The sequence below is a fragment of the Bacillus sp. ISL-55 genome (genome assembly GCF_018613155.1).
GTDB lineage: Bacteria > Bacillota > Bacilli > Bacillales > Cytobacillaceae > Mesobacillus.
Genome location: NZ_JAGGQU010000012.1, coordinates 34,559 through 89,798 on the forward strand (window position 1 = coordinate 34,559; position 55,240 = coordinate 89,798).

Below are 55,240 nucleotides of genomic sequence, written 5' to 3' on the forward strand. Positions count from 1 at the left end.
TAATCGTACCCTTATGTGACCACAAACTGCTGCATAAGGGTATCTTTCTTCCATAATCGTACCCTTATGTGACTACAAACAGCTGCATAAGGGTACCTTTCTTCCTTAATCGTACCCTTATGTGATCACAATCAGCTGCATAAGGGTACCTTTCTTTGCTAATCGTACCCTTATGTGATCACAATCAGCTGCATAAGGGTACCTTTCTTTGCTAATCGTACCCTTATGTGATCACAATCAGCTGCATAAGGGTACCTTTCTAAAGAAGCAGCGAAGTCTGAGTAACTTCGCTGCTTCTTTAATCTTGGATGCGCTTCTCTTTTACAGTAAAAAACACCGGAGCAGAGTCAACATTCTTAATCCATATAAACTCTTCTCCACTCAAGCCATCCTTCACCCATACATCGCCACGCATGTCATTTGGATCCTTCCGAAACCACGCTAGATAATGGCCGGCCATTTGAGGATCCAGATCCAGTTCATTCTTTTTCGGAAAAGTAATTTGTTTTTGCTCCTCTGTTTTGACATTGATTGCATACAGTGCCGTGTACATCGTTGGGACGGGCCCTTCTGTCCATTCCTTGTTTTCTTTTGCACGGGCGACTATTACTTGATCCTGTGAGTACCATTCTAAATCAAGGTCGACAAATCCCGCTGGTGTGTATTCCTTCTGTTCTTTAAAAATTGGGATGTCAGCGATTTTCGTTTTTTTGTTTTCAACAAAAAATCTTCCTTCACCTGAAATATAGGCCAGCTGGTTGGAGGATGGTGCCCACTTGAACCAGTCCTTGTACCCCAGTATCTTCCCTACTGCCTGGAATTGTTCACCTTGATTTGACAGGACACATAAGGTTTGACTGTCCATCGACCAGGAAGCCGTAGGAACCAGAATGAAACTGACCCATTTCCCATCATGGCTCCACTTAAAATAGTCAGCATCAATACCAAACAAGTCTGGTTCGTGCGTTTGGATCGTATAAAACTTCTTCATTTTGTCATTAGCGAGGTTCGCATTCACAGGGATTTTATATAGCGGGATTGGTCCCCATCCGGTAGGACGCAAACTGGATTGCGAGGAAACAATAAACTCTTTGCCATTCGGGAACCACTCAAACCCGCTTACCCCCAGTGCAACATTCTCGAACCCCTGCGGGCGGCCATCCTTCATTTTTGTCACATTCAGCAATCCATGATCATTGTATGCTAATTGATTTTTGACCGGTGACCATTTAAAATCAGAGGTCTCAACCCTTACATAAGGCTGGTAGCTTTCTTTTGCCTTCGTATCATAAATGTATAAATCCGATTTTTCTCCTTGTTCATCACCATCAATATAGGCAACAAAACGGCCATCATATGACCATTTTGGAGAATGCACATAACGCCCTTTTGTAATTTGTGTTTCCTGTTCTCCATCTTTGATCCATAGCTGATGGTCACGGATAAACGCTGCAGTGAGCGGTGTTTCCGCATTTCCTCTCATTGGTAAAAGAAAACTCACGAGAAGTACCACAACAATCAATATACTCTTCAAAAGAACATCCCTCCTGACAATAGGATGTCCTGATGTTTAATGAAGATTCTTTTTTAAAACAGGTTCGGGTTTCTTTCCACGGCTGCATTCTGTTCCAGTTTCCTCTTATCTGGCCAACTCAAGTAAGCAGTGAAAATTTTTTTAAAAAAATCACCCATTTAAATAGAGGTACACAATCAGGAAGATGACTAGTCCTATCATGAAGATTGAACCAAGACTTGCACTATATACTACATATACTTTTGTGTGGAGGATAACATGAACAATTAGAACTATAAGCAGTAAAACAAGCAAAAAGATGAATAATTGTAGATTCTTATTTCTATTCAAAAGATCAGCACCTTAATAGTTCCAAATTATCAAAACGTTAGTTGTCCATATATTTTATATATTTTTTCATTACGGATTTTATTCATGATTTCCTCCAGCTCCGAAGCAAGAATGGGATGCCTTGTTTTGCGCACCAAGTGCCCATGTTCTCCTCTAGTACTTGGCATTTAGGTATAATTCATCAATTTAATACCATAATGAAGAAGGTGTGCCCAACAGCTTTGTAGAAAATACATTCTAGAACTATGTTTTTATCATTAGGAGGTAATCATGGGTAGATTAGTACATTTCGAAATTCATGTAGATAATATGGACCGCGCTAAAACTTTTTATGGTGAAGTATTCGGGTGGGCATTTCAAGATTGGAGTGATTTTGCTGGTATGCCTTACTTTGGAGCAGTGACTGGCGGTGAAGATGAGCCCGGAATTAACGGTGCTTTAATGCAGCGTCAAGGTCCTCCTCCAGAATCAAACCAGCCTCTGAATGGTTACGCCTGTACAATGGGCGTAGAAGATTACGATGCGACTGAAACAAAGATTCTTAATAATGGCGGCGTAGTAGCATTGCCAAAGTATGCTCTGCCGGGCATGGCATGGCAGGGATATTATAAAGATACAGAGGGAAATATATTTGGCATTCATCAACCAGATGTAAATGCAAAATAGAGTACTTACCCCCAGAAAAGGCACTTTAATGGTGCCTTTTTTTATTTCTTTATTTTAATGTAAAAAGGGACGGTTTCCCCGCCCCCAATAATCAACACTTTATTCCGTATCTTGAGACACCATAACCGTCCCCAGGTCCCAAACTTCATCCAAGTATTTTAAGCTATTATAACCGGTAATCTGAAGTTTCATGGAGTTATCGTCAATCCCTTCTACTCTCATAGATTGTTCTGTGATGAAATGGCGTGGCTGCTCCAATTTTTCATAGTTGATTGGGCCCTTATATGGATCATATTCAACACCGTTTTTGTCTACAAGCACTGCTTTGGAATCCATATGGGTCATGTTGGGCTGTTGGCCATTTTCATCCACAAAATCGATGTTAAGTGATTCATATTCCCGATTTTCCAGGTCATCATTACGTATAATAACCTCGGTAGCTTGGCCGGCTTCGGTCTTATCGATCCAGAGGGTACTGCCTGCATACTCAATCGTCTGCGGGAATGTCTGATTTTCGCTAAGTTCGATGCTTCTATGATCTACAATCGATAAATAGATCGAGTCTAATTGAACTCTGAAATCTTTAACTTTCTCCCCATAAAGCGGGCCAAAATAGGCTTGGAAACCAGTCCAGCCACTGTCCAGCTGGTAATCCATAAAGTGGCTGCCATACCGTTCTGCCTCCACTTTCTTATTATTCACTTCCAGTGATTTGAAATTGATGAAATCGATGCGCTTCTCCAGCTTCTCTGTATTGATGCCAAATTGTAAAAAAGTTGCGGTTGGAGCAACAATCAATTTTTCCAATCGAACGGCGACACCTTCGAGTTCCCTTTGTTCATTAATTTCGTACTCCGTGGTAGGCTGTTTGGATACCGGAAACTCGAAGCTCCAGTAACCGTTTTTATATTCACCAGCCCTAAAACCCAATGATATCGCAGCATCGTTAGTCAATTCCTGAATCTTGGTGATCCTCAATTTGATTTCGCCTTGCTCTTCCTTAAGCGGTCTTAGCGCAATCTTTCCATAAAAAACGTTTTTATTACTCTTGTTCATCTCCGCCTCGACATCAGGAATAGAATAGCGTGGATAGGTGTCTTGTTTCAAAATGTCATATTCGTTTTCAACAGTCACCCCATCCTCAAAAGTCATGAAATATTGCTTGTCTTCCTTCATATCATGAATTTCATAGAATACAAGCGTCTGTATGTCATCCGCCACCACGCCCTTTATTTTGACCTTAACCCCGTCGCTTTCCGCTTCGAGATTCAGCCTCTGGCCAAAACCCTCCTGGAGGAAGGCGCGCAACTGCACATCATCTTCCGTCCATGCATAATAGACCTTTGGAAACGCACCAGTAATGAAGCCGATCGCCACGATTAAGGCAAAAGCACTCACAAAGCCAAGCGCCCATTTTTTACGTTTTTTAATTTTCTGTTGTCTATGCTCCTTCTTAACTGCAAATCTCTTTTTTACGTTTTCCATTAGTAAAGGATCCACACTCGGGTCGCTCTCACCCGAAATGTGATTCAGTCTCGTCATTGTGACTTCCTGGAAGCTCGCCAAATCCTCCTGACATTCCCTGCAATTGTAAAGATGAATCTCAAACTCAATCTTCTCCGAACGTTCCATCGTTTTTTCCAGGTAATCGATATAATGCTTCCGGAACTGCTCACAGCCATGATAGTCCGCTCCATCTATTTGTTTTCTGACCGTCTGAATACCGGAGAACAACAATTCCTTTATTTTTTCAGCCGGAACATCGAGGACTTGCGCAGTCTCCTCAAGGGTAAAACCAGTTACATATGTAAGAACCAGCGCTTCCTTTTCCAGTTGATTCATTCCAGCAAACATTTCCCGACGCGGGTTTAGTTCTTCTGATCCTTGCAAGCGGATGTTTTGAAGAAAAATCGAAGTGACCCACATCTTGAATGACAGATTCCCTTTATATCGGGGAAACTCCTTATGCACCTTCAGGATCGACCTGTAAAAAAGCTCCTCCATCTGCTGCTGATTTTGAACAAAATGCCAGCCAAAACTATAGAAATATTCCTTATGCCCATCAAACCAATCCACGACAGACTGTATGCCATTCTCTTGAATTGCCGCAATCGAAATTGGCTCCATTTTTTCCAGGATCATCATTGCTCCCCCCCTTGGACAAAGGGCCGTTCACCCAACGCCCAGTATTCCAACCTCTCTATTTCTGCAACACCAGAGTCGTTCGAACTATAAGAATAATCAGTTATTTTTAACCAGAGAGACAAATTAAGAGCAGCAGGCCACTGCTTTCTTCAAATCCTTCTCACGGACCCAGATCTCGCCTTCTCTGATTTCATATTTTATCCCCGCTTCATCCAGACGCTGGGTTTGGTTATCCGTACTGTCTGTCCAGTGGGTATACGATTCATTCTGATTACAAGCTGTTAGCGTGATCACTATAAAAAAGCTTAAGGCTAATTTTTTCTTCAAGACAACCACCTCTAAATTCAACGATACCACAAAATGGCAGACAGAGACATAGGAACTGTACAGCTAGTTAATAAAATTCAACGGAGAAAAAACAGCCATTGTCATAAAAAGAGTGGTCATCTTTAAGGAGTGTTTTAGCAAATAATCCTGTCTGCTTTAACAGGAGTGGTTTGCATATAATCCTGTCTGCTTTAACAGGAGTGGTTTAACATATTTATTCGTTAACACCATGGGGATAGGTGGTTCTGCAGAAACATTCGGGTACCTTGAATGAATGTCATAACTGATCGTGGAGATACTATCGATATCTCTATGAGCAGGGGGAAACACATGAATATAATGTCTGGTACATATTATTGGCCCGCCACTTTCCCTTCTCCCCCCTCCTATCCACAGCTGGAAGAGAATTTGGAATGCGATGTCCTGATTGTTGGAGGAGGAAGTTCAGCTTCGCAATGTGCATACTATCTTGCGGATTCCGGATTGAAAGTGGCAGTCATTGAAAAAGGAAAGATTGGCAGCGGCAGCACGAGTTCGAATACGGCACTCATTCAGTATTCAGGGGAGAAGATGTTCACGAACCTGGTTAACTCTTTTGGAAAGGAGTATATTTCTAGGCATTTAGCACTCTTGCAGAAAGCCATCAATGAAATAGAAGCTGCATCCAGGACCGCAGACATAATCTGCGAATTCCAGCGAAGAGACTCCCTATATTCCGCAAGCTGCAGTGAAGATGTTGAATCGCTGAGGAAAGAATACGAGTTTTTAAAAGAGCAAGGTCTGAAGGTAGACTTTCTCAGCAAAGAAGAAATCGAGAAGAAATATCCGTTCAGCCGCGAGGCCGCCATCTACTCCTATGGTGATGGCGAGCTGAATCCTTTCAAGTTCACCCATGCGTTGATCGACTACGCCGCCAAAAAGGGCGTACAGATCTTCGAAAACACCGAGATGAATGGACATCATGTCGATCCTCAATCAGGGCGGGTGATTCTTTCCACCAAAGGAGGCCAATCCATCTCGGCAGGCAAAGTTATTTTTGCATGTGGCTATGAAGGAATCGACTTAAAAAAAGAAAAACAGGTTTCTTTCGTGAGTACGTACACCGTCACGACAAAGCCTGTAGCTGACCTGACGTTCTGGTACAACCAGACGCTTTTATGGGAAACGGCAAGGCCCTATCTATATATGCGGACGACAGCTGATAACCGGATTATCATTGGCGGCCTTGATGACAACACTACCTATCCTGAGGACCGGAACAGTAAACTCATTCATAAGCGGGACAAACTGATAGAAGAATTCAACAAGATGTTCCCGTCCATCCAGGTAGAACCTGAGTATTATTTAGCTGCATTTTACGGCGGGACTTCGGACGGCCTCCCGATCATCGGAAAGTATGAAGAATATCCAAACAGCTACTTCCTCATGGGATTCGGCGACAACGGCACCGTCTACAGCCAGATGCTCGCGAAAATCATTGCTGAAGAAATCAGAACCGGAAACAGCCCTGACTTAAAGCTGTATTTAAACGACAGGCCGCTCGTTGCGAAAAAATAATCAGAAAGACGCCTTTCCAGGATAGAGGCGTCTTTCTGATTCCCCTTAACCCTTGCATTACAAGATAGCATATTGTATAGTGAAGATATATCTTGTAATGCAAGGTACTGTTCATCACATCAAATACCTTGCATTACAAGCTACTGTTTATCGCACCAAAACCTGCATTACAAGCTACTGCACATCGCATCAAATACCTGCATTACAAGCTACTGAAAGGAGCCCATTCCATGGCTGATACGACGCAAATGCTTAAAGGGATACTTGATGGATGCCTTTTATCCATCATTAAAGAGGGCGAAATTTATGGGTATGAATTAGCTGCTAAATTAGAGTCTTACGGCTTTCACTCTTTTAGCGAAGGAACAATTTATCCTCTCCTGCTGCGGATGCAGAAAGAGGGTCTGGTAAGCACTACCTTAAGGAAATCCACTGCCGGACCGAAACGGAAATATTATTCATTGACGGAAAAAGGCGAGCAGGAATTGGAGCAATTCATCATCCGCTGGACACAGCTGAGCTCCTCGGTGAACAATGTTTTAAATAAAAGGCTGTTTCCGTAATGAAAGTTGTTAAAATCCTAAAGCCGATTTTAATGTAGTAGAAAGGTAGTTTGCAGGTCGGTATAAGTGGCATGCTCTTTTCCTTAGCGAAGAAGCATCGTTCATTCACTTCTATACGGTAGTCAAGAGCAACAATTGTTGAGAAATGAGCTTATATAAAAGGGGGAATTAACGGGATGGTATCCAAACGAGCGGAACAGTTTTTAGTGGAACTGCGAATGTACTTGATCTCAAAAGGGAAAAACGACCAGGAAATCAATGAAATTACTGAAGAGCTTGAGGTCCATCTGACAGAGGCCGAAGCGGCCGGCAAAGATGTCAGCCATATCATCGGGGACAGCCCGAAGAATTATATGAAAAGCATCGGCGAATCGATGAAAACCGATTACCGTCAATTGGCAGGTTTGGTTCCTTTAATGATTCTGCTGATCTCAGCCTACTTAAGTGTCGGCCCTGCAATCGAAGGAACTTTTTCTGTATCCCAGGGGACCATCTGGTTTGCGCTTGTCATCAGCTCCATAAGCATCCTGGTTTACGGCGCATTTTTATTCAAAATCATGCCGAAATTCTTTCATTCTAAATGGGGTTACATGATATTTTTCGGAATCTCCATCATCGTAACTGGAATAATGGTGGCATTGATGTTTTGGTACAAATCACAGGAGTTCGAAGCCGTTTTCGTCGCAACGCCATCGCAAAACAACCTGATCATTGTCCTGTGTGCGGTCATTTTCATCGGAGCAGCACTCTATACGAAAACCTGGTTCACCGTACTGATTCCTTTATTTCTCTCCATGGGCCCGATTGCCACAAGATTAATACCAGAAGAAGCAAACAATGATCCGCTGTACATCACGATCACCATCCTCGCCTTTTTACTGGCATCAGCTGTAGCAATCGCCATCTTTATTTTCCAGAGCAAGAAAGATCAGAAAAAGATTTAACGTCCTAAAAAGGAGCTCAACTAAGTTGAACTCCTTTTGTTTGCTATCATACTTCGTGTTCAGGATAAATCAATTCATTGTCCACAAAGATCCTGCACTCTACCGTAATCGCACCGCCAAGACTGACCTTGATACTCTGGTGCGCACCGTCATTATTTTTGATTACCCCATTCAAAGTGGCTCGATCAAAGGCAAACCCAAGATTCTGATCCTGCAATCTGCCGTCCACATAAAGCTTTTCCCCATTAAACCACGTATTCTCCACAATTATCTGATGGCCTCTGTATGTAGTTTCAAATACTTTTTTCATTTTCCATCCTCCTATCCCTAGTTATCTATACGGATAGGAGCACTGGAAGTTCCATGAAAAATTTGTCGCACCTGGGTCTAACTGAACTGGTAAAAATCAGCAAAAATTTCCAAGTCGCCAATAAAAATCGATTTTCGCCAATAACCAGCTCATTATCGCCAATAAAACTTGAAAATCGCCAATAAAATCAAATTATCGCCAATAAAATTATTTTTTCGCCAATAAAAAAAGAAGCCGGGTAGATTTCGGTTATAATCCAGCATCAAAATCGCTCATTTTAAGTTAAAATCATCTTGCCTGACGATTTTTTTAATAAACGATAAAAAAATTACCGTCTACCATCTATTGTAATTTATCTCTTGAAGATTTCTGTAACCATATTGTGAAAAATTAGTTAATTTAAAAAAACAAAAAAGAAGTATTGGGCAATATTAGCCCCAATACTTCCTGAACCCCTATCCAACAATCAATCTTTCTTTCGGATAATGGCATTTTGGTTCTTGTTTTCCGCGGTTGAACAAGAAGATAAAAGATAGAATGCCAATTCTTCCTATGAACATCAAGGATATAATGACAATCTTCCCTGCTGTACTTAGTTCAGGAGTGATCCCCATAGACAAGCCGGTCGTCCCAAATGCTGAACTTACTTCGAACATGATTTCCATCATCGTGAAGTTTTCAGTCGCATTCAATATGACCACCGCTGCGAAACAGAGCAGCATGGCCAAAAAACTAACCACTACTGATTTCCGGATATCTTCCTCATGCAGTTCACGCCCAAACACTTTAATGGCATTATGTCCTTTTGCAAAGTTGATGATCAGCAAGATGACCACCGCAAAAGTAGTCGTCCTAATCCCTCCGCCAACAGAACTTGGGGAAGCACCGATAAACATTAAAACGCAAAGCAGCAGTAGGGTTGGATCAGAGAAATCACTCACATTCATCGTAGCAAGCCCGCCGTTCCTAGTGGAGGACGATTGGAACCAGGCATAAAAAAACGACTCATGCCAGTTATAGCTTGCAAAATAATGATTATATTCAAAGAGCAGGATCGCGAATGTACCGATAAACATCAGAGCAAAGAATGTTAAGGTAGTCAGCTTCGTATATAGAGAAAATTGAGAACGATTGTGTTTTTTGCGATTCAAAAAGAATTCTTTTACTTCCACTAATACCGGAAATCCTATAGCCCCTAATGTTAATAAGACAATATTCACGGATTGCACGAAATAATCATGCGCAAAAGGAATCAGCGAACTCCCTGTAATATCAAAACCAGCGTTCGTCGTTGCACTGACTGCCGCAAATAAGCCTTGCAGATAGGCTTCTTGCCATGTCGGGAAATAGCCAAGAAAATACGTTCCTAAAATGAGAGCCCCTACCGCCTCGATCAAAAGGATGATGGCCAAAATTTGCCTCATGAGCTTGACGAGACCTGACATTTGAGATTGATTTTGGTCGGTCATGATTAACTGCCGATCTTTTAGACCGATTTTCCTTCGCAGCAACATCCAGAAAAACGTCCCAAGCGTCATGATTCCTATGCCGCCAAACTGAAGGATGAACATTAAAATGAAAATGCCCGGTGTGCTAAAGGTATCCGGTGTCGATACAACCGTTAGCCCAGTTACACTAACTGCACTGACTGCAGTAAATAAAACATCTATAAATGTCCAGCTCACCCCCGGCTTAAGTGCAATAGGGAGACTGAGGAGCGTCGCCGAAATCAATACGGCAATGACATAAAAAAACACAATGATTTGTGCAGGCTTTAACCAGTTCCTTTTAAAAATTTTCACCAGGACATACCTCTTCTTTACTTTGTTTTTATTTCATAGGGTAAAAGCACAAAAAGACCATCCTTAATAAGAATGGTCAATGCAACCTATCATTAACCCTTCTCTCTTCACGGCTTACGGAGTTAGCTGTCGGATTAGAGATTGAGAGTATCCCTTTTTAGCTTCTTCGCTAAAATTCACCCCAAGATAAAGTATCTTTATCAAAAATTGGTTCCCCCGCTCAAAAGATTCAGCAAAAAGGCTTTTATTAAATTAATAAGTATAAGTTACTCCTATCGCTTAATAGTGTCAATCCTTTTTTATGAAACGCAGGGCCTTAGCTTTGCACTATTGTCAATAGAATGTGTTGACAAAGCGTGTTAAGAAAACTCTATAAATGATTTTGAGTGCTGTATTCATATTTCCCATGTATGGGGAAATAATACCGAAGAGGTGACAATATGGATAAGGATAAAATACAACTTACTTCTTCTGAAATAGGAACCCTGTGGGGCGAATATGTAAACGGGACAATGATCGATGCAGTGAATCGATATATGTTCACCATCATTGAAGATGAATCGATAAAAGCCATATTTGCAGATGCTCTTGCGACGTTCGAAAAACAAAAGAATCAAATGGTGACATTTTTAAAAAATGAGGGGTTTCCGGTCCCCGTAGGATTTAGTGAAGCGGATATAAATAAAGGTGCAAAACGACTGTTCTCGGACACTTTTTGCCTGAATTACCTACATATCATGACACTGCATGGAATGACTGGACATATCACCGCTTTAGGTGTTGCTGTCAGAAAAGACTTACGTGATTTTTATGATTCATGTGATAACGATGGAAAAAGAATGTACCACCAGACGATCGAACTATTGCTAGAAAAAGGCAGTTTCCAGAGGGATCCTTTGTTTTACCCTGCCAAACACCCTGAATTCATTGTTAGCAAAGATTTTACGGATGGGATTTTCGGAAAAGCCAGGAGTTTATCGGCCACAGAAATTATAAGTATTTCTTTCAATGTAAAAAAGAACATTATGGCTAAAACTTTGTCTATCGCTTTCAGTCAAGTTGCCCACTCAAAGGAAGTTCGGAAGTTTTTAACCGAATCTGAGAAAACAGCTGATCAACAAATACAGACTTTTTCCAAAATCATGCACGAGGATAATCTGCCAGTTCCAACTTCATGGGAAGCAGAAGTCACAACATCAACGGATGCTCCTTTCTCAGACAAGCTGATGATGTATCATACCGGCTTCTTGTTCCAGGCTGCCCAGGTCTATCATGGTACAGGCTTGGCGTCTGCCATGCGGACAGACCTTATAGCTACTTATGAAACCATAATCCTGAAAAATTTAATGGTGACAAAGAAATGGTTTGATATTATGGAAAAAAATAACTGGTTAGAACAACCCCCACTGGCTCCCAATCGAAAAGAACTCGCAAACGATAACCAATAGTTGTAATGTCCCCCGAATACGGGGGGACATTTTTTATATACGACTACTTTCTATTATGTATAAAACGCAAATACAGAAAATAGGAAGCAATCAGGACCATGGCATAAAACCATACAGAACGATACCAGACATTCTTCAATTCTGTCCAAAAACTCATTCCGCCCTGATCCGGAGGCAAAAGCGAATAAATGGAAACTTCAATATAGAACAGGCCAAGGAAAAATAAGAATAAAGGAACAAATATTAGCCATACCAAACGATTGAACTTCATTGTAGATCACCTTTTTCTTTCCGCCGTCATACTAATTAGTTTCAACAAATAGGGGATCTATCCCTCTAAAAGAAGCAAAAGGAAGCTGCCTCGTTTTAGCAGCTTCCTTCTTGGTACTGTCGCTATTTTAGCTTAGCGAGCTTATTGGTGATTTCCGCAATTTCCTTCTCCACCTCGTAGAGATTCTTCTGCATCCGGTCCCTGCGAGCTGTCAATACACTAAGCTGTTCTTTAAGCTCATCTTTTTCACTCATCAAATCTAGTCCTCCATCGTTTAATAAAGACTCTCTTTTATTATGTTCAGTTATGGAGTTCTAAGTATTGAAAAATCCTTGTACTTTTATGGAAAAAAGTTCGTACTCACGACCGCACTACAAAAAATAAATACGAAACCAAAACACCTGCCCATTGAACCGTCGCAAATAAAAAGATGGTTTCCGTACTGTAATTTGGGTCACTTAAAAGCATGACCATCAGAAACGGAACCATAATGATTGATAAAACCCCGGCCACAAACAGGCTTTTCGCTAAGATACTCACTTGATATTCATCGTATTGCTTCGTTCGTTTCACAAGGATAAAAACGATAATCACACCAGTTAATCCGATGATCAAGTAGCCAATGAATTTCATATTGCCCGAGTTTAAAAAGTCGGACCATCCGTTCCAAAAATCCGAGTTCAGTGTCTTGCCATGTGAAAGGATACTTATGAATTCCATATGACCCGCTGTGAAAATAAAAATGAATGAATAGATTGCGGACATAAAACTTATGAAAAAGATATTAACAGCCGGATGTTTCAGTAAACTCACTTTCGCTCACTCTCCTCAAATTCAAATAATTCCTCAATGGTCATATTGAAAAATTTCGCTAAATCATAGGCCAGCCAGATGGAAGGATCGAATTTGTTTTTTTCAATCGCATTGATCGCCTGGCGTGATACATTTACCTTCTGGCCCAGCTGCGCTTGCGTTAAGCCGAATTGCTCCCTTAATTGTTTCACTTTATTTTTCAAGATGAATACCTCTTCCTGTGTAAGGTTAACCTTACATTAAAAATACAAGTTTCCCCCTCGAGTGTCAAGTAAACCTTACATTATTTTTTCAAAAAAATGCTTTCCCGAATCTGGAAAGCATCAATTTACCTCTTGTTTATTCTTTTTACCTTTTCCTCTTTAATTGTTATTTTCCCAAGGAAACCCGCTACCTCAAGTTCTAGATAATAGGAAGGATTATCAAGATTCCTGTATGCCTCATGAACCGTCATTTGAAAAATTCCTGGTGAATAACCACCCTGCATCGATTGCAATAAGACTTTTTCACCGCCTTCTCCGATATGAAAGGCACCACAACGTTCATCAAGGCATTGTACATCATACGTCTCTTCCATCCAGCTCGCAAAGTCTGCTTGATCTGGCTTTAGTATTACAGCGACCGATGCCGCAGCAATTAAAACCACCAGTAGCAGCAGCCACGCCCATTTCCTCATGCTATCCCCACCTTACTCAGAATTCATAATAAAGTTAATATAATTTATCTTCCTTTTTAGGGAACGTCCTAAAGAATCCAATCATGCATAAAGCTCCGATCGCTTTTACTACGGTGTTCCCTACAAGGGAATGTTCAACCGTAACGCCAATAAAAAGAGCACCGACCAGCAACAATATAAAACTCAATACAGCCCTCATGCTATCCCCCCATTTACTACTGTGAACATGCTCTAATCACCAGAATGACCCCCACTATAATCAGGATTGATATCACATTAACCAAACAACCACCGCTTGGTGACCCAGTCATCGCCTGTGCCCATCCATTGTTCAAAGCCGCACCAGGATTTCTCCGTTGTTCCTTGGATTTCAATCGTTCTCTTTTTTCCTCGGACATAATAACCTCCCTTGACCCTTTTTAGAAAATTACAGCTGGCCCTATGTTCCCTTAAACCATGGGGGTCCATTGTTATCGGTAGATTATCCTCTTTTATGTGACGATCGTTCACCAATCCCCTTCGTTATCCGCACATTATCCTCTTTTATGTGACGATAACTCATCAAACCCCTTCGTTATCCCCACATTATCCTCTTTTATGTGACGATAATTCTCCTAACCCCTTCGTTATCCGCACATTATCCTCTTTTATGTGACGATAAATCACTAAACCCTTTCGTTATCCGCACATTATCTTCTTTTATGTGACGATAAATCACTAAACCCCTTCGTTATCCGCACATTATCTTCTTTTATGTGACGATAAATCACTAAACCCTTTCGTTATCCGCACATTATCTTCTTTTATGTGACGATAAATCACTAAACCCCTTAGTTATCCGCACATTATCCTCTTTTATGTGACGATAATTCACCAATCCCCTTCGTTATCCGCACATTATCTTCTTTTATAACGATAACGAGATGGCACATTAAATAACCTTCATATTAAAAAAGCGATAGCAGCTTCTATACAGACAGCTCTATCGCCCAAAGACTCATACAGGATTCTCTTGTTAGTTTATGACTCATGATACCTCTGTGGCAATCGTTGCTCGTTTCCGTGCTCTTAAAAATCGGACCAGGTTCAATACGATGGTTTTTGTGACGGCGTAGGTTGGGACAGCTAGCACCATTCCCAGAACGCCAGCCAGATTCCCGGCCGCCAGTAAAATAATGATGATTGTTGCCGGATGAGTATCCAGCGTTTTACCAAGGATAAGTGGAGAAAGCAAATTCCCTTCAATTTGCTGCGCCACCAGGATCACCACAACTACCAGTAAAGCCTTTGTCGGGGAATCGAAGAGACCAACAAGCACTGCAGGCGCTCCGCCAATAATCGGCCCGACATAAGGGATAATGTTTGTGAAGGCGACGATTAACGCCAGAATCAACGCATAGCGCAAATCAATGATTAGATACCCGATAAAAGCCAAAATCCCAACAGCGGAGGCGACCGTTACCTGTCCCTGGATATATGCAGCCAGTGTTTCTCCAGTTTCTTTCAGGATTTTAAGCCCCTCATCACGATAATCTTTCGGAATGAACTTGGAAACAGCAAGCGGAAACCTGTGACCGTCCTTGAACATGTAAAACAGTAAAAATGGAACGGTAACAAGGATGATTGCAATATTGGTGACGATACCCAAAAAGCCTTTGAGTCCATTCGTCAGTTTAGTCGGTATCGTGTTTGCATACTCAATTACGCGCTCCTGCACCGTATCAATCATTTCACGCTGCTCATCCCTGAAGCTTTTAAACTCAGAAGACTGAACAACATCGTAAAAATACTCCGTCGTCTTGTCAGCAAAAACAGGCAGGTCATTCGCAAGCTCTGTTGCCTGTTTGGAGACTGCCGGAACTAAATTTGCAATTGCCAGAACAAGAAGCGCCCCAAACACAACATAAATGATCAATATTGCGAGAACCCGCGGAAGTTTCTTGCGTTCCAGAAAGTCCACCACCGGATTCAGAAGGAAATAGAGGAATCCAGTAATCAGGATCGGAAAGAATACCGTTGAGATGAAGACTCCAATCGGCTCAAACATAAATGAAATCTTTGTAGAAACATAAATGATCGTCGATATAAGCAAAATTTGAATCAGCCAAAATTGCAGTTTAGATTTAGTCAAAGTATGTACCTCTTGCTTAGGTTATTTTGGTAAAATTATACCAAAATTTCTGGTTAAAACATATTGTTTTTCTAATCCTGTGCTTAGTTATAAGCTTTTTTAAAAAAGCACAAATCAAAATGACAATGAAAATGGCGTGCAAACTGATATAAGTTTTAACATGCCATTTTCTAATTTCTTGTAATTTTTAATCCATAATATTATTCATTTTTCAACATAGCACCCGTTTGTGAGTTATTTCTTTAGAAGGATTAACGCTTGCAAATCCACATCTATTCTAGTGGTTTTACTAAGTCCCCAATTAATTCGTTTGAAATGCTTAATGCTTCTTTTCTACTTTTTGCTGGTCCAGATATTAAAAGCCCGTCTTCAGGATGCCAACTATAAGAAGCATTATCTCTTCCTGATTCAATGTGTTCATAAACCATAATGGATAGTTCACTAAAATCTTTGTTTATATAAAGAATGCCGTAGGGTGATTCCCCGAACAATAAAGAACCTCCGTTTTCAAGAAAAACAACTTCAACTTGTTTCTTATCAAGTATTATATTCGTCGGCACCTCTCCTTTTATATCAATCGTTCCTTTATATCGATCGTGGTTAAAAACTTTTCTATACAATTTCCCTGTGATTGTAATTGTAACTTCTTTATTTATTTGATTGCTTTTACTTCCAACTCCATAAACTATTCCGTCAAATGCTTGATTGATATTTTTTGGTATGGAATACCAAACTATAAAGCTAACTATACCTATAATACATATGAAAACTAAATAAAACTTCTTCAGTTTTATGGGAATAAACCTCCTGATCTTTACTAGTTATTTTTTACATCTGTTTTAATTAATATAAAGACCTCATCAATTATGAATATTCAACATTAACATTTAATTTCCTTTTGTGGTTTTAGTTCCATACGAAATCTAACACAAAAAGGCCGTTAATCCTGCTGGATCAACGGCCTCGGTAGTAAAGGAAAATTATATTTTCATCTTATATCACCATTATCCTCAATTGTCCCTGTACAGACATCATTCAAATCGTTCTAAATGGTACAACGAGGAATATGTTCTTTGATTCATTTATTTTGCCTCAAAGCTCCAGGGCCTTACTCACCAACCATACCGTCGTGATCACGATCGTCCATATAGGGGTATAACCAATGATCACTTGTTATTGGCATACTGAAACCTGCTGCTTTTGCCTCTTTAATCGTCACCTGTCCATTACCGTTTGTATCAACACTAGAAATATCAACGCTTGTGTCTGAACTGGTTGAATCGGAAGGCTCACTTCCTGTTGAACCGGTTGATTCATTTACTATCTCAGGGTTCACATTGTCAAATTCGTCAACGATTTCGTTACCCATTAAAGTATAAGTATACTTATAGCTTGAAGGAATCTGCGTTTGATTATTCGGATATGTGATAATTGCTTCAAAATTAGTGGCTCCACCTGCGCTGCGAATCACGTCTTCCATATAAGCTTGATCACCATGGCGGTTGAGCGTACTATCTTGCGGGGTAATATTATAAGCATTCGATACCCCTCCGAGAGAGTCAGCAATGACATGTCCTTCATCTAAAACGTCACTTACGACACCAGGAACCTTTGCCTCATCTGAGAAGTATCTGCCGGAAGATAATACTGGTTCGGTAAGGTCATCTTGGAGAATGATTTCATCAGCTATGACACGTACTAGTTGCCCGTATTCATTCGTAAATGCCCAATATTCACGGTCGCCAAAACCAATGTCAACGACGACATTCGGTTCACGATATCCGGACAAATCACCACCATCAACTTCGATTAGTTTGTATCCTGAGAACAGTTCATCATTTGATTGGGTTGGTTTTTCCTCTCCTGCTCCTTCATCGACATCCGCGGTTTCTTCTTTTTCACTATTTTCATTCGCAGTTTCTTCTTTTTCACTATTTTCATTTGTATTAACTGTGGTTACTTCTTTTGGCTTGGTTTCACCATCTGTAATGGATGGATGTTCTATATCGGTACAACCAGCCATCATAATGGCTGTTAAAAGTAAGATGAAATAGTTCAATTTCTTTTTCATTTCAGGACTCTCCTATAATAGATTCATAATCTAGATTAACATTGTTAACCTATTGATAATAGTGCAATCCAATACCAACTATTACTATATTTAAAAAACCCTGATTTATTCCTTCTGCTTTTCTAGCTCTTACGCCTTAATCATTAAGTTTAAGAATGATGAGGAAATAACAAAATAATCCCATCTCAATTTGAGAAGGGATATCATCATTCAGGGCTACTAAGTGATCATACCCTATCTTTCACAAGCAAAATTATCATTGTATCCTGCCACTTTGTTTCCTTTATAATAAAAATACATAAAAAATAGAATCAAGTTTAAATCATTGCTTAGCCAAAGGAGTAAATCATGACAATCATAAAAAAATTGAATCTGACTAAGTATAGCAATTTGGCTGTACTGAACCAGCCAGCTGATTATCATTTGTTCGATGGTTATAAAACGGAAATTTCCGGTGACCATGATGCAATTTTCATTTTTGTTGAAAGTATTGAGGATATGGCGGGACACACACAAAGCATCATTAATGGTCAGCACTTGCAAGAAAAAGGTTACTTATTTTTTGCTTACCCGAAAAAAGGGAACAAGCGCTATAATACATATGTTCATAGAGATGACATCTTCCCTGCAATGAAGGTTGGCGAAGATGGATATGTGAAAAATAGCGATATTAAATTTTCGAGAATGGTCAGTATGGATGATGTTTTTACGGTCGTTGGATTAAAGCGCGAAAAGAAGCCAGCCAAAAAGTCTTCAGCAGCTAGTCAGTGTGTGGCTGATTACGAGGACAACGTCCATGATGTTGAAAAATCACTAACAGATTATCCAAATGAGCAACAATTTTATAAAGAACTCACCCCTGGCTACCAAAAAGATTGGGCTCGATTCATTTTTTCAGCGAAGCAAGAAAAAACGCGCGAAAAACGTGCAGCACAGATGGTCGAGGTCTTATCACAAGGGTATAAAACCATGGATCTGTTCCGCCAAAAAAAGAAATAGAGTCGGGAGTATATGATGAATATTAAAGTAGATGACCTAACAGGTTCTGAAGTGGTTTCATTGATCGGGGAGCATTTGCACGGAATGACGCTTCACTCCCCTCCCGAGAGCATTCATGCTCTGGGACTCGAGGAATTGAGAAAACCTGATATTACCTTCTGGACGGTCTGGAATGAGGGGCAGCTGATGGGCTGCGGTGCATTGAAAGAGCTTGATTCCCATCATGGTGAGCTCAAATCGATGAGGACCGCCAGTGCCCACCTGCGAAAAGGCGTCGCACAGGCAATGCTCGAGCACATCATCAAGGAAGGCAGGGACCGCGGCTATTCAAGACTAAGCCTGGAAACTGGTTCAATGGAGGCATTCCTCCCTGCGAGGAAGCTCTATGAAAAATACCGCTTTGTCTATTGCTCTCCATTCGGTGATTATATAGAAGATCAGAACAGTGTATTTATGACGCTGGAACTGTAAAGGAAAGGGCGGCTCACCAATATGTAGCCGCCCTTTTCTCATTGAATTTACGCTGCTGGATTTACTTCTAGTTCAACCTTGATCTTGATGTCTTTGCCGACTAGTACGCCGCCTGTTTCAAGTGGAGCATTCCATGTAAGGCCGAATTCTTCGCGGTTCACTTTCGCTTCCGCTTCGAAACCGTATACTTCCACGCCCCATGGGTTTGTGCCTTTGCCGCCGAACTCCACATCGAATGTGACTGGCTTTGTTACATCCTTGATTGTCAGGTCACCCGTTACTTTGTAATCATCGCCATCTCGAGTGATGCTAGTAGATTTGAAATCGATTGTTGGATAGTTTTCAACATCAAAGAAGTCTGCTGATTTCAAGTGGTTTTCGCGGTCTTCGTTACGTGTATCAATGCTTGCTACATCAATTTTGAATGCAATTGAAGCTGTTGTTAAATCTGTTAGGTCTGCTGCTTCAACATCCGCTGAATACGAACCAAATTGTCCTTTTACCTTCGAAACCATCATGTGTTTCACTTCAAATCCGATTGCTGAGTGTGCCTGGTCTACTACAAATTTAGCCATACTAAAATCCCCCTGTTATGTTATTATCTCGAATTCGAGATATTATTCTAAAAAATAAATCTCAAAATCAATTATTTTTAATTCGAGATAAATTTATCATGAAATCGACTCAGCTGTCAACAATAATTTTCCATAACACTTTCAGGCCCAGGAAGATCAGGCTATCACTATAAACCCTTCAAGGTTACGACGATTTCCCCGGCAAGTTCCTTATGTACTGTGACATCCCAAATTACGAAGGCAGCAAGGAGAATAAAATACATGAATACATACCATTTAAAATATTTCTTTGGTCGTAAAGGAGTAAAAAATAGCGCGATAAAAACGGCTGCGAAAAATGAAATAAGATATATGTTCATTTTCCACAGTTGATTCGCCTCATTAATCGGCATCATGATTTCAAGCGCTTCCTGAGCTGTAACCTGCCTTTCATCCACCTGCTTGTCCCAAACCCCTTTTTCAATGGTCATCGTCATCGTTTCCTGATTGAATTGATACTGTACACCTGACAGATTAAAGCCCGTTTGCTTCGTAAAAAGCAAAAGCGAGATAACAATCAAAAAATAAACCATTAACGGGAGAAACCGTTTATCGAATTTTATAATGGGACCTCCTCCTTTTCTACAAGCCTAATTTCTTCTATCAACCACTTTTCTGTCTTATCGTAAAAGTCGCCACTCCTGGCCAAGACAAATTGATAGTTACTTTCTAGATTCTCGACTGTAAGATATGTAAGAAGAATTTTTCCTTTTTCAGTACTAAATTCATCAAGATTCATGACCACTCCAGGACTCCAATCAAGACTAGTATATTTGAAGTTAATTCTGCATGGGCAATTGTAATCTTGATCAAGGTAGCCAAAACTTGTAAAATTATCAACTCCGATTAATTTAAATACATCTTGAAATTCTCCCACAGCTTTATAGGTCTCAACGACATCGATCGCATCCATGAAGTCCTCATATTGGATGGTGGATTTCGCTGCCGCTAGTTCATCTTCGAGGTTTGAAAGATTTTCGGCCAATGTTTCATTTTCATTCTTCAAATCTTCAGTCATCCTCGACCGTCTTTCGATTTCTTCTTCTAGACTAGTAACTTTCTTTTCAAGTCGCTCTTGTTCCTCCTCAAGCCTCGCTGCAGAATCTGCTGTTCGCGCATTATCCAAAAGAGCAATCGCCGTAATCACTAATAAAATGATGAGAGCCGATGTTTTAAAGTCCTTTTTCCAGTTCATTGGTAACCCTCCCATTCAAAAATGATAATCAAAATATAATACGAATCTCCTATCCATTAGTTTCAAAATAATCAAAAAATACCCACCTCGTCCTTTACGAGGTGGGTATCGTTTATTTAAGCTCAAAATAGTCCATCGTAGAAGTCTCTACAAACCCGCAGGACTTATATAGGTTCAGTGCATTTGCGTTTTCCGCCGCTACCTGCAGCATGATCTCCTGGGCGTTTGCTTCCTTCAACTTTTCAATGGCAAGCAAAAGAAGCGCTCTTCCGTACCCCTTGCGACGGTGCTCCGGCAGCACACCGAGACCGAAGATAGCACCAAGTTTCGCTGTCAGCTGCAGATTCACCTTCCCAATGATTACCCCTTCTTTTTCAACAAGATAAGAAGTCATCCCGCGCTTTTCCTCTACCTCAGGCAAAGGCATGTCATCTGCATTGACTTCTTCTTCTTCATTAAAATAAATCGCGTTCTGCCGGGCGATTTCCTTTGCATCCGCATTCGTAGCTTTCCTGAAGACAATGCCCGCCAACTGTTCTGGAGTCGTGACTGAAGCATCTTTTTTCAAGAACATCTCAAATTCAGAATGCTTGTATTGCGCACCAGCTCCGGCAATGAATTGCTGTCCGGATTCCGAGTTGCGGTCACAGAGCAGCAGCATGCTGCCTGAATCCCTGCGCTTCCATTCAGCCAGGACCAACTCAAACAACCTGGTGAACACACCCTGGCGCCGGTACTCAGGATGCACCATCCCATTCACTTCCCACGGACCGCCAAAGCTGCAAATCCCCATATATCCAATCAACAACTCCCCATCGAAGTACATGAACTCATTTATATCCTGAACACCACCGCCGCTGCCATCACTGACCCCGAGCTTATAATCAAGCTCAAGTTTCAGTGCCGTTTGATCCGCTTGAAGGCACCGTTCCTGAAGTTCATTGATTATTTTATAATCCTCACTATCGATGTTTTCTTTAAGTTTGATCCATGTTTCAAGTATTTTTCCCACTGTAAGCACTCTCCAAATCCTTTTTCGTTGTTTAATTTATTCGCTTAACCAATCGTCCACTCCTTTTTTTGTCAAACAAAAGATTTTTAATCAAAACAGAAAAAAGCTGCCGGGATTTCCCGGCAGCCAATTTATTTTAAATGGGGATGTGGAATAAAGTTAAGCTGCGTTGCGAGTGGCTTCTTCTCCGCGCTTGAAAACTGTTTTGCGGATGTATGGTACCACCCAGCGGTCTAAACCGTATTTGCCAGCGTTGTAACCTGCGAACAGGATGATGAATCCGAAGAAGATGTCAGTTGGATTGTGAGATACAGTACCTGCCAGGAAGAAGCTGAAGTTCATCACCAAACCGAAGAACATTGCAGCAGTTGTCAGTGTACCAAGGATTAAACCAAGCCCAACCAGGAATTCGCCCAGCGGCACGATTGTATTGAAAATATCCACATTCGGGATCGCGAAGTTTTCAAGGAAGTTCACGTACCAGCCGTACACTGCGTTTCCGTCTGGACCTTTAACCGGATTTGCCACCGCATTATTCAAGTAACCAGAAGCGTCGAAACCTTCACCTGTCAATTTGCCCCATCCAGCAGTCATCCAGTTGTATCCAAGCCATACCCTAATGACAGTCAATATACCAGCAGCAACATTGTTTTCTCTTAACCATTTAGCAAACATGTTCCTCACTCCAATAATTTATTTAGTATTAGTACACCTATAAGATATCAAATAAATCTCGAAAATAGGGTTATTTGTGAATGATTTCACATTTCTGTTGAAATGTTTTGAACAAATTATGACAAGGCCTCCTTATCTGCAAACACACCCCTTTTAAATTTATAAAAGGCTGTTTTCATAAGATTGGTGTTAAGATTCCAAAGCTCATTTTAACGTCATATGCGGCCATTTTGCAGATCGGTATAAGTTTGCATGCTCTTTTCACACAAAAGGGGCAACTTCACGAAGAAAAAAAGGAAATCCTATTTTGCAGTCAAAAAGCAATAAAGTTTGAGAAAGAGTCTTATAAAAAATTCTCTTTCACCCTGCATATCGCTCCAATTTCAAGCCATCATAAAGACGAATACACAACAAGGAGTGAACGGAATGAAAAAATCATTAATCCTCGCAGGCTGTGCAGTTTTCACCTTGGGACTGGCTGGATGCGGAGCGAATAACAATGCAGCAGATGACAATGGGCAACAGCGCGTCCAGATCAACCAGGTTCGTCGCGGCCCGACTACAGAAGAAAATAGACTTCAGCTTGCTGACCGCGCGGAACGTCAGGTAGAACAGATGCCGGAAGTAGACGACGCCCGTGTCATCATCTCGGAGAATAATGCGTATGTTGCCGTAAGACTGGCGGACGATAATAACGGGAATGCTGAGGTCAATGATGCTTTGGATGGAAACGGCAGAACCTTCGCAGAAAATGGCCGAGTAGACCAGGATGACAACCCCGCAGGAAACGACGGAACCATTGACGGCCATGGTGATGCCGGAGATGAAACAGACAGAAATACCGCTCGTGGAGATGGATTGGAGCGCGAAATTGAACAAAAGGTCCGCCAATCTCAAAGAGGGATTGACAATGTGTACGTCTCTGTAGACAATAATGCCTTTGACAGAATGGGTACATTCGCAGATGATATCCGCAATAACAGAAACAGAGACGGTTTATTTGATGACTTCAGAAACACAATGGGCAATTTCTTTGGAAGATAATTTCATTAAAAGCGATGAGGCATAAAAAACGATGAGGCATAGGATTGATTATCCTATGCTTTGCTTTTTCAGGCTGGATTAGCTCCCTGGATATAAAAAACGGCTGCCGAGTAATGTTCGGCAGCCAAATTATATTAAAGGGGGATTTAACTAAGTTAAGCAGCGTTTCGTGCCGTTTCTTCTCCGCGCTTGAAAACAGTTTTGCGGATAAATGGTACGACCCAGCGGTCTAAACCGTATTTACCAGCATTGTAGCCTGCGAACAGGATGATGAAGCCGAAGAAGATGTCAGTTGGGTTGTGAGATACAGTTCCGGCCAGGAAGAAACTGAAGTTCATCACTAGACCGAAGAACATGGCAGCAGTTGTCAGAGTTCCAAGCAGTAATCCAAGCCCAACAAGGAATTCTCCTAGTGGAACGATGAAGTTGAACAAGTCGACGTTCGGGATCGCGAAGCTTTCCAGGAAGTTCACGTACCAACCGTACACGGCATTTCCGTCTGGACCTTTAACCGGATTTGCCACAGCATTTTTCAGGTAACCGGATGCGTCGAAACCTTCACCCGTTAATTTACCCCATCCAGCAGTCATCCAGTTGTATCCAAGCCAGATTCTTATAACAGCCAATAGACCAGCAGCAATATTGTTTTCTCTTAACCACTTTGCAAACATGTTCCTCACTCCAATAAGTTATTTAGTATTAGTACACTATTAACATATCAAATTTTCATCAAATAAATACTGCGTTGTGACATTAGTCACAATTCTGTTGAAAAGCTTTGAACGAATTATGTCAGCGGGATGATTTCGAAGATATAGCCCGCTATTTTCGTGGTTAATTGTAAATTTCAAAAGGCTTGTCTATACTGGAAATGATGATATCAGAATCTTCAAACTATAAAAAGTGGCAAATCATATGAAACTAGGTGCGTTTTCTGTAAGCTTGACTGTAAAAGACATTAAAGCTTCAAAATCTTTTTATGAAAACCTGGGTTTTAAAGCTCTGGGAGGAGACATCAATCAAAATTGGCTGATCTTGAAGAATGAAAATTGCATTATCGGACTGTTTCAGGGGATGTTTGAAAAGAATATCCTTACCTTCAATCCGGGCTGGGATCAAAATGCCGAGAATCTGGAAAGCTTCACGGATGTTCGCGAACTTCAAAAGCAGCTTAAAAGAAACGGAGTAAAGTTCCTTACTGAAGCAGATGAATCCGGGGAAGGTCCGGCTCATTTCACTATTGAAGATCCTGATGGCAATCAGATTCTTGTTGACCAGCATAGATAATTACATATTTTAAAAGATCGAAGGGAGATGCTTTGATTATGTACGAACTGAAAACCAGGGAGAACGATAATAGTGTCATCGAGTTCATTGAAAATGTCGATAACCCTAAAAAACGGGAGGACGCGTATAGACTGTTAGATATTTTCACAGAAACAACAGGCTACCCGGCGAAAATGTGGGGTCCGAGCATCATCGGATTTGGATCCTATCATTATAAATATGACTCTGGCCACGAAGGTGACGCACCACTTGTTGGCTTCTCACCTCGGAAGGCGAAAATCAGCTTGTATTTTGCTACAGGCGACACCGAAAGAGAAGTGTTATTGAAAGAATTCGGCAAACATACATCCGGGAAAGCATGTGTGTACATAAATAAAATAGCGGATATTGATGTGGATGTTTTAAAAGCTTTGATCCATCAGTCTGTTGCATTTTTAAAAGAAAGATATCCCACTGGATAAGGAGAAACCAAAATGGAACCAATCACAGTACCAGACCTTACAGCAAGGCCGCTCGGTTTTAAAGTGGAACGGTTAATGGAGTCCCCGGCTGATAGCCTCTACCAAGCGTGGACTGAAAAATTAGATACATGGTTTGCCGCACCCGGAACGCTGATCATGAAGGCGGAGGTCGATGCCGTATTCTTCTTTGAGACCGTCTTTAAAACCGAAGAAGATCTAGTTGAACAGCGACACCCGCATTATGGAAGATTCCTTCGTTTGGTACCTGACCGCTTGATTGAATTCACCTGGCTGACAGGCGCTGGAGGAACAGAAGGTGCCGAGACCGTTGTGACAATCGAGCTGGAACCAGTCGAAAACGGCACACAGTTAAGCCTGACACACAAAGGTTTTCCAAATGAACAATCCAAAAGCCAGCATGATTCAGCCAGGAAAATGATTCTTGAACATCTCGATCAGAAAATGATGGAAGATAGGTAGGTAGTGATTAGGGGGCTGTCATGATTAATGGCAGCTTTTTATCTTTAGAATAGCTCAAACTCCCCGCTTCGTGCTTATAGAGCTTTCTATGAGGCCTTTAATGGAGCTCTCCCCCCCTTTTCAAACTTATAGAATCTTTCTATAGGACCTTTTACTGGATTAAACTTCATTTCGGGCTTATAGAATCTTTCTATAAGACCTTTTTCAAGACCAAACTCCATTTCGGGCTTAGAGAATTTTTCTATAGGACCTTTTTCAAGACCAAACTCCATTTTCGGCTTATAGAATCTTTCTATAGAACCTTTTTCAGGACCAAACCCCATTTCGGGCTTATAGAATCTTTCTATAGGACCTTTTTCAGGATTAAACTCCATTTTGGGCTTATAGAATCTTTCTATAGAACCTTTTTCAGAATCAAACTCCATTTTGGGCTTATAGAATCTTTCTAAGGACCTTTTTCAGAATCAAACTCTCCCTTTTAACCCCAACCTGCAACAAAAATGTAAATAACTGGACTCTTTATAGTCATATAAAACGGGAATATAGAGGTCAAGAGGAGTTACTTACCGAATGGAGGGAAACGACGATGAAGAAATCGACCAAGAATTTTGTTTTGGCTTCTTTGCTTTCAGCTGGCGGAGCCGTTTTGCTGACAGCTGCATACAGGAAAAGCCAGCGGGATGCGATTCGTTTTCTTGAGGATACAGACATGAGGAACAGCGAGAAAATCGATCAGAGTAATAATAAAACCTCGCCGATTTGTGGCGAGGTTTTCATGTTGAACAACGGATTCCTATGCCGCCTTCATTCTCTCTTTTTTACCATGCAAAAAGTGATAGATAAAGACTCCTGCTATGATTAAAGGCACCATTGCCAGATACAATCCGCTGTATCCGAAATCCGGAATCATGTATCCCAGCAGGAATGGTCCGAAGCCAATTCCGGTATCCATCATGATGAAAAAGGTCGACGTGGCCATTCCCATACGGTGCGGGGGTGTCTTCTTAATGGCGATTGTCTGTGCGACAGATTGGAAATTGCCATATCCTAACCCAATGAGCGCCGCTCCCAGCAGGAACACGGCACTGGATTGCGCCTGGCTTAGTGCATACATCCCAAGGGCAAAGGCAATCAATGCCGGATACACAACGCTATTCGCACCTTTTGCGTCCATCAGCTTCCCGGTGAATGGACGGGAAAATAAGACGGCCATCGCATACACGAAGAAGTACATGCTGCCTGCCTCTGTCAATTCAGCTTCCTTCGCAAATGACGCGATGAATGATAGTGTACCTGAATAGGCAAGCGCAATGACGAACATGACAATCGAGACCGGCAATGCGTTTGGCTCTAAATAGTTTGCCAGACTGAAACTCTTGCTTTTATTTGCTTCTCCCTGATTATCCACAACCGGTTCATTTACCATAAGGGCGATTGGCAAACTAGCCAGCCCGACGATAAGGGAAAAAATGAACATGCTCTGATAGCCAAACTCATCGATCATTGCGAGGCCAATCAACGGACCAACCGCGGTTGATAAAATCACACTCAAGCTGAAATAGCTGATTCCTTCCCCTTTCCTGCTCGCAGGAACAACCTGTGCCACAATCGTCCCCGTAGCTGTTGCCGCAAACCCAATCCCGACACCATGGAGGAAACGGACGATCAGGAGGACATAGATATTCGATGGAATTAAATATAGTGCAGTTATCAGAACGAAAAACAAAATCCCCCCGATCAACATCTTCTTGCTGCCAATCCTCGCAATTTCCTTGCCGGCATACAATCTGGCAAAAAGAACCCCAATGATGAAAATGCTGGACGCCAATCCTGCCATGCTCGTTGAAGCTCCATACGTATCAGTCGCGTAGGAAGCCATTGTGACAATCAATAAATACATCGAAAGCATCATAACGAAATTCACAAGAGAAATCGAAATGAAATCCTTCGTCCATAATTTTTCTTTTTCCATACGTTCACCTTCAAACTCTAAGATGTAAAATAATATTTCGAAAACCGAATTAATTATACCTTTTTACATCATAAATGTCCATGGTGGTGAACCAGCAGGGGGCATGTCCAAATAAAAAAAAGACTGAATCCGCATGGAATCCAGTCTGTCGTGCTTATTTAGGCAGCAAAACCTTGTCGATCACATGAATGACACCGTTTGATGCTTCAACGTCAGGGGTTACGACGTTCGCATCGTTTACTTGAACAGGGTCAAGTGCAATCGTGACATTCTTCTTCGCAAGTGTCTGCGCCTGCATTCCTTCCTTTAAGTCTCCTGACATGACTTTACCAGGAAGCACATGGTACAGCAGGATATCCTTGAGATCCTGTCTTGCTAATAACTCATCTGCTGTAATCCCTAAATCCTTCAGAAGCTTATTAAACGCCTCATCCGTCGGTGCGAACACTGTGAATGGCCCTTCACCTTTCAGGGTTTCCACCAGTCCAGCTTTCTCCAGTGCAGCCGCGAGGATTTTAAAATTGCCTGCTGCTACAGCCGTATCAACAATATCCTTCTTGCTTCCAGCATTGTCCGCAGCATAACCAGGATTTGCAATGGACACTACCATCATCATTGCAAAAAGAACTACCGCAAATTTCTTCATCATCTGAATCACTCCTTTTTCCAATAGAGGCATGCATATCCTCTGTATTTTACAAAAGGTAGTATTCTACATAGTTGGATATTTATCCATGAATTTAAGATATTAAAAGTCCTTGAAACCTTATGCATTGTTCAATCGTAAAATCAGATAAATAAAAATGGTTTTGGAAGGATGATTCCAGTGCACTATGCGAAAGAATGTCCTAAATGCGGCGGAACGGAAATCGGGAAAGGTAAACATGATGGATATGCTGTCATGCGACCTGCGAACAGGGTAATGAGCCTCGGCTCCGAGATTCTCCACATTATCTGCACGGACTGTGGATATATCATTGAAAGCTATGTGAGTAAGCCGGAAAAATTCAAATAAAGGGCTGCCAGCAATACCGGCAGCCCTTTTCTTCTATTTACTCAGACATAATGTCTTCCATTTCCTTAAACTCTTCTTTTACAGCTTTGCCTGGTCCGGTTGTGATTTTACTTACAACAATGACGGCAATCAAGCTCAAGAAGAATCCAGGGACCATTTCATACAGGAATGCTGACAATCCATCGATGCTAATCCAGATAATGACCGTAAGTGCACCGACAACGATACCGGCTAGCGCACCCCAACGGTTCATCTGCTTCCAGTACAAGCTCAGGAGCATGACTGGCCCGAATGCGGCACCGAAACCAGCCCATGCATTACCGACCAATGAAAGGATCGTATCGTTAGGCGTGTAAGAAAGTGCGATACCTACCAATGCGACTAGCAATACGGATGCACGGCCGACGAATACCAATTCTTTGTCACTTGCTTCTCGGCGGAAAAACGCTTTGTAAAAGTCCTCCGTCAACGCACTTGAAGTAACAAGCAACTGGGAAGATATTGTACTCATGATCGCGGCCAAAATCGCAGCGAGAAGGAATCCAGTGATATAAGGATTGAACAGGATATTCGCAAACATGATGAATACTGTTTCTGGATTTTCAAGCGTTACATTGTTCACTTGTACGTAAGCAATCCCGACAAGTCCGACTGCCAAAGCACCAATGATGGATACAATCATCCAAGTCATCGCGATTCTGCGCGCAGGCTTAAGCTCATCCATTGATTTGATCGCCATAAAGCGCACAATGATATGCGGCTGGCCGAAGTAACCAAGGCCCCATGCCAATAGCGAAACGATTCCAAGGAATGTCGTACCTTTGAAAAGATCCATCATTGTAGGATCAATGGCACTTACTGTATCCATGACATTCGTTGGTCCTCCGAGCTCTGTAAAAGCAACCACAGGCACCAAGACAAGTGCAAGGAACATGATGACCCCTTGAACAAAGTCAGTCAAACTAACAGCAAGGAAACCGCCGAATAGTGTATAAACGATAACGACACCAGCTGTCACGAACAAGCCCATACGATAATCAAGCCCAAATGCTGACTCAAACAAAGTACCGCCTGAAACTAGACCCGCTGAAGTATACAGCGTGAAGAAAATGATGATAACAACTGCAGATACAGACTTAAGGATTTTCGTCGTATCTGAAAAGCGGTTTTCAAGAAAATCGGGGATTGTGATTGAGTCATTTGCCAACTCCGTATACGTTCGAAGTCTTGGAGCTAAGATGAGGTAGTTCAAATAGGCACCAATCGATAATCCAACTGCGATCCAGGCACTGGAAATACCTGAAGTGTACATTGCTCCTGGCAAGCCCATCAGCATCCAGCCACTCATGTCAGATGCGCCAGCTGATAGAGCCGTTACCGACGGTCCAAGACCACGTCCGCCAAGCATATAATCTGATAGATCAGATGTTTTGCGGTATGCATACAATCCAATCAGGATCATTGCAATAAAATAAATTCCTAAAGATATAAATACTTCAAAAGTCACCAAATCTCTCCTTTTCGTTTTCCCTAAACGAAATAATTAACATAGTGGTTAAAAAAGTAGGCCATTGTTCAAGAAAAATAGATTCTTAATCAAGTAAGTTAGAAAGAGCTAACCAGCCGAACCACACAGAAAAAATCCTTATGTTAATTATGCCGTCCAAGTTTTTCCTGCCCTCATAGGGCTTACGGTTATTAAACCTATCAAACATCCAGAATTGTTTCAAGGATGTTACAGGATATTGAGAACAAGCAAAAACCGCGCCCTGACTAGTCTGTTAGGAATGGTAACGCTTTCAAAATTTATTGAAGTAAATATATTATGAATATTCAGAAATAGTAATATAGCGAGTAATCAAGTACTTTTCCGCAAAATAAAAACTCCCTTGAAGCAGGAAGTTTTTCTGATGAAAAAGATAATGATTGCATTGTTGAGTTTAGTATTTGCACGGTCTTTTGGAATAATTGCACGCTCGTTCATGTTCATTGCACGGTACAAAACGAAAATTGCGCGCTCAATCCGATTAATTGCACCTTCATCCATATTTAGGAAAAACCCCATCGTAATTTAATACTTTTAATGTGATGAATGACTGAACAGGTAAATCGCCATCGACAGACTGCCGATTCCGAGGACGATCAGGCTAGCATAAAACACTTTCCTCCATGTTTCCCCAATGAAATAGATGTTCAGTAAAAAGTAATAAAGAATGGCACTTCCTCCGATGAACAGGAAATACTCTTTGAGATATTTTGCCGGCATCGGATTGGTGACACTGGTCAGTGCCAGTCCGGCAAAGATGAAGACACCGATGATGTTCAAGATTTTTTTGAAATCCGCTTCCGGGGTCCTCTCTATTTTAATATTTTGTGATGTCTGTATTTTCGTTTCCATCCTACCACCTCAATTATTATTAAGTCTTCTTTGTTCTACGATTCAAATCATAAAATGTTCCGTCAAAATAAAGTTAACTTTTCCCAGACGGGACATGTACCCTTACCAATACTTTTTTCCTACATATTCTATAAAGACCAACTAAAAGGAGGAGGTTATATGAAACTTTATTTAGATCCTGGCCATGGCGGCTCGGATCCGGGAGCACAGGGAAACGGTCTTCGGGAAAAAGACTTGAACCTGGATATCGCGCTGAAAATCCGTTCGATTCTGGAAAACAACTATGAAAATATCGATGTCAGAATGAGCAGGACAAGCGATGTGACGAAAAGTCTCGATCAGCGTACAAATGAGGCCAACTCCTGGGGCGCTGACTTTTACCTATCGATCCACACCAATTCCTTCAACGGCTCTGCCCGTGGATACGAAGACTATATCTACATCGGTCTTTCAGATAATTCAGCAACCGCGAGATACCGAGACATCATCCACACGGAAGTTATGAAGCTGAACCAGCTTAGCGACCGTGGCAAGAAAAAAGCCGATTTCCACGTACTTCGCGAATCCGCAATGGATGCCATGCTTTCAGAGAATGGCTTTATCGATAATACTCAAGACGCTGCCCTGATGAAACTGGAATCCTGGCGGCGCAATGTTGCCCAGGGACATGCGAACGGTATTGCAAAAGCGTTCAATCTTACGCCAACACAGAAAGATGAACGTGGAACGCTGTATAAAGTGATTGCCGGTTCCTTTAAAAGCAGAGAAAATGCAGCTGAACGTGAATCGTTCCTCCAATCAAAAGGCATTGAGAGCTTCGTCTTGAAGTCAATCTCCGGCGAAACCTGGTATCGTGTACAAGCTGGTGCTTTTTCAAGCCGCAAAAATGCGGAATCCCGTGTCCGGGAAATTGAAGGCAATGGAATCGATGCGTTTATCACGACTGACTAAATTAAAGACAAGGGAATCGATGCGTTTATCACGACTGACTAATATGTATTCCGCGGCCGAATCCTATATGGATCCGGCCAGTTTTTCGTCCTTTTTTCATTTAGATCTCCATCGTCCATCTTTCCTCTTGCGTCTTTTTCAGCTGCTTCTCTGTTTCTTCTGGATAAACTGTACGGAATTTATGTTGGTCGGCAGGAATGATCTCCACCATTTTCGCAATCATATCCTCAGGATCAAACTGGTCCTTCAGCGCCTCTTCCTGCTTTTCCATATCTTCTTTCCGTGTAAAATTCTTTTCCTCATCGTACCACTTCCACTTTTCCTCGGCCGCCCGCTTGTTGAAGCCTGTTTCATATGCGCCAGGGTTAATCGTCGCTACTTTTACATTGTGCTTTTCCAACTCTGACTTCATGGTTTGCGCGATTCCCTCAATCGCATGCTTCGTGGCCGTATATGGCCCGACATACGGTGTAGCTGAAATACCTGCCATCGAGCTCATGAAAATGATTTTACCGTTTCCTTTTTCCACTAGCTTCCGTGCTGCTATCTGCACAGTTTCCAAAGTAGCGAAGACATTCACTTCAAATAGCGCGCGAATCCGGTCCATCGGCACCTCAGCCAGCGGCCCGCCCTCATTGATCGCCGCATTGGCAACAAACACATCAAAGTCGTAGTCATTAATCTGTTCACGATCCCGCTCATTCGTAATATCAAGCTTGAACACTTCCATATCAAGCCCCTCTGCCTCCGCTTCCCTCATCAGATCTGTTTTCTGGGATGTCAGCTCAGTCGTCGCAATCACCCGGTGTCCTTTTTTCGCAAGCCCAAGGGAAGCTCCCCTGCCAAGCCCGCTGCCAGCACCGGTAATAAAAATCGTTTTAACCATGCCCGAAATTCCTCCTATCAATATGAACTAATAGTTTCATCTTCCCAGGAGGCAGTCTTGTAAAACATTTATCCTTTGGAGCCATGCAAAAAGCCCAGAGAGAATTTATCCCCCTGAGCTCTTACATTACTTTTTTAAAATGAACCTAGAAATAGCTAGACCCTTAACGACCCACGGAAACCCCTGGCACCATAATAGGAATCCGCTCCATTGTGGTACACAAAAACCGTGTCATAGCGGCGATCGCAAAAAAGTGCCCCGCCGAGTTTTCTAATATTCTCCGGTGTTTGCACCCAGCTCGATGTTTTCAGATCGAAATTCCCAAGTTTCTGCAGCTCCCGGTATTGTTCTTCCGTTAAAAGTTCAATGCCCATGGCAGTTGCCATATCCATGACGCTATTTTCAGGCTTGTGTTTTTTTCTTGCCTCCAGTGCTTCCCGGTCGTAACAAACACTTCTGCGGCCTTTAGGACTTTCCGCTGAACAATCATAAAAAATGTATTCGCCTGTCTCTGGATCAAGGCCAACAACATCGGGTTCCCCGCCAGTTGCTTCCATTTCATTGAGTGACCACAATTTTTCACTATTAGTTTCAAGCCTAGCTTGTACACTAGCCCATTCAAGACCTTCATGTCTGTTCATATTTTTCTCGAAACGAGCTTTCAAAGTTTCTAGCAGTTCTCCCTGTTGTTCTCGTGACAACTCTCTGTTTCCCTTTGCCATATTAACTCCCCCTTGTTTTCATGCACAATTGCCGATTCTTGAATGTTACTTTTTTAACTGCGCAAGATCCATTACTCTAGTTTTGCTACCCCTAATGCTAAATGTTCCCACAGTACCTCTTCAACTTTTTCAACCAATTCCTTTTGACATTCTACGACTAACACCACTTCCGACTTTTTCCCTTTTACAACCCTATTTCTTTTATGTACAACTTTATAAATGATGTAGTCGATGATAAAGCCAAGTATAAATCCAGTTGCCGCGCCAATGAGCCCCCAATAAATGGGCCCCCATTCTAAAATAAACCCTACACTTGCGCCAACGACAGAAAAGGCCGTTCCAATCGCTGCTCCCTTGTCAAATAGGCTAATACCATCAGCACGATGAAGGGTATCAAATAATCTCCTTTCCTCCACTCTATTAATAAGGGGAACAGCAAGAATACTTTCTTTTTTCACACCGACTTTTTCCAAAGAAGTGATGGCAAGTTCAAGATAGGAGGAATGCTCAAAGGTTGAGAAAATCTGCAATTATTTCACCTCATCCACCGAAACAGGAATTTTCACCCGAGATTGTTGATAATTTTCTTTAATATATTTTCGTTGTTCACTTTCAAACAGTTTATTATTTTCAACCGTATTGACATATGAATCATAAATAGCAAACCCGTAATGAGAAGGCAAAAACAGGAGCCATTGCGGATCAAGGACTTGTGTCGCCTGGCTAATATCCCCTAGGAAAAGCAGATGAATTGCAACCAGGATCTTTGAAAAATACACAAAAACAATCATAAATATCAATGTAAAAATCGCAGTGATCACTCGATGGATATACAATTGACCCAACCCTGGCGTAAGTATAGACCATACAATGGCATTGAGCGGTCTTCTTTTATCTAAATAATTTATCTCTAACGCACCAATGACAAATGAATTGAATTCCGCATCCTCTCGTTCCGCTAATATGAACACTCTATTCATATCAACCGTGGTTCGGTAACTATCCCAAATCGCAAAAATATAAACTGGAATATACATAAGTGTCCATCTTGGATCAAGAACGTCTTTTGCCATCTCTATATTCCCGGTAAAAGAAAAAACCAAAGCCTGGTTTATGTTAGCCATATTATTAACTAAAATCTCCCAAATAAATAAAGCATAACCTCTAAGATATTTAGACAGAAGAAGATGGCCGAATCCTGGAAACGCGGCTGACCACCAGGCAATAATAAAGGGATTGCGGAGATGAAGTTGAGTTGTACCAAGGGTACTAACGTGTGCTTTAAACCTCCGTGCTCTTCGGGAAGGATTAACTGAACTTGTCGGATTGAAATTCAGCATAAATATAGCCTCAACTTTTTTATATGTTAAGGCTATCTTTTAATAAATCTGGTAATTTTATTCAGTGATTCTGAAGTATGAGCAATGAGACGGTTAAACTTTAAATTACTGACCCTTATCGGAACTGCTGCACATTGCGACAGCAATTATATCCCCTTCCCCTTATCATCCCTGAATGCGTCCCAAACCATTATAGCTACAAGAACAGTGAACAGGCCATTTCCAACATACTTCAGCGTTTCGGAATCAGAACCGTAAGACACAATAAAAGAACTTACAATCATAAGAAACACGATAAACAGTTTAGTATTTCTTTTCAAACCTGTCCCCCCTGGACAAAATTACTTTTTGAATTTCAAGGTCCTTCTTACTGCGAGCAAGATATATAGAAGTAAGGCATACAAAGTGATGCTTATCATGTAAAAAATCGCCTGTGGTTTACTCGATTCACTGGTGACTCCGTGGAGTTTGTTATGGTCATCAATCGATATAAAATACGACCAGATGAAATTTAAAGTGATGATCAACATAAGCAATGCCAGAATGGCCTTTTTATGTAAAAGCAGTCTAGTTAAACTCTCCTTAAAAGCCTTGGAGACTGTCACCTTTGAGTTTCCTTCGACACTGATCTTATTGTTAAAAGGCGTTAAGAAGTAAACCATCAAGCCTCCCCAGACAATACCAAAAACCACTAATTCAGCAAATGACATTTAGATTCCTCCACATATCGGCAAATTCTATCGACTTATGGTTTTCTTTCTACTGTTTTGCTTCTAGGTATTTTTTATAAGCGCCCGGGTTTTGCAAATGTTCAGGAACGGTTTCATGTGGCTGCTCCTGCCCCATCTCTTGTACTTTTCCAACCTCAGGCGATATAGCCGCAAGCCTTTTCCGGACGTCATTCAGTAAGTAAATCCCTCTAAATAGGCTGCCTGCAATAATCCCGAAGGCAAGGATGCCGCCTACAATCGGCCCCATAACAAATAGAAGGTAACCTAGAATGACACTTAACAGTAGGGATAAAAACAAATACATGCCAACCTTTGCCCCCATTTCTAGCTTAATAAAATGAAATGATCCCTAAATTCTCTATCATTGATCGATATCCTGGTCCTTAAATCCCTGGTTCGCAGCACATACTCTTTGATCCCGATAAACTCCGATTCAGCAATCAAATAGAATTGCGTCCCTTTTTCCAAACCCTTAAAGTCGCTTTTTAACATATATCTCTTCATTATTATTCTTGTAACTCCTGTAAGATTCTTTTCAATAAGTTCAACAAAAAGAAGCGTGAATCCTCCCAGATTTACGCTTCCTTTGCTAAATATTGAGCTTTTACTAAAAATCCGGCGTGAAGCCCTATGGCAGCACCTAGTTTTTATACTTCACCTTGTCCAATTAGCGTGAAGCTTTTGGCGGCTGGCACACATCACATTTGCGCTGGTGATTATCCTTGAACTTCTTGAATGGTTTTTCAAAATTATTGCCGCAAGCGCATTTAAAGAGTAATTTTTGCGAAAAGCCATGATATTCTGTCGTCAGCAGCTTACTCTCTGAATTTTTCTCCACAAATTCTCTGATCTTATCAATTGTCCATCGTTTGTTCATGTTTTAATACCTCCATATATGAATCGCCAGTCGGAGGCTTTTTAGGCATCCGTGCATTTATGTTTAAAATCCACCCAAGTTCCTCATTATACCATGTGCCAACACACAATTATATAAGCTGTTCAGTCTTTATTTTCCTTCTCAAGCAACTCAATTATTCGGTCAAGCTTTTGTTCCATGCTCTTCGAATTATCAGGTCGCTTTATTACGAGTGAGCGCACAGCATAAAAAACAGCAGCAACAATACCAATCAATAGTATGAAAAAAATAAGCTGATATAAAAGATCTCCAATATTCATATTAATCCCGCCCCGTAGTTTTTTATTATCCTATAGTGTGTTTAAACTCCGCTTCCCTTTCATTCTTAATAACCATTTCAAGCGCATCTCTTGTTTCAGGATGCAGTATCATTTTTTCTGTAAGCTTTAAATTCGACAACCTTACCTTCCTGCCCCACCTTCTCGAAAAAGAACGCCAATCACAAACCATTTCAAGTAGATATTTTCTTGGCATTGGCAAGGCTAGCTTTTGATTCGGATCAACTACCCAATACTCCCAATGATGTTTATTTTTATGTTGATGATGGAGCCATGCATGCTTCCATTTCATTTCATCATAAGAATCTATATTTCTATCCAAAAAGAATTTCTTCGTATATGGCATGAATTCATTTGGATGAAATTTTGATAAGTCATGAGTAATCCCCTGTAAGTATAAACCCACTCTCCAACATTCAACTAAAACATTGACTTTATGTTCAATAATATAAAGAAGGTTTCTCCAGCAGGCTTTTAGCATAATAACCCCCTCCTTTACTTGAGTATATTGTCAGTTCTTATTCTCCTTTATAGACTGGGATTCCTCCCAATTTGTATTTGTTTGTTGTTTATATTGATTTACATTCCTCCCCTCCCGGATTTACTATTAAATTATATTATGGACAGGGGTGGTATTTTTGGAAAAGTTTAGAGTCTGTATTATTGGGACGGGGTTTGGTGCCAAAGTTCATGCGCCAATGATGGACCACCATGAAGGATTTGATGTTGTGGCAATCTCTAGTGTATCTAGGGGGAATATTGAGGAAGCACGGAAAGCCAGCGGGATTGAGAATATCTATACTGACTGGCGCGAAATGATCGAAAAGGAAACACTCGATTTAGTGGTTGTCGCTTCGGCCGTTCATTTACATAAGGAAATGGTTGCAGCTGCTTTCGAAAAGGGCGTTCATGTAGTCTGCGAAAAACCAATGGCCATGGATGTTGCTGAAACAGAAGAAATGATTACGGAAAGAGACAAGGCAGACAAACTCGGACTGATCAATCATGAATTCCGCTTTTTTCCGGCTCGGACGAAGGTAAAAGAAATCATGGAAAGCAAAAAACTCGGGGAGATTTTGCATGTTCGCTACGAGTGCTCTTTTGCCAATTATACCGGACTGACTACAAAACCGCGTGGCTGGCTCGGACAGGAGGAAAAAGGCGGCGGAATGCTCGGCGCAATCGGATCTCATATGACAGATGCTCTTCAATGGTGGCTGGACAGCTCATTTAAAGAAGTGTTTGCCCAGCTGCCAATTCACATCCCCACCCAGACTGATGAAAACGGAAATACTGAAAATCGAACGGCGGACGATGCGTTCCAAATCATCGGCTCTCTGGAAAATGGAGCTACTTTAACGCTTGAACTCCTTATTGCAGCTCGCCAAACCAATCACACATGGCGTCTTGAAATCTACGGTACGGAAGGCACGCTTGTTATGCTCGATGACAAAAAGGTGCTGCTATCCGCAGGAAATTCTCCACTTGAAGAAGTCGAGCTAGTGCCGGATCTAGAAGCCCCTCCTACTATGCCGCAAATCGCAGCAAGGTACTATAACGGCTTCCAAAGAGCTTTAGATGCACTCCATGAGACTCTGGTTTCAGGAAAGAAACACCCATACCTCGCTGATTTCGACCATGGACATTCAACTCAAAAAGTATTGGATGCAGTAAGAACCTCTGCACGTGAAGGGCGAAAAACAGAAGTAAAATAAAGGATTCCCGTTGCAGTATTCTTAACAGGCATGAGCCAGGTATTGAACTGGCTCATGCCTTTAATTATTTCAATAGTCCAGGAGTAGTTGCCCTCCATAAAAATGCCTGAAGCTGTGGCCGATGGGAAAATTTGTTTAATCAAACGTTTGATTAATAAATCCAGGTACAGGAATGATTGATTTTGCTGAAGTACAAGTCCTTTTTAAAAGCTGCTCTATCAAAGTCCTAACACGGAATTAGCTCACTTTTTAAAAGCTGCTCTATCAAAGTGCTAACATGGAATTAGCTCACCTTTTATTAGGCTTAATCCTTTGGACCTGACACTCTAAATCCGACCTTCTTCTCACAAAAAGAAAAGCCTGGTCCTTTAAGGAACAGGGCTTGTCATTCTACATATCCCGAAGCATGCTGTTTAAGGAGCTCAATTCCTCTTCAATCGCTGCCAGCCGCTTCTCCAGCGGATGCAGATTGCCTTTTACAGATTCCAACTTTTCAAGATTATGCTGAAGCTGCAAATACTCGTCCTTCAGTTCGACGATTTTATATTCAATTTCCCTTTTATCCATTGATTAGTCCCCCTGTTATGACGATTTCTTTCTTAAGAATAGCGATATCGGGGCGTTTATTCAAGATGCATGCGAAAGGCGTACTATATATTCACTTTAGATAAAAGTGTAATGCTGAAAATGGCTGCAAGACCCGTCAGGATGTTGACTAACTAGGCGATTGGACTGTCCATGCCGGCGAATAGACCGCCAGCCAAATCCCATTCAAATAATCCAATCAATAGCCAATTGAAACCTCCGACAATAAGCAATACTAATGATACCACATTCAAAGTTTTCATTTTGACACCACACATTGTATAATTTTTGTATAGATGTTCAAATTTAATTATACAAAATCTATACAATACGAACGTATATTTTATATAATTATATTTATATGTTGATTTTACAGCTTTTAACCTGCGTAATTTTTGTATAACTTTTCTATACTGATGAGTGGAGGTGAAAATATTGTATAGCATCAAGCAGGTATCAGAACGATTGGATATACCCGCCGTCACGATCAGGGCCTGGGAAAACCGCTATAATGTTGTATCTCCTACCAGGACTGAGGGCGGTCACCGTTTATATAGCGAAAAGGATTTCGAAACACTTAAGTGGATTAAGACTCAAGTAAACGAAAAGAACATGAAAATCAGTGATGCGGTCAGGCTGCTGCAGGAATCCCCTCCAGCTTCCGCCACGCCTCCATCACAAAATGACAAGTACGGTGAGCTAAAAGAAAAGCTTTACGAAGCGCTGGTCAACCTTGATACTCAAGAAGCCAATCAGATTGCCGATCTTGCTTTTTCCTTGTATGACTATGAAGAGGTCTTCCATCTCATATTAGTTCAGGTTTTGTATAAGGTGGGTGACGAATGGGAGAATGGCACCATCTCGGTTGCCCAGGAGCATTTTGCTTCCCAGTTCATTATCAACCGCTGCACCCAATTCCTAAGGATTCTTTCTGTCAATCCTGCACTACAGAAAGTGCTGGCGTTCTGTCCAGAAGGAGAGCAGCATCAAATTGGGTTGATGGTTTTCAGCTTATTTTTAAAAAAGAAGGGCCATGATGTCATCTACTTAGGTCCGAATACACCGCTTGAAGGTTTATCGGATTTGATAAAAATGAAAAACATTGGCGTTGTCGCGATCTCAATGACGAATCCAAAACCCGTTAAAAAGGTGGAGGAATGGATTCAATCATGCCTCAAAATGAATCCATCCCTAAAGTTCATTGTCGGGGGCAGCTGTGTAACAGATTGTCCAAAACTGGAGTCAAAGTCTGTCAGCTACTCCCTGGGCTCGGATTGGGACTTATGGTATGACTCGTTTATGCGCTGATATTTTATTAACAGAAACTCTATAATTACCTTGATTTTTCAGAGAAATGGAATGGTAAGATTAGAATGGAATCTTATCAGGGAGGTTTACAAGTGAAAAAGCTGTTATATCCAATTACCGATTGGGTTTCAACGAAGCGTGGAATGTGGATCACAATCATCGCCTGGCTTGTCCTTATGGTTGGCTTAAGTGCAGGACCAATGCTAAGTGAATATAAAACAACCAACTTCCAATCGCTTCCTGATGAAGCACAATCAATGATTGCAGAGAAAAAGACTGAAAAACTCTTTCCAAATGAACAAGGAACACCAGGTATCCTGGTATTCCACAATAAAAATGGCGACATCAATCTGGAGGAAGTGAAACAAATCCTCAGCGGAATTATCGCAGAGGATATCGATGGCATTGAAACCATCGTTGATATCAGTGCACTCCCTCCTCAAGCTTTGGGAGGCTTTACATCGGAGGATAGCTCGACGATGATCGTCCCGATGGAACTGGAAAAAGGGCTCGGGAACAGCCAGTATTCCGAAATTAATGACAAGGCCTTGGAGACTGGCAATAAAATCGCCGAAGACCTTGAAAGCACAGAATTTTATATCACAGGCCCTGCCGGTATTGCCGGCGATACGGTCAAGCTTTTTGAACAAGCTGACTTTGTCCTGTTGATCGCAACCGTTTTAATCATTTTAATCTTGCTTATTGTCATTTATCGTTCACCGCTTTTAGCAATCATTCCGCTTCTCGCGACCGTTATCGTTTATCAGGTTGTGAATCAGAGTGTGGCACTGATGGGTGCAGGCGGCCTGGAGGTCAGCAGCCAGACTTCATCGATCATGAGCATCCTGCTTTTTGCAGCGGTCATTGACTATTCATTGTTCGTCTTCTCACGTTACCGCGAGGAATTGAACAAATATGAGAGCAAGTACGAAGCAATGAAATACGCCATGCGCGCTACCGCTGAGCCTGTGTTCTTCGCAGGAGGCACCGTGTTGGCTGCGATGCTAATCCTATTCTTTGCCGAGTTCCGCGATTACCTGAACTTCGCTCCTGTTTTCGGGACGGCCATGTTCTTCATCATGATCGCGTCGGTCACATTATTGCCGGCACTATTTACATTATTCGGACGTAAAGCATTCTGGCCGAAAGTTCCAAAGTATGGCCAGGAAACTGAAGTGAAGCACGGAATCTGGGGACCAGTCGCCAGATTCGTCGTTACCAAGCCTGGAATCTCAGGCGGACTTGTTGCAGTCTTTTTAGTAATCACAGCATTCAATGTCTTCAATCTCGACTTCGAATTCGATACGGTAAAAAAATTCCCTGAGGACCTGCCTTCACGAGTTGGCTATGAAATCGTCGAGGAAAGATTTGACAAAGGGGAACTGGCACCAACTACACTAGTACTTGAAAGCGACAAGGCTTTTACCCAGGAAGACACAAATGCAATTATTGAAAAATGGCAAAGCTATGATGAGATTGCATCCGTCCGGGTATCCGCTCAAACCGAGGATGCAAAAGCCTTGAAGTTGAACGTTGCTTTATCAATGAATCCATACTCGACAGAAGCAATTGATTTCATCGGAGAATTACGGGGCGAAACTCCTGAGCTATTGGACGACCTTTCGATTGATTCTGAAGCTTATTATAGCGGAGTCACGGCTAAGCTTTTGGACGAACGGGAAATCAATAACCGCGATATCTTCAAAATCGTCCTTCTGGAAACGGTCTTGATTCTGGTTCTCTTGTACGCTCTCACGCGTTCAATCAAGATGTCCATCTACATGATGGGAACCATCCTGTTATCATACTTATCTGCATTGGGGCTTGGAATCTTCCTCGTCGACGTGTTATTCGGCTACGAAGCATTAAGCTCGCGCGTTCCAGTCTACGCCTTCATCTTCCTGGTGGCATTGGGAATTGATTACAACATCATCCTCGCCTCCCGGTTCATTGAAGAGCGTAAGGCACACAAAGTCAAAGATGCCCTTGAAATCGCCATCCGCAATACCGGCGGCGTCATTTCATCAGCAGGAGTCATCCTGGCCGCAACATTCGCAGCGCTGACAACCATGCCAATCGCCGACCTGTTCATCTTCGGCTTCATCGTCGCAGTTGGAATCCTGATCGACACGTTCCTCGTGCGCGGCATGCTATTGCCAGCATTGATTCTTTTCTTTGAAAAAGATGAGAAGACAGCAGAATTGCAACAGAATTAGAAAAAGGCAATCCCAGAAGCAGCAGCTATGGGATTGCCTTTTTTTTTATATTTATCACGATTGGTTTTCTGTCCGTCATAGCCTTGATGACGGACATTTTTTCATGTTTTCTCGAGGTTTCTGTCCATCATAGCCTCGATGACGGACACTTTTTCATGTTTTCACTCAATTTCTGTCCGACTCTTAGGTTAAAGCACCAAAGCAAATCACATCAAGTACCGCAAAATGTCCGGTAAGGTCTTGCCGCTGGCGGAGCAGGCTTGCAGTATTCGGCCTGTTCAGCTGAATGCTCGTATGGATTGGCAAGGACTTCGAGCAATTTCACCATAACGCTCAAGTCACCATTAACAGCTGCCTCAAGTGCTTCCTCCACCCTATGGTTGCGTGGAATGACGCCCGGGTTATTGTCACGCATCAGCTCATGGACATCATCCTTCGATTGTTCCTGCCGTCCGAGCCTTTCCTTCCGTCTTTCCTGCCACTTCGTGAACTCCTCAGCCTGGAACAACTCGACTCCTTCCAGCTGGTCAAAGGTCAAGGCCTTAAACGTATTTGTAAAATCAGCTTTATATTTTTGCATCAGATTAAGCAAATCAGAAATAAGCGCTTTGTCTTCTTTTTCCTCATTGAAAATACCCAGTTTCAATCTCATTCCTGTTAAAAATTCCGCTTCAAATACTTCCGGGAATTCAGAGAGGGCCTCCTCCGCCAGCTTTACCGCCTCGTCTTCATCTTCATGCAGCAAAGGCAACAAAGCTTCAGCAAAACGAGAGAGATTCCAGCCGCCGATATACGGCTGATTTCCGTAGGCATAGCGTCCATCCCGGTCAATTGAACTGAAGACCGTTGCCGGGTCGTAAGTATCCATGAAAGCACATGGTCCATAGTCAATACTCTCGCCGCTGATTGTCATGTTATCAGTGTTCATGACACCGTGGATAAAACCAACATGCTGCCATTTCGCAATCAATGCCGCCTGGCGCTTGATCACTTTTTTCAAAAAGGAAAGATAGCGGTTTTCCTGCTCACTAATTTCTGGATAATGCCGTTCGATCGCATAGTCAGCCAATACCCGCAGGTCCTCTGTCTTACCCCAGTTGGCTGCGAATTGGAATGTTCCCACCCTTAGATGACTTGCGGCAACACGTGTAAGGATCGCTCCAGTCTGCATCGTCTCGCGGATAATTTGCTCCCCAGTTGTCGTTACTGCCAGGCTTCTGGTCGTCGGGATTCCCAATCCCACCATCGCCTCACTGGTGATAAACTCCCGCAGCATTGGCCCAAGTCCTGCACGCCCGTCTCCTCCACGAGAATATGGCGTCCGCCCTGAACCCTTTAACTGGATGTCGAATCTCTCACCATCCGGAGTCATCTGCTCGCCAAGCAGGACCGCCCTGCCGTCTCCAAGCATGGTGAAATGCCCGAATTGATGTCCGGCATAGGCTTGTGCAAGCGGAGTTCCGCCTTCTGGGACCTCGTTTCCGCCAAATATTGCAGCTCCCTCTTCCGTATGCAGCGATTCGGGATCCAGTCCGAGTTCTTCCGCAAGCGACTCATTGAAGATGACCACTTCTGGAGATTTTACCGGAGTAGGTTTCTGCAGGCTATAAAATATTTTAGGCAGGCGTGAATAGCTATTATCGATATTCCAGCCGGATTGATTGTTCGTCATTTGGATTGCCTCCTTTACCTTCACTATATATTCGTGCGCTTTTTATATCCATTAAAGTATTCTTCTTGTTACTTAATATACCCTCCCGAATGTTTGGTAAAGCTGCCATTTGTTTCGTCTGCAGATTAGAAAAAATACTTTTTAAGAATAATAAAAGAGGGTAAATACACATTGTAGAAAGGAGAATTGCCATGAATTATAAAAACATTACTGTCGCAGGGAGCGGCGTTTTAGGAAGCCAGATTGCTTTTCAAACTGCATACCATGGATTCAACGTTTCAGTTTATGATATTAACGACGAGGCGATCGAGCGTGCCAAGGAACGGATCTCGAAGTTGAAGCCGCGTTACCAGGAGGACCTCGGAGCATCCGAGCAGGAGCTTGATGCAGCTTATAACCGCCTTTCTTTTTACAGTGATCTCTCACAGGCGGCTGCAGATGCGGATCTCGTCATTGAAGCAGTGCCTGAGGTAGTCGACATCAAGATTGATTTTTACAATAAACTCGGACAAGTCGCACCTGAAAGAACTGTGTTCGCTACGAACACTTCTACGTTGCTGCCAAGCCAGTTTGCCGATGCGACAGGGCGCCCTGAAAAATTCCTCGCACTTCATTTCGCGAATGAAATCTGGAAAAATAACACCGCTGAAGTTATGATGCATCCCGGAACTGACAAGGCAGTGTTTGACGATCTGTTGGAATTCGCCAAAGCTATCGGCATGGTTGCCTTGCCATTATACAAGGAGCAGCCTGGTTATATTCTGAACTCGTTATTGGTACCGTTTTTAGAAGCAGGCCAGATGCTGCTCATGAAGGAAGTGGCCGACCCGGAAACCATCGATAAGACATGGATGATCGCAACCGGAGCACCAAAAGGGCCATTCGCGATTTTAGACATCGTCGGAATCACCACAGCATACAATATCGCCAATGCCAAGGGCGAAGCTGGAGTTCCACAATTCAAAGAACTCGCGAATCTATTAAAAACCGAGTACATCGACAAAGGCAAACTCGGCGCAGCAACAGGCGAAGGATTTTATAAATACCCGAACCCAAGCTATGAACAGCCAGGATTTTTAAAATAATTATTAGAAGCTCAATCCTTGTGTGGATTGGGCTTTTTTGTTTTTACGCCGGTTTGAAAGCTATCGGACACTTCCTTGTGATTCCGCCTCCCGCTTGACCGATAGACCTCTTCTATCGGACATTTCTCCGGGTTCTCTTCTTCAAAATGTCCATTAAACAGCTTTTATTAGACATTTCCACACACCTTCCACGCTCAAAATGTCTATTAAACAACTCTTATTAGACATTTCATTACTCCTCCGCATTCAAAATGTCTATTAAACAGCTTTTATTAGACATTTCCACTCTCCTCCGCACTCAAAATGTCCATTAAACAACTCTTATTAGACATTTCATTACTCCTCCGCACTCAAAATGTCCATTAAACACGTTTTAATAGACATTTCCCCCCTCCTCTACAACGAAAATGTCCCTTAAAAACCTCTTCCGCCCAAAGTTCAAAAAAAACAGCCTAACTCCTCTAAAGGAATTAGGCTATCTAATCAAATATTATTGATTGCCGTTCTTAACCCAACCTGATACGGTCACTGTGCGCTTCGCCTGGTATTTTACCGCTGCTTCAACGTCTTCGACCATATTGCCGTCCTGGTCGACTGTTACGCTTGTGCCATATGGGTTGCCACCAGCACCGAATGTTACGGGATCGCTGTAGCCTGGCGCTGCCACGATTGCACCCCAGTGGTACATCGTTGTGTATAGTGACAGAATAGTCGCTTCCTGCCCGCCATGCGAGTTTTGCGCGGAGGACATGGCGCTCACGACTTTGTTCACCAGCTTGCCTCGTGCCCAAAGGCCGCCCGTTGTATCAAGGAACTGCTTCATTTGGGATGGCATGTTTCCAAATCGCGTTGGAACGCTGAAGATAATCGCGTCTGCCCATTCAAGATCGCCTGGAGTCACTTCGGGAATATCCTTTGTTGCTTCGACAGTCGCCTTCCATGCCTCATTGCCTTCAATCGCTGATTCAGGGGCTAATTCCTTCACTTTAAAAACCTTCACTTCTGCTCCAGCTTCTTTCGCGCCTTCTGCAGCCCACTTCGAAAGCTGCACATTCGTTCCGCCCATGCTGTAAAAAATCACTGCTAATTTGACCATTATATCTGCCTCCTTTAGTAGTAGTTTTCCACAATCTCCCGGCCTGCAAACTATTCTTACAGATACTCTTTTTCAATCTCACGCGTGCTGCGGACTGTATCAATCGGCCGCACAAAGTCCTCGATTTGTTCTCGCTTCGATTCAAGGAACGGCGGCAGTGACAATTTTTCACCAAGGGTCTCGTAAGGTTCGTCACCCATGAAACCTGGTCCGTCTGTTGCCCATTCGAACAAAATTCCTGGTGCCACACGCGCATACAAGGATTCAAAGAAGAATCGATCGACATAACCGGATGTTCCGAATCCCGCCGACTTCATATGCTCGATCCACTCATAAAGAACAGAAGTGTCAGCAACACGGAACGCGGTATGGTGTACGGTGCCGAATCCCTGGCGTCCCGCCGGTAGCACTTTATTGTCCTCAACTATTACCTGTGCACCATTCCCGCCTTCGCCCATTTCAAAAAGATGCAGGGAACCTTCCTTCCCAACTTCACGCATATGCATAACTTTTTCCAATACCTCTTTAAAATAATCAAAGCGTGAGATACGGATATGGATGGGTCCAAGGCCTGTAATCGCGTACTCCAACGGTACCGGACCGTTTTGCCAAGGAGTACCTGATGCAACACCTTCATTATGTTCATCTGAAACCAGCATATATTGCTGATCATCAAAATCGACGAATGAAAGGGTCTTTTTACCGAACAATTCCTTTATGCCCGTATGCTTGACGTCGTATTTATCGAATCGCTTCACCCAATAGTCCAGCGCTGCATCTGTCGGAACACGGAACCCTGTTTTATATATTTCGTCTGTTCCATGAGAACCCTTCGGAATCCCCGGAAAATCAAAGAATGTCATATCCGTTCCCGCTGACCCTTTATCATCCGCGAAAAATAAGTGATAAGTACGGATATCATCCTGGTTGACGGTCTTTTTAACTAGACGCATTCCCAGCACATATGTGAAAAACTCATAATTCTTCTCCGCACTGCTTGTAATGGCGGTAACATGGTGAATTCCTTTTAATTCGTTCAAGTTGTCTCCCCCTTTATCTCGAAACCGAGATATTGATACAAATAATATCTATTATTACTTTATCCTTATTGCTTTCAAAAAAACATAATATCTCGAATTCGAGATAATTTTATCATGTTGTTTTTTCGAAGTCAACCTGAATAAAGCCTTTGAGATTCTCAAAGGCTTCCGCTATTGCTTTAAAACTTCTTTATATTCATCTTTCCTCTCGAATTCCTTTTGTGCAAAGGAACAAACCGGCTCCACTTTCAATCCTTCATTTTTTGCCTTCTCAACAACCTGGCGCACCAATTCATCCGCCACTCCCTGACCGCGATTCGCAGGATCAACACCCGTATGGTTAATGACAAGAACCTCATCTCCATCACGAGTAAAAGTTACTTCGCCTACCTCGAGCCCATCTGAATCCTTGGCAACAAAACGTCCATTCTCTTCTGTATATTTAAACGACATAAGAACACCTCCTGGTTATATCGATCATTATCTTTCTCTTTTTCCCGCATAATGGTGAACTTACCCTTTTTTGTATTATATTTTTCCATAAGACTTCTACATAGTGCATACGAAATTATTGAAGAAGACAATCTATAGATATGTATGCAAAACCTGCTTTTAAAAGGAATGATTAATTTGGAAAATGAGCTTCTATCGCGTTTTGATAAGATTGTTGAGATGGGAAAGGAAGGGCAAAAGGCTTTAAATGAGTATTGGTGGGACTACGCTCTATATAACTCTTTTGAGTACTGGCTGATGGTATTATTCCTTGTGGCCCCCCTCGTCTTTCTGTTTATTAAAATCAATAAAAATAAGCTATTCCAGATTCTCTTTTACGGCTACAGTATCCATGTATCCTTTGGATACGAAGATTTGTTCGGGAGGAATATGGGTTACTGGAATTATCCTATTCCTGTCATTCCTGTTTTACCGGGGATTTCGCTCGATTCCAGCCTGATCCCAATCATTTTCATTTTCGTATATCAATCATCGATGACCAGCAATAAAAAATATTATCTGTATGCAACTATTACATCGGTAATCCTGTCATTTGTTTTTAAACCTATGCTGGTCGGATTAGGATTATTTAGAATGTATGGATCGATTAACTATTTTCACTTATTTATCAGCTATGTATCTGTATTTATTTTTGCGAAAGTAATGACTGACCTCTTTCTTTGGATTAAGAAAAGGCATAACTCAGAAAAATAATTCCTTTCCATACCCAGACATTTTTTTAGCTAGAAGAAAACCTTCTATTAGAAAAAAATAATTCCTCTCCATACCTAAACAAATTTTTTAAGCTGGAAGAAGACCTTCTATCGGAAAAAAATAATGTCTCTCCATGCCCAAACAATTTTTTTAAGCCGGAGGAAGACCTTCTATCGGAAAACACTCGAGGGCACATCAAAAGTATTCCATAAGAAAACAATAAATACGGCCGAAAGAATCCAAGCGAATACCGGCCTATGAAAATGGATTTTTAATATGAAGAACATTACCGCATTAAAAAGGATGGACCACCCGAAATTCCAGCCATTGTAATATTTTATTAAGTGGAACTGCAAGTCGATCAATTCATTTATGGTGTAAATTAGCATCCACCCTAAATAATAAATGAACCTCATGATGCCACCTTGCTGTGGGAAATGAGACAAATAGGCAAGACATGTCGCAGGGTATTTTAATACCATGATGGAAAACGTAATGTGCGAATTGGTGATTCCCATTTCCCTGTCACCAGGCGACGGTACATACTTCCACATTGGATAATAATCGGACATTAAATAGAGGTAAATAAAATCACCAAGCATAAAGAAAAGGATTGTCGGATAGTACCTTCTCCAGTTCCTCCAATCCCCCAATATTATTAAGATTCCCAGCCAAAAAATCGCATAAATCGCATTCGTCATAGTCTGCCTCACTGAAAGTTTTTTACAAATAAAGGAAACTTCTTCCGTAGTATACCCATTCCTCTAGTAATTATTTCTTAATCGCTACGATCTTCTGAGGAATACAAAAAAGAAGTATGAGAACATGCCTCATACTTCCTTTTGGTTTACTTCAATTTTTCCAGTTCTTCGATTGTCGCAAGAATGTCTTCGTCTGTTAGTGGTGCGAAGCCTGTTTCAGCTGCAACATCCTGGGCGTTTTCCATTGTGTAGATTGCGTAATCAAGTACTTGTGCTTTCTCTTTTGCGTTATTGGCATTCAAGTATGTGAAAACCGGTCTTGTGAATGGTCCGTACTTTCCGTCTTCCTTGATTGTTTCCAGTGAAGGCTCAACAGGTCCGTTACCGAAATCCACACTTACTGCATCCAATTTATCTTTGTTGTTCGCATAATAACCGTAGCCGAAGAATCCGATTCCGTTCTTATCCTTGGAAACAAGATCAACCAGCGTAGAGTAATCCTGCTGCAGATTGATGCCTTCAACCAGGTCTTTTTCTTCTAAAATATTTTCAAACATGAATTCGTATGTTCCATGGTTTTCATTCGGTCCATATGTGTTGATCTCTTCATCCGGGAAGTCAGGGCGTACATCAGACCATTTCTTCTTGCCGCCTTCAGCCAGGAAGATATCGATGACTTCTTCTTTCGTCAGTTCCTTCGCCCATTCATTGTCTTTATTGATGACAATCGTCAAGCCATCCAAAGCGACCTTCATTTCTTTTACATCGATGCCAAGCTCTTCAGCTTTTGCCTTTTCTTCGTCTTTGATCTGGCGAGATGCATCGTTATAGTCCGTTCCATTTTCAACGAGGAATTTCTTGAAACCAGCCGAAGTTCCTGAGCGGCTTACTTCCACAGAAACATCTTCCTGCTTGCCCATATAGTTCTCAGCCATTTTTGCCATGAACGGGTAAACAGTGCCGGAGCCATCGATCACAACGCTGCCTTCAAGTTGAGTTTCAGTTTCATTAGAACCATTGGTTGCTTCTGCGTTACTTTCACCATCTGAACAAGCCGTTCCGAAAGCCATTACACCAGCAAGCATAGTAAACATCGCTAACTTTTTAAAACTCTTCATTCCTTAATTCCCCCTAATATTATGTCCCTTGCTACAAGAACAAGATTACTAGACAGTTATTAACCTCGTTTTAAGGACTTGTAAATTAATTGAAAAGGTTTGTTAAGGAATGTTAATTCTTTCCTTGGAGGGTAAAGTTATATATAGTGAGGAAAAGGAGGTTTCGAGATGGAATATGTATTAGAAACTACTGATCCTGAAAAATCACTAACCTTGGAAACGGCTATTCAGGGGAATCCGACGATGGTCGTATTTGTGCGCCATCTTGGCTGACCAGTCTGCCGGGCATATCTTACGCAGTTGCGTGAGCGAATAACTGAAGTCGAAGCTGCAGGTTACCAGGTTGTTGCGGTTGCCCCGTCAAAGGGTTCTTTTATCAAGCAATTCATTGACCAGTTTGGGCCTTTTCCTTTTCCGATTTTAGGAGATCCTTCGCGAAAAGCGTATCGCGGCATGGGACATAAAACGATGCCGAAGTGGAAGCTGCTGACGAAAGCCGGTTTCGGTTTCATTACCGGTCAAGTCAAAGATTTTATTCCTAAAAATGAGAAGCAAAAGGAATTCGTCTTGAAATCGATGAAGTCACAGGACGTCTACATCCAGGGAGGAACCTGGCTCTATTCTGCCGACGGCAAACTCTTATGGAAGCATATCGATGAATCACCCGAGGATCACGCAAAAATTGATGAAGTCTTGCAGCAAATGAAAAAACGCTGATCAGCTTAACTCGCGATCAGCGTTTCTTCTTTTCATCTTTATCGGAAACTTGCTCAAATAACTGTGAAATATAACCTTTTAATTCAAATCCCTCATCATTCATGAATTCCTTAATTTGTTTCATCCTAATCTACCTCCGTTGTTAATATGTTGTTGGTTATAGTATTCCCACTCTAGCAAACTTTTATTCACCCAATTTTTAGAAGTATTGGTAGTCTATTAGTTTAGACGGAGGACAGATTGGAAAAGTTGCATAATTCAGTAAAAGTTCCATCGTTTTCTTGACAGCTTTTGGCCTCGCACCATCAAACCTGTCACGATTCCTTCGTTTTCTTGACAGCTTTTGGCCTCAGGACCACGAACCTGTCACGATTCCTTCGTTTTCTTGACAGCTTTTGGCCTCAGGACCTCTAACCTGTCAAGATTCCTTCGTTTTCTTGACAGCTTTTGCCCTCGCACCATCAAACCTGTCACAATTCCTTCGTTTTCTTGACAGCTTTTGGCCTCAGGACCTCGAACCTGTCATAATTCCTTCGTTTTCTTGACAGCTTTTGGCCTTGCACCATCAAACCTGTCACGATTCCTTCGTTTTCTTGACAGCTTTTGCCCTCGCACCATCAAACCTGTCATGATTCCTTCGTTTTCTTGACAGCTTTTGGCCTCAGGACCTCTAACCTGTCACAATTCCTTCGTTTTCTTGACAGCTTTTGGCCTCAGGACCTCGAACCTGTCACGATTCCTTCGTTTTCTTGACAGCTTTTGCCCTCGCACCATCAAACCTGTCATGATTCCTTCGTTTTCTTGACAGCTTTTGGCCTCAGGACCTCGAACCTGTCACGATTCCTTCATTTTCTTGACAGCTTTTGGCCTCAGGACCTCGAACCTGTCACGATTCCTTCGTTTTCTTGACAGCTTTTGCCCTCGCACCATCAAACCTGTCACGATTCCTTCGTTTTCTTGACAGCTTTTCCCCATACGCCACCAAACCTGTCCGAACTTGACCCTACTTCTGACAGCTTTTCCCCTGGCGCCACCAAACCTGTCCGAACTTGATCCCACTTCTGACAGCTTTTCTCCCCACACCATCAAACCTGTCCGAACTTGATCCTACTTCAGACAGCTTTCCTCCCCGCACCATCAAACCTGTCCGAACTTACCCTTACTTCGGACAGCTTTCCTCCCCGCACCACCAAACCTGTCTGAATAAAAAAAAGCACCAACCCAAAAGGCTGGCACTCTCTCTTCCTATCATCCTACTTAACAAACACATAAGGATTTCCGCCGATGGACTTCCTCATTTCTTCAGTAATCACAACACTGGAGGCCTGTGGCCGTGCTGCAGCACCTGTCGTCTGTTTCTTTTCTCCGCTTCCATCATAGAACATTGGCTTCGCTTGCATTATATTTCCCCCTAGAATGGTTTTGTTGACATAAGCACGATAAGCACAACTGCTGCGACATGTGCGATACCATTTAGCTTGGCAGCTTTTTTATCCAGCTGATGATACTCGGCTGGCAGTTCGCCGTCTTCGCTGTTCATGACAAGATCGACTTGCTGTCCGATTGTTTTTGGCAGCATTCCTGCGACGACCGGCTGAATCAGCACATATATAACCAAAGAACTGATGAACCATCCCTGCGACCACAAAGCCGGGTTGACGATAGCCATCAGGATTCCGCTGGCTAACAATGTAAGCGACCCAACCTTGGCAAAAATCTCTATTTTTTTATTAATCTCAAAACATACTTTTGCGTTCGTTACTGACTTAGCACCAAACTTGGCAACCACCGGCATTCCAAAGCTCGCTCCTAAACCAACAACGGCCGCGATGACATGAACTAAAACTAATAATCCATATAAAGTCACACTCAATCCCCCTAGAACTTTTTACCTATATATTTATACCATAAATATTTCCTCTTGCGGGTAAAAATTCTTATTTTTCCACCTTGTTTATAGTGTTTTCCTGCATCACCAAACAAAAAAAGGGAAGCATGAACAAATATCCATGCTTCCCCTCACTTACTCCCCGGCACTCAGCCACATCTCCATCGCCAGCTCGAGTTCCTTATTCAGTTGCTGTTTCCTGCTATACAGCTTATCAAGCTCCTCATAATCCTGATGAATCCCCATCACTAAATCAAGCTCAGTGATTTCTTTTTCCAGGCCTTCGATCTTCCTGAAAAGCTGCGCCGTGGAAGGTTCCGGTTGCGACTGTTGCGCCACATTCTTCTTGAAAACAGTCACCGGTTCGATCACAGTTTTCTGCTCTGCCGCAGACTTCTCCCTTTTATAATCATCGTAATTCCCCTCATAGCTCTTCAGCCCACATTCCTCAACCGCAATCACCCGCTCACCGATTTTATTGATAAAATAGCGGTCATGTGAAATGAAGAAAATCGTACCTTTGAAATCGTCCAGCGCTGCCTCAAGGGTTTCAATCGAATCAATATCCAGATGGTTCGTAGGCTCATCAAGGATCAGTAAATTGATATCCTGGAACATCAGCATCGCCAGCTTGAGTCTGATCCTTTCTCCGCCTGACAGGAATTTCACCTTTTTGAAGACACTCTTTTTATAAAACATGAACTTCGCAAGATACTCGCGCGCTTTCCCTTCGACAATCGAGATGTCCTCACGGAAGCATTCAAGCACAGTCAGCTCTTCGTTCGCAAAAACGATCTTCTGAGGCAGATAGGCGGCCATCACATTCGCACCCAACTCAACCACACCAGCATCCGGCTGCTCCTCGCCTAACAGCATTTTCAGGAATGTCGTCTTCCCGCTGCCATTCGGACCAACCAGACCGACCCGCTCACCGTAATGAACCATCAGATCAGCGCCATCAAAAATCACCTTATCCTCATAACGCTTAGAAACACCAACCGCCTTGATCGTTTCATTCCCGGAGCGCACAGCATCCTTAAAACTCAAACGCATATTCCGCCGCTCAAAAATCGGCTTATCAATCCGATCCAGCTTATCAAGCTTCTTCTGGATGCTCGCCGCGCGCCTGAAAAATTTGTTATTATCGGCCCGCAACGCCCAGTCCCGCAGGCTCGTCACCTGCTTCTCCATATTATTGACCTTCTTCTGCTGCTCGCGGAACTGCTCATACTGCACCCGCATATTCTCTTCCTTTTGACTGATAAAACTAGAATAGTTCCCCCTGTAGCTAATCGTTTCCATGTCCTCGATCTCGACGATTTTGTTCACGACATTATCGAGGAAATAGCGGTCATGCGAGACAATCAGTACGATGCCCTTATAATTTTTCAAAAAGCCTTCGAGCCATTCAATCGACTCCATATCAAGATGGTTCGTCGGCTCATCGAGCAGCAAGATATCCGGCTGGTGAATCAGGATTTTCCCGAGGCCAACAGTGGTTTTCTCGCCGCCGCTCAACAAATCGAAATCCCTCTGTAAAAAGTCCTCGGCAAACTTAAGACCAGTACATACCTTGCTCAGCTTCTCCTCCTGCTCATAACCGCCCTTTGCTTCGAATACATTCACCAGATCACTATACTTATTTAACGCTTTTTCAAGAGCATCATCCTGTAAAATCTGCATCTGCGCTTCTATATCACGCATCTGTTTTTCAACCTCATGGACTTCTTCAAAGGCCAGATTCAAAACGTCGATCACTTTTAAACCGGCGGGATACGAAGGCATCTGTTCCAAATAGGCAAACGATGCTCCCCTCGGACGATGGACCAGCCCCTCATCATATCCAGGACTTGAGGTT

Annotated in this window: 69 protein-coding genes, 1 pseudogene and 1 riboswitch (1 of these 71 only partly in view); of the genes and pseudogenes, 20 read left to right on the top strand and 50 right to left on the bottom strand. The window is 42.2% G+C overall.

Annotation, left to right across the window (positions count from 1 at the left end):
- Positions 1-298 precede the first annotated feature (298 nt).
- Positions 299-1,534 carry a translocation protein TolB gene (locus tag J7E32_RS06895; protein WP_214905536.1) on the bottom strand — a complete coding sequence of 412 codons (1,236 nt, stop codon included), beginning with the start codon at positions 1,532-1,534 and terminating at the stop codon, positions 299-301.
- Between the two features lie 600 nt (positions 1,535-2,134).
- Here J7E32_RS06895 and J7E32_RS06900 point away from each other — a divergent pair.
- Positions 2,135-2,530 carry a VOC family protein gene (locus J7E32_RS06900; protein ID WP_214905538.1) on the top strand — a complete coding sequence of 132 codons (396 nt, stop codon included), beginning with the start codon at positions 2,135-2,137 and terminating at the stop codon, positions 2,528-2,530.
- 99 nt (positions 2,531-2,629) lie between these two features.
- On the opposite strand, the gene J7E32_RS06905 is transcribed toward J7E32_RS06900, so the two are convergent.
- Positions 2,630-4,675 carry a DUF4179 domain-containing protein gene (locus J7E32_RS06905; protein ID WP_214905540.1) on the bottom strand — a complete coding sequence of 682 codons (2,046 nt, stop codon included), beginning with the start codon at positions 4,673-4,675 and terminating at the stop codon, positions 2,630-2,632.
- A gap of 123 nt (positions 4,676-4,798) precedes the next feature.
- Positions 4,799-5,002: a hypothetical protein gene (locus tag J7E32_RS06910; RefSeq protein ID WP_214905542.1), complete on the bottom strand. Its 204-nt coding sequence runs from the start codon at positions 5,000-5,002 to the stop codon at positions 4,799-4,801.
- A 330-nt stretch (positions 5,003-5,332) separates the two neighbouring features.
- Here J7E32_RS06910 and J7E32_RS06915 point away from each other — a divergent pair, with 330 nt between their 5' ends.
- From J7E32_RS06915 to J7E32_RS06925, 3 genes are all read left to right on the top strand, one after another.
- The gene (locus tag J7E32_RS06915; protein ID WP_214905545.1) at positions 5,333-6,559 is read left to right on the top strand and encodes an NAD(P)/FAD-dependent oxidoreductase; all 1,227 of its coding nucleotides are present in this window, start codon (positions 5,333-5,335) and stop codon (positions 6,557-6,559) included.
- A gap of 230 nt (positions 6,560-6,789) precedes the next feature.
- A complete protein-coding gene (locus tag J7E32_RS06920) occupies positions 6,790-7,122 on the top strand; it encodes a PadR family transcriptional regulator (RefSeq protein WP_214905548.1) in 333 nt (110 codons plus the stop codon).
- Between the two features lie 176 nt (positions 7,123-7,298).
- A complete protein-coding gene (locus tag J7E32_RS06925; RefSeq protein WP_214905551.1) occupies positions 7,299-8,066 on the top strand; it encodes a DUF1129 family protein in 768 nt (255 codons plus the stop codon).
- A 46-nt stretch (positions 8,067-8,112) separates the two neighbouring features.
- Here the strand turns inward: J7E32_RS06925 and J7E32_RS06930 are convergent, their stop codons facing one another.
- Positions 8,113-8,376, bottom strand: a complete 264-nt coding sequence (locus J7E32_RS06930) for a hypothetical protein (RefSeq protein ID WP_214905554.1) — start codon at positions 8,374-8,376, stop codon at positions 8,113-8,115.
- 455 nt (positions 8,377-8,831) lie between these two features.
- Positions 8,832-10,178: a TrkH family potassium uptake protein gene (locus tag J7E32_RS06935; RefSeq protein ID WP_214905557.1), complete on the bottom strand. Its 1,347-nt coding sequence runs from the start codon at positions 10,176-10,178 to the stop codon at positions 8,832-8,834.
- 96 nt (positions 10,179-10,274) lie between these two features.
- A riboswitch (cyclic di-AMP (ydaO/yuaA leader) is annotated at positions 10,275-10,423 on the bottom strand.
- Positions 10,424-10,618: 195 nt separating this feature from the next.
- On the opposite strand from J7E32_RS06935, the gene J7E32_RS06940 reads away from it, so the two are divergent.
- A complete protein-coding gene (locus tag J7E32_RS06940) occupies positions 10,619-11,626 on the top strand; it encodes a DUF3231 family protein (protein WP_214905560.1) in 1,008 nt (335 codons plus the stop codon).
- A gap of 43 nt (positions 11,627-11,669) precedes the next feature.
- Here the strand turns inward: J7E32_RS06940 and J7E32_RS06945 are convergent, their stop codons facing one another.
- From J7E32_RS06945 to J7E32_RS06985, 10 genes are all read right to left on the bottom strand, one after another.
- The gene (locus tag J7E32_RS06945) at positions 11,670-11,897 is read right to left on the bottom strand and encodes a hypothetical protein (RefSeq protein ID WP_214905563.1); all 228 of its coding nucleotides are present in this window, start codon (positions 11,895-11,897) and stop codon (positions 11,670-11,672) included.
- 122 nt (positions 11,898-12,019) lie between these two features.
- Positions 12,020-12,151: a hypothetical protein gene (locus J7E32_RS22825; protein ID WP_286182833.1), complete on the bottom strand. Its 132-nt coding sequence runs from the start codon at positions 12,149-12,151 to the stop codon at positions 12,020-12,022.
- 106 nt (positions 12,152-12,257) lie between these two features.
- Complete coding sequence (locus J7E32_RS06950) at positions 12,258-12,710, bottom strand: hypothetical protein (protein ID WP_214905566.1); 453 nt, start codon at positions 12,708-12,710, stop codon at positions 12,258-12,260.
- The gene (locus tag J7E32_RS06955) at positions 12,707-12,913 is read right to left on the bottom strand and encodes a helix-turn-helix transcriptional regulator (protein WP_214905569.1); all 207 of its coding nucleotides are present in this window, start codon (positions 12,911-12,913) and stop codon (positions 12,707-12,709) included. The genes J7E32_RS06950 and J7E32_RS06955 overlap by 4 nt, the downstream gene beginning before the upstream one ends.
- Positions 12,914-13,038: 125 nt before the next feature.
- The gene (locus J7E32_RS06960; RefSeq protein WP_214905572.1) at positions 13,039-13,386 is read right to left on the bottom strand and encodes a hypothetical protein; all 348 of its coding nucleotides are present in this window, start codon (positions 13,384-13,386) and stop codon (positions 13,039-13,041) included.
- 34 nt (positions 13,387-13,420) lie between these two features.
- Positions 13,421-13,585 (bottom strand): hypothetical protein, encoded by a 165-nt coding sequence (locus tag J7E32_RS06965; RefSeq protein ID WP_214905575.1) that lies wholly within the window; start codon positions 13,583-13,585, stop codon positions 13,421-13,423.
- 16 nt (positions 13,586-13,601) lie between these two features.
- Positions 13,602-13,784 (bottom strand): hypothetical protein, encoded by a 183-nt coding sequence (locus J7E32_RS06970; protein WP_214905578.1) that lies wholly within the window; start codon positions 13,782-13,784, stop codon positions 13,602-13,604.
- A 629-nt stretch (positions 13,785-14,413) separates the two neighbouring features.
- Entirely contained in the window at positions 14,414-15,517 is a 1,104-nt protein-coding gene (locus tag J7E32_RS06975) for an AI-2E family transporter (RefSeq protein WP_214905581.1), read from the bottom strand.
- Positions 15,518-15,789: 272 nt separating this feature from the next.
- A complete protein-coding gene (locus tag J7E32_RS06980) occupies positions 15,790-16,137 on the bottom strand; it encodes a hypothetical protein (protein ID WP_214905585.1) in 348 nt (115 codons plus the stop codon).
- 488 nt (positions 16,138-16,625) lie between these two features.
- Positions 16,626-17,588, bottom strand: coding sequence for a DNA/RNA non-specific endonuclease (locus tag J7E32_RS06985; RefSeq protein WP_214905588.1), 963 nt, complete (start codon positions 17,586-17,588; stop codon positions 16,626-16,628).
- Positions 17,589-17,936: 348 nt separating this feature from the next.
- Here J7E32_RS06985 and J7E32_RS06990 point away from each other — a divergent pair, with 348 nt between their 5' ends.
- Both J7E32_RS06990 and J7E32_RS06995 read left to right on the top strand, forming a co-directional pair.
- A complete protein-coding gene (locus tag J7E32_RS06990) occupies positions 17,937-18,587 on the top strand; it encodes a YdeI/OmpD-associated family protein (protein ID WP_214905591.1) in 651 nt (216 codons plus the stop codon).
- A gap of 15 nt (positions 18,588-18,602) precedes the next feature.
- Positions 18,603-19,058 carry a GNAT family N-acetyltransferase gene (locus J7E32_RS06995; RefSeq protein WP_214905818.1) on the top strand — a complete coding sequence of 152 codons (456 nt, stop codon included), beginning with the start codon at positions 18,603-18,605 and terminating at the stop codon, positions 19,056-19,058.
- A 47-nt stretch (positions 19,059-19,105) separates the two neighbouring features.
- Here the strand turns inward: J7E32_RS06995 and J7E32_RS07000 are convergent, their stop codons facing one another.
- From J7E32_RS07000 to J7E32_RS07020, 5 genes are all read right to left on the bottom strand, one after another.
- Positions 19,106-19,633 carry a YceI family protein gene (locus tag J7E32_RS07000; RefSeq protein WP_214905593.1) on the bottom strand — a complete coding sequence of 176 codons (528 nt, stop codon included), beginning with the start codon at positions 19,631-19,633 and terminating at the stop codon, positions 19,106-19,108.
- Positions 19,634-19,800: 167 nt separating this feature from the next.
- Positions 19,801-20,205 carry a hypothetical protein gene (locus J7E32_RS07005; RefSeq protein WP_214905596.1) on the bottom strand — a complete coding sequence of 135 codons (405 nt, stop codon included), beginning with the start codon at positions 20,203-20,205 and terminating at the stop codon, positions 19,801-19,803.
- 26 nt (positions 20,206-20,231) lie between these two features.
- Positions 20,232-20,867, bottom strand: a complete 636-nt coding sequence (locus J7E32_RS07010) for a hypothetical protein (protein ID WP_214905600.1) — start codon at positions 20,865-20,867, stop codon at positions 20,232-20,234.
- Positions 20,868-20,979: 112 nt separating this feature from the next.
- Complete coding sequence (locus J7E32_RS23190) at positions 20,980-21,879, bottom strand: GNAT family N-acetyltransferase (RefSeq protein ID WP_214905602.1); 900 nt, start codon at positions 21,877-21,879, stop codon at positions 20,980-20,982.
- A 159-nt stretch (positions 21,880-22,038) separates the two neighbouring features.
- Positions 22,039-22,554: a DoxX family protein gene (locus J7E32_RS07020; protein ID WP_214905605.1), complete on the bottom strand. Its 516-nt coding sequence runs from the start codon at positions 22,552-22,554 to the stop codon at positions 22,039-22,041.
- Between the two features lie 426 nt (positions 22,555-22,980).
- Between J7E32_RS07020 and J7E32_RS07025 the strand changes: the two genes are divergently transcribed.
- Positions 22,981-23,598 carry a YhcN/YlaJ family sporulation lipoprotein gene (locus J7E32_RS07025; protein ID WP_214905607.1) on the top strand — a complete coding sequence of 206 codons (618 nt, stop codon included), beginning with the start codon at positions 22,981-22,983 and terminating at the stop codon, positions 23,596-23,598.
- Positions 23,599-23,753: 155 nt separating this feature from the next.
- Here the strand turns inward: J7E32_RS07025 and J7E32_RS07030 are convergent, their stop codons facing one another.
- The gene (locus J7E32_RS07030; RefSeq protein WP_214905610.1) at positions 23,754-24,269 is read right to left on the bottom strand and encodes a DoxX family membrane protein; all 516 of its coding nucleotides are present in this window, start codon (positions 24,267-24,269) and stop codon (positions 23,754-23,756) included.
- A 244-nt stretch (positions 24,270-24,513) separates the two neighbouring features.
- On the opposite strand from J7E32_RS07030, the gene J7E32_RS07035 reads away from it, so the two are divergent.
- Genes J7E32_RS07035 through J7E32_RS07045 form a run of 3 tightly spaced genes read left to right on the top strand, consistent with a single transcriptional unit; the run spans position 24,514 to position 25,826 of the window.
- Entirely contained in the window at positions 24,514-24,885 is a 372-nt protein-coding gene (locus J7E32_RS07035; protein WP_214905613.1) for a VOC family protein, read from the top strand.
- Positions 24,886-24,923: 38 nt separating this feature from the next.
- Positions 24,924-25,346 (top strand): DUF1801 domain-containing protein, encoded by a 423-nt coding sequence (locus tag J7E32_RS07040; protein ID WP_214905616.1) that lies wholly within the window; start codon positions 24,924-24,926, stop codon positions 25,344-25,346.
- Positions 25,347-25,358: 12 nt separating this feature from the next.
- Entirely contained in the window at positions 25,359-25,826 is a 468-nt protein-coding gene (locus J7E32_RS07045; RefSeq protein WP_214905619.1) for an SRPBCC family protein, read from the top strand.
- An 86-nt stretch (positions 25,827-25,912) separates the two neighbouring features.
- On the opposite strand, the gene J7E32_RS07050 is transcribed toward J7E32_RS07045, so the two are convergent.
- Complete coding sequence (locus J7E32_RS07050) at positions 25,913-26,251, bottom strand: hypothetical protein (protein WP_214905624.1); 339 nt, start codon at positions 26,249-26,251, stop codon at positions 25,913-25,915.
- A 161-nt stretch (positions 26,252-26,412) separates the two neighbouring features.
- Between J7E32_RS07050 and J7E32_RS07055 the strand changes: the two genes are divergently transcribed.
- Positions 26,413-26,688 carry a hypothetical protein gene (locus tag J7E32_RS07055; RefSeq protein ID WP_214905627.1) on the top strand — a complete coding sequence of 92 codons (276 nt, stop codon included), beginning with the start codon at positions 26,413-26,415 and terminating at the stop codon, positions 26,686-26,688.
- Here the strand turns inward: J7E32_RS07055 and J7E32_RS07060 are convergent.
- Both J7E32_RS07060 and J7E32_RS07065 read right to left on the bottom strand, forming a co-directional pair.
- Positions 26,620-27,798: an MFS transporter gene (locus J7E32_RS07060; protein WP_214905631.1), complete on the bottom strand. Its 1,179-nt coding sequence runs from the start codon at positions 27,796-27,798 to the stop codon at positions 26,620-26,622. The two genes, J7E32_RS07055 and J7E32_RS07060, sit on opposite strands and share 69 nt — an antisense overlap.
- A 154-nt stretch (positions 27,799-27,952) precedes the next feature.
- On the bottom strand, positions 27,953-28,447 hold the full coding sequence (locus J7E32_RS07065) for a fasciclin domain-containing protein (RefSeq protein ID WP_214905634.1): 495 nt from the start codon (positions 28,445-28,447) through the stop codon (positions 27,953-27,955).
- 168 nt (positions 28,448-28,615) lie between these two features.
- On the opposite strand from J7E32_RS07065, the gene J7E32_RS07070 reads away from it, so the two are divergent.
- On the top strand, positions 28,616-28,813 hold the full coding sequence (locus J7E32_RS07070) for a transcription initiation factor TFIIIB (protein WP_214905637.1): 198 nt from the start codon (positions 28,616-28,618) through the stop codon (positions 28,811-28,813).
- Positions 28,814-28,850: 37 nt separating this feature from the next.
- Here the strand turns inward: J7E32_RS07070 and putP are convergent, their stop codons facing one another.
- From putP to J7E32_RS07085, 3 genes are all read right to left on the bottom strand, one after another.
- Positions 28,851-30,320, bottom strand: coding sequence for a sodium/proline symporter PutP (gene putP, locus J7E32_RS07075; RefSeq protein WP_214905639.1), 1,470 nt, complete (start codon positions 30,318-30,320; stop codon positions 28,851-28,853).
- A 351-nt stretch (positions 30,321-30,671) separates the two neighbouring features.
- A complete protein-coding gene (locus tag J7E32_RS07080) occupies positions 30,672-30,878 on the bottom strand; it encodes a hypothetical protein (protein ID WP_214905641.1) in 207 nt (68 codons plus the stop codon).
- 15 nt (positions 30,879-30,893) lie between these two features.
- Complete coding sequence (locus J7E32_RS07085) at positions 30,894-31,211, bottom strand: hypothetical protein (RefSeq protein ID WP_286182840.1); 318 nt, start codon at positions 31,209-31,211, stop codon at positions 30,894-30,896.
- 159 nt (positions 31,212-31,370) lie between these two features.
- Here J7E32_RS07085 and J7E32_RS07090 point away from each other — a divergent pair, with 159 nt between their 5' ends.
- Entirely contained in the window at positions 31,371-32,162 is a 792-nt protein-coding gene (locus tag J7E32_RS07090) for an N-acetylmuramoyl-L-alanine amidase (RefSeq protein WP_214905643.1), read from the top strand.
- A gap of 100 nt (positions 32,163-32,262) precedes the next feature.
- Here the strand turns inward: J7E32_RS07090 and J7E32_RS07095 are convergent, their stop codons facing one another.
- The 11 genes from J7E32_RS07095 to J7E32_RS07145 form a co-directional block, all read right to left on the bottom strand.
- Complete coding sequence (locus tag J7E32_RS07095; protein WP_214905645.1) at positions 32,263-33,048, bottom strand: SDR family oxidoreductase; 786 nt, start codon at positions 33,046-33,048, stop codon at positions 32,263-32,265.
- Positions 33,049-33,203: 155 nt separating this feature from the next.
- Entirely contained in the window at positions 33,204-33,770 is a 567-nt protein-coding gene (locus J7E32_RS07100; protein ID WP_214905646.1) for a DUF4256 domain-containing protein, read from the bottom strand.
- 71 nt (positions 33,771-33,841) lie between these two features.
- Positions 33,842-34,300 carry a hypothetical protein gene (locus J7E32_RS07105; RefSeq protein ID WP_214905648.1) on the bottom strand — a complete coding sequence of 153 codons (459 nt, stop codon included), beginning with the start codon at positions 34,298-34,300 and terminating at the stop codon, positions 33,842-33,844.
- Entirely contained in the window at positions 34,301-35,110 is an 810-nt protein-coding gene (locus J7E32_RS07110; protein ID WP_214905651.1) for a hypothetical protein, read from the bottom strand.
- A 146-nt stretch (positions 35,111-35,256) separates the two neighbouring features.
- Positions 35,257-35,430 carry a hypothetical protein gene (locus J7E32_RS07115; protein ID WP_214905654.1) on the bottom strand — a complete coding sequence of 58 codons (174 nt, stop codon included), beginning with the start codon at positions 35,428-35,430 and terminating at the stop codon, positions 35,257-35,259.
- 21 nt (positions 35,431-35,451) lie between these two features.
- Positions 35,452-35,820, bottom strand: a complete 369-nt coding sequence (locus J7E32_RS07120) for a hypothetical protein (RefSeq protein WP_214905657.1) — start codon at positions 35,818-35,820, stop codon at positions 35,452-35,454.
- 49 nt (positions 35,821-35,869) lie between these two features.
- Positions 35,870-36,145: a hypothetical protein gene (locus J7E32_RS07125; protein WP_214905661.1), complete on the bottom strand. Its 276-nt coding sequence runs from the start codon at positions 36,143-36,145 to the stop codon at positions 35,870-35,872.
- Positions 36,146-36,165: 20 nt separating this feature from the next.
- On the bottom strand, positions 36,166-36,345 hold the full coding sequence (locus tag J7E32_RS07130) for a hypothetical protein (RefSeq protein ID WP_214905664.1): 180 nt from the start codon (positions 36,343-36,345) through the stop codon (positions 36,166-36,168).
- Between the two features lie 163 nt (positions 36,346-36,508).
- Positions 36,509-36,718 (bottom strand): hypothetical protein, encoded by a 210-nt coding sequence (locus J7E32_RS07135; protein WP_214905667.1) that lies wholly within the window; start codon positions 36,716-36,718, stop codon positions 36,509-36,511.
- 122 nt (positions 36,719-36,840) lie between these two features.
- Positions 36,841-37,017: a DUF4083 domain-containing protein gene (locus J7E32_RS07140; protein ID WP_214905669.1), complete on the bottom strand. Its 177-nt coding sequence runs from the start codon at positions 37,015-37,017 to the stop codon at positions 36,841-36,843.
- 25 nt (positions 37,018-37,042) lie between these two features.
- A complete protein-coding gene (locus J7E32_RS07145) occupies positions 37,043-37,516 on the bottom strand; it encodes a DUF5662 family protein (RefSeq protein WP_214905671.1) in 474 nt (157 codons plus the stop codon).
- Between the two features lie 157 nt (positions 37,517-37,673).
- Between J7E32_RS07145 and J7E32_RS07150 the strand changes: the two genes are divergently transcribed.
- Entirely contained in the window at positions 37,674-38,750 is a 1,077-nt protein-coding gene (locus J7E32_RS07150; protein WP_214905674.1) for a Gfo/Idh/MocA family protein, read from the top strand.
- Positions 38,751-39,140: 390 nt separating this feature from the next.
- On the opposite strand, the gene J7E32_RS07155 is transcribed toward J7E32_RS07150, so the two are convergent.
- Together J7E32_RS07155 and J7E32_RS07160 are read right to left on the bottom strand one after the other, a co-directional pair.
- Positions 39,141-39,317 (bottom strand): SE1832 family protein, encoded by a 177-nt coding sequence (locus J7E32_RS07155; protein ID WP_214905677.1) that lies wholly within the window; start codon positions 39,315-39,317, stop codon positions 39,141-39,143.
- 152 nt (positions 39,318-39,469) lie between these two features.
- A complete protein-coding gene (locus tag J7E32_RS07160; protein WP_214905680.1) occupies positions 39,470-39,598 on the bottom strand; it encodes a DUF378 domain-containing protein in 129 nt (42 codons plus the stop codon).
- A gap of 172 nt (positions 39,599-39,770) precedes the next feature.
- On the opposite strand from J7E32_RS07160, the gene J7E32_RS07165 reads away from it, so the two are divergent.
- Together J7E32_RS07165 and J7E32_RS07170 are read left to right on the top strand one after the other, a co-directional pair.
- Positions 39,771-40,643 carry a MerR family transcriptional regulator gene (locus J7E32_RS07165; protein ID WP_214905683.1) on the top strand — a complete coding sequence of 291 codons (873 nt, stop codon included), beginning with the start codon at positions 39,771-39,773 and terminating at the stop codon, positions 40,641-40,643.
- A gap of 92 nt (positions 40,644-40,735) precedes the next feature.
- A complete protein-coding gene (locus tag J7E32_RS07170; protein WP_214905686.1) occupies positions 40,736-42,859 on the top strand; it encodes an MMPL family transporter in 2,124 nt (707 codons plus the stop codon).
- A gap of 211 nt (positions 42,860-43,070) precedes the next feature.
- Here the strand turns inward: J7E32_RS07170 and J7E32_RS07175 are convergent, their stop codons facing one another.
- Entirely contained in the window at positions 43,071-44,531 is a 1,461-nt protein-coding gene (locus J7E32_RS07175; protein WP_214905689.1) for a protein adenylyltransferase SelO, read from the bottom strand.
- Between the two features lie 191 nt (positions 44,532-44,722).
- Here J7E32_RS07175 and J7E32_RS07180 point away from each other — a divergent pair, with 191 nt between their 5' ends.
- Positions 44,723-45,616: a 3-hydroxyacyl-CoA dehydrogenase gene (locus tag J7E32_RS07180; RefSeq protein WP_214905692.1), complete on the top strand. Its 894-nt coding sequence runs from the start codon at positions 44,723-44,725 to the stop codon at positions 45,614-45,616.
- A gap of 490 nt (positions 45,617-46,106) precedes the next feature.
- On the opposite strand, the gene wrbA is transcribed toward J7E32_RS07180, so the two are convergent.
- The 3 genes from wrbA to J7E32_RS07195 form a co-directional block, all read right to left on the bottom strand.
- Complete coding sequence (wrbA, locus tag J7E32_RS07185) at positions 46,107-46,712, bottom strand: NAD(P)H:quinone oxidoreductase (protein ID WP_214905695.1); 606 nt, start codon at positions 46,710-46,712, stop codon at positions 46,107-46,109.
- A 56-nt stretch (positions 46,713-46,768) separates the two neighbouring features.
- On the bottom strand, positions 46,769-47,752 hold the full coding sequence (locus J7E32_RS07190; protein ID WP_214905698.1) for a ring-cleaving dioxygenase: 984 nt from the start codon (positions 47,750-47,752) through the stop codon (positions 46,769-46,771).
- 171 nt (positions 47,753-47,923) lie between these two features.
- Entirely contained in the window at positions 47,924-48,205 is a 282-nt protein-coding gene (locus J7E32_RS07195) for a GNAT family N-acetyltransferase (protein ID WP_214905702.1), read from the bottom strand.
- Between the two features lie 168 nt (positions 48,206-48,373).
- Here J7E32_RS07195 and J7E32_RS07200 point away from each other — a divergent pair, with 168 nt between their 5' ends.
- Positions 48,374-48,958, top strand: a complete 585-nt coding sequence (locus tag J7E32_RS07200) for a hypothetical protein (RefSeq protein ID WP_214905705.1) — start codon at positions 48,374-48,376, stop codon at positions 48,956-48,958.
- Between the two features lie 170 nt (positions 48,959-49,128).
- Here the strand turns inward: J7E32_RS07200 and J7E32_RS07205 are convergent, their stop codons facing one another.
- Positions 49,129-49,659, bottom strand: a complete 531-nt coding sequence (locus J7E32_RS07205; RefSeq protein WP_214905708.1) for a CBO0543 family protein — start codon at positions 49,657-49,659, stop codon at positions 49,129-49,131.
- A gap of 146 nt (positions 49,660-49,805) precedes the next feature.
- A complete protein-coding gene (locus tag J7E32_RS07210; protein ID WP_214905711.1) occupies positions 49,806-50,777 on the bottom strand; it encodes a PstS family phosphate ABC transporter substrate-binding protein in 972 nt (323 codons plus the stop codon).
- Positions 50,778-51,062: 285 nt separating this feature from the next.
- Between J7E32_RS07210 and J7E32_RS07215 the strand changes: the two are divergent.
- Positions 51,063-51,494, top strand: a pseudogene (locus tag J7E32_RS07215) (AhpC/TSA family protein); the annotation flags it as partial.
- A gap of 834 nt (positions 51,495-52,328) precedes the next feature.
- On the opposite strand, the gene J7E32_RS07220 reads toward J7E32_RS07215, so the two are convergent.
- From J7E32_RS07220 to abc-f, 4 genes are all read right to left on the bottom strand, one after another.
- On the bottom strand, positions 52,329-52,583 hold the full coding sequence (locus J7E32_RS07220) for a hypothetical protein (protein WP_214905719.1): 255 nt from the start codon (positions 52,581-52,583) through the stop codon (positions 52,329-52,331).
- Positions 52,584-52,747: 164 nt separating this feature from the next.
- On the bottom strand, positions 52,748-52,894 hold the full coding sequence (locus J7E32_RS07225) for a hypothetical protein (protein WP_214905722.1): 147 nt from the start codon (positions 52,892-52,894) through the stop codon (positions 52,748-52,750).
- A gap of 11 nt (positions 52,895-52,905) precedes the next feature.
- A complete protein-coding gene (locus J7E32_RS07230) occupies positions 52,906-53,361 on the bottom strand; it encodes a DUF2269 family protein (RefSeq protein WP_214905724.1) in 456 nt (151 codons plus the stop codon).
- 156 nt (positions 53,362-53,517) lie between these two features.
- A protein-coding gene (gene abc-f, locus J7E32_RS07235; RefSeq protein WP_286182846.1) for a ribosomal protection-like ABC-F family protein crosses the window boundary here: on the bottom strand, positions 53,518-55,240 show its 3' portion. The gene runs 206 nt beyond the window's last position; the window shows 1,723 of its 1,929 coding nt (coding positions 207-1,929); the start codon falls outside the window, past its right edge; the stop codon is at positions 53,518-53,520.

Bases quoted from the DNA above. Each gene is read 5' to 3' on its own strand.
- J7E32_RS07225 (WP_214905722.1), bottom strand. From the start codon at position 52,894: ATGCAAGCGAAGCCAATGTTCTATGATGGAAGCGGAGAAAAGAAACAG.
- J7E32_RS06970 (WP_214905578.1), bottom strand. From the start codon at position 13,784: ATGTCCGAGGAAAAAAGAGAACGATTGAAATCCAAGGAACAACGGAGA.
- J7E32_RS07065 (WP_214905634.1), bottom strand. From the start codon at position 28,447: ATGATGAAGAAATTTGCGGTAGTTCTTTTTGCAATGATGATGGTAGTG.
- J7E32_RS07140 (WP_214905669.1), bottom strand. From the start codon at position 37,017: ATGAATATTGGAGATCTTTTATATCAGCTTATTTTTTTCATACTATTG.
- J7E32_RS07040 (WP_214905616.1), top strand. From the start codon at position 24,924: ATGTACGAACTGAAAACCAGGGAGAACGATAATAGTGTCATCGAGTTC.
- J7E32_RS06965 (WP_214905575.1), bottom strand. From the start codon at position 13,585: ATGAGGGCTGTATTGAGTTTTATATTGTTGCTGGTCGGTGCTCTTTTT.
- J7E32_RS07010 (WP_214905600.1), bottom strand. From the start codon at position 20,867: ATGAACTGGAAAAAGGACTTTAAAACATCGGCTCTCATCATTTTATTA.
- J7E32_RS07055 (WP_214905627.1), top strand. From the start codon at position 26,413: ATGAAGAAATCGACCAAGAATTTTGTTTTGGCTTCTTTGCTTTCAGCT.
- J7E32_RS07025 (WP_214905607.1), top strand. From the start codon at position 22,981: ATGAAAAAATCATTAATCCTCGCAGGCTGTGCAGTTTTCACCTTGGGA.
- J7E32_RS07155 (WP_214905677.1), bottom strand. From the start codon at position 39,317: ATGGATAAAAGGGAAATTGAATATAAAATCGTCGAACTGAAGGACGAG.
- wrbA (WP_214905695.1), bottom strand. From the start codon at position 46,712: ATGGTCAAATTAGCAGTGATTTTTTACAGCATGGGCGGAACGAATGTG.
- J7E32_RS06925 (WP_214905551.1), top strand. From the start codon at position 7,299: ATGGTATCCAAACGAGCGGAACAGTTTTTAGTGGAACTGCGAATGTAC.
- J7E32_RS07195 (WP_214905702.1), bottom strand. From the start codon at position 48,205: ATGTCGTTTAAATATACAGAAGAGAATGGACGTTTTGTTGCCAAGGAT.
- J7E32_RS06930 (WP_214905554.1), bottom strand. From the start codon at position 8,376: ATGAAAAAAGTATTTGAAACTACATACAGAGGCCATCAGATAATTGTG.
- J7E32_RS07160 (WP_214905680.1), bottom strand. From the start codon at position 39,598: ATGAAAACTTTGAATGTGGTATCATTAGTATTGCTTATTGTCGGAGGT.
- J7E32_RS07090 (WP_214905643.1), top strand. From the start codon at position 31,371: ATGAAACTTTATTTAGATCCTGGCCATGGCGGCTCGGATCCGGGAGCA.
- J7E32_RS06900 (WP_214905538.1), top strand. From the start codon at position 2,135: ATGGGTAGATTAGTACATTTCGAAATTCATGTAGATAATATGGACCGC.
- J7E32_RS07120 (WP_214905657.1), bottom strand. From the start codon at position 35,820: ATGTCATTTGCTGAATTAGTGGTTTTTGGTATTGTCTGGGGAGGCTTG.
- J7E32_RS22825 (WP_286182833.1), bottom strand. From the start codon at position 12,151: ATGAGTGAAAAAGATGAGCTTAAAGAACAGCTTAGTGTATTGACAGCT.
- J7E32_RS06905 (WP_214905540.1), bottom strand. From the start codon at position 4,675: ATGATGATCCTGGAAAAAATGGAGCCAATTTCGATTGCGGCAATTCAA.
- J7E32_RS07145 (WP_214905671.1), bottom strand. From the start codon at position 37,516: ATGCTAAAAGCCTGCTGGAGAAACCTTCTTTATATTATTGAACATAAA.
- J7E32_RS06940 (WP_214905560.1), top strand. From the start codon at position 10,619: ATGGATAAGGATAAAATACAACTTACTTCTTCTGAAATAGGAACCCTG.
- J7E32_RS07035 (WP_214905613.1), top strand. From the start codon at position 24,514: ATGAAACTAGGTGCGTTTTCTGTAAGCTTGACTGTAAAAGACATTAAA.
- J7E32_RS07005 (WP_214905596.1), bottom strand. From the start codon at position 20,205: ATGGTTTATTTTTTGATTGTTATCTCGCTTTTGCTTTTTACGAAGCAA.
- J7E32_RS07125 (WP_214905661.1), bottom strand. From the start codon at position 36,145: ATGTATTTGTTTTTATCCCTACTGTTAAGTGTCATTCTAGGTTACCTT.
- J7E32_RS07080 (WP_214905641.1), bottom strand. From the start codon at position 30,878: ATGGGGTTTTTCCTAAATATGGATGAAGGTGCAATTAATCGGATTGAG.
- J7E32_RS07110 (WP_214905651.1), bottom strand. From the start codon at position 35,110: ATGCTGAATTTCAATCCGACAAGTTCAGTTAATCCTTCCCGAAGAGCA.
- J7E32_RS07095 (WP_214905645.1), bottom strand. From the start codon at position 33,048: ATGGTTAAAACGATTTTTATTACCGGTGCTGGCAGCGGGCTTGGCAGG.
- J7E32_RS06920 (WP_214905548.1), top strand. From the start codon at position 6,790: ATGGCTGATACGACGCAAATGCTTAAAGGGATACTTGATGGATGCCTT.
- J7E32_RS07030 (WP_214905610.1), bottom strand. From the start codon at position 24,269: ATGTTTGCAAAGTGGTTAAGAGAAAACAATATTGCTGCTGGTCTATTG.
- J7E32_RS07100 (WP_214905646.1), bottom strand. From the start codon at position 33,770: ATGGCAAAGGGAAACAGAGAGTTGTCACGAGAACAACAGGGAGAACTG.
- J7E32_RS07070 (WP_214905637.1), top strand. From the start codon at position 28,616: ATGATTCCAGTGCACTATGCGAAAGAATGTCCTAAATGCGGCGGAACG.
- J7E32_RS06960 (WP_214905572.1), bottom strand. From the start codon at position 13,386: ATGAGGAAATGGGCGTGGCTGCTGCTACTGGTGGTTTTAATTGCTGCG.
- J7E32_RS07085 (WP_286182840.1), bottom strand. From the start codon at position 31,211: ATGGAAACGAAAATACAGACATCACAAAATATTAAAATAGAGAGGACC.
- J7E32_RS06990 (WP_214905591.1), top strand. From the start codon at position 17,937: ATGACAATCATAAAAAAATTGAATCTGACTAAGTATAGCAATTTGGCT.
- J7E32_RS07210 (WP_214905711.1), bottom strand. From the start codon at position 50,777: ATGAAGAGTTTTAAAAAGTTAGCGATGTTTACTATGCTTGCTGGTGTA.
- J7E32_RS06945 (WP_214905563.1), bottom strand. From the start codon at position 11,897: ATGAAGTTCAATCGTTTGGTATGGCTAATATTTGTTCCTTTATTCTTA.
- J7E32_RS06995 (WP_214905818.1), top strand. From the start codon at position 18,603: ATGAATATTAAAGTAGATGACCTAACAGGTTCTGAAGTGGTTTCATTG.
- J7E32_RS07135 (WP_214905667.1), bottom strand. From the start codon at position 36,718: ATGAACAAACGATGGACAATTGATAAGATCAGAGAATTTGTGGAGAAA.
- J7E32_RS07175 (WP_214905689.1), bottom strand. From the start codon at position 44,531: ATGACGAACAATCAATCCGGCTGGAATATCGATAATAGCTATTCACGC.
- J7E32_RS07180 (WP_214905692.1), top strand. From the start codon at position 44,723: ATGAATTATAAAAACATTACTGTCGCAGGGAGCGGCGTTTTAGGAAGC.
- J7E32_RS07000 (WP_214905593.1), bottom strand. From the start codon at position 19,633: ATGGCTAAATTTGTAGTAGACCAGGCACACTCAGCAATCGGATTTGAA.
- J7E32_RS07045 (WP_214905619.1), top strand. From the start codon at position 25,359: ATGGAACCAATCACAGTACCAGACCTTACAGCAAGGCCGCTCGGTTTT.
- J7E32_RS07130 (WP_214905664.1), bottom strand. From the start codon at position 36,345: ATGAAGAGATATATGTTAAAAAGCGACTTTAAGGGTTTGGAAAAAGGG.
- J7E32_RS07200 (WP_214905705.1), top strand. From the start codon at position 48,374: ATGATTAATTTGGAAAATGAGCTTCTATCGCGTTTTGATAAGATTGTT.
- J7E32_RS06915 (WP_214905545.1), top strand. From the start codon at position 5,333: ATGAATATAATGTCTGGTACATATTATTGGCCCGCCACTTTCCCTTCT.
- J7E32_RS07060 (WP_214905631.1), bottom strand. From the start codon at position 27,798: ATGGAAAAAGAAAAATTATGGACGAAGGATTTCATTTCGATTTCTCTT.
- J7E32_RS06985 (WP_214905588.1), bottom strand. From the start codon at position 17,588: ATGAAAAAGAAATTGAACTATTTCATCTTACTTTTAACAGCCATTATG.
- J7E32_RS07020 (WP_214905605.1), bottom strand. From the start codon at position 22,554: ATGTTTGCTAAATGGTTAAGAGAAAACAATGTTGCTGCTGGTATATTG.
- J7E32_RS07205 (WP_214905708.1), bottom strand. From the start codon at position 49,659: ATGACGAATGCGATTTATGCGATTTTTTGGCTGGGAATCTTAATAATA.
- J7E32_RS07050 (WP_214905624.1), bottom strand. From the start codon at position 26,251: ATGGAGTTTGATTCTGAAAAAGGTTCTATAGAAAGATTCTATAAGCCC.